General features: G+C 41.5%; 63 protein-coding genes, 1 other RNA gene and 1 pseudogene (2 of these 65 cut by a window edge). 16 read left to right on the top strand and 49 right to left on the bottom strand.

What is annotated here, in order from left to right:
* From EAE92_RS24520 to EAE92_RS08555, 7 genes are all read left to right on the top strand, one after another.
* Positions 1-868: the 3' portion of a phage tail protein gene (locus EAE92_RS24520; protein ID WP_246545093.1), read on the top strand. 404 nt of this gene lie to the left of the window's left edge; 868 of the gene's 1,272 nt are visible here — the last part of the coding sequence; its start codon lies beyond the left edge, outside the window; the stop codon is at positions 866-868.
* Between the two features lie 446 nt (positions 869-1,314).
* Positions 1,315-2,142 carry a phage tail protein gene (locus tag EAE92_RS08580; RefSeq protein WP_214067773.1) on the top strand — a complete coding sequence of 276 codons (828 nt, stop codon included), beginning with the start codon at positions 1,315-1,317 and terminating at the stop codon, positions 2,140-2,142.
* 54 nt (positions 2,143-2,196) lie between these two features.
* A complete protein-coding gene (locus EAE92_RS08575; RefSeq protein ID WP_214067772.1) occupies positions 2,197-2,631 on the top strand; it encodes a tail fiber assembly protein in 435 nt (144 codons plus the stop codon).
* Between the two features lie 433 nt (positions 2,632-3,064).
* On the top strand, positions 3,065-3,892 hold the full coding sequence (locus EAE92_RS08570; protein WP_214067771.1) for a phage tail protein: 828 nt from the start codon (positions 3,065-3,067) through the stop codon (positions 3,890-3,892).
* 44 nt (positions 3,893-3,936) lie between these two features.
* Positions 3,937-4,371, top strand: a complete 435-nt coding sequence (locus tag EAE92_RS08565; RefSeq protein ID WP_214067770.1) for a tail fiber assembly protein — start codon at positions 3,937-3,939, stop codon at positions 4,369-4,371.
* 416 nt (positions 4,372-4,787) lie between these two features.
* A complete protein-coding gene (locus tag EAE92_RS08560) occupies positions 4,788-5,510 on the top strand; it encodes a gp53-like domain-containing protein (RefSeq protein ID WP_214067769.1) in 723 nt (240 codons plus the stop codon).
* Positions 5,511-5,825: 315 nt separating this feature from the next.
* The gene (locus EAE92_RS08555) at positions 5,826-6,086 is read left to right on the top strand and encodes a YfhL family 4Fe-4S dicluster ferredoxin (RefSeq protein ID WP_214067768.1); all 261 of its coding nucleotides are present in this window, start codon (positions 5,826-5,828) and stop codon (positions 6,084-6,086) included.
* A 2-nt stretch (positions 6,087-6,088) separates the two neighbouring features.
* Here the strand turns inward: EAE92_RS08555 and acpS are convergent, their stop codons facing one another.
* The 11 genes from acpS to rpoE form a co-directional block, all read right to left on the bottom strand.
* Entirely contained in the window at positions 6,089-6,469 is a 381-nt protein-coding gene (gene acpS, locus EAE92_RS08550; RefSeq protein WP_214067767.1) for a holo-ACP synthase, read from the bottom strand.
* A complete protein-coding gene (gene pdxJ / locus EAE92_RS08545; protein ID WP_214067766.1) occupies positions 6,469-7,200 on the bottom strand; it encodes a pyridoxine 5'-phosphate synthase in 732 nt (243 codons plus the stop codon). The genes acpS and pdxJ overlap by 1 nt, the downstream gene beginning before the upstream one ends.
* A 69-nt stretch (positions 7,201-7,269) precedes the next feature.
* Entirely contained in the window at positions 7,270-7,995 is a 726-nt protein-coding gene (gene recO / locus EAE92_RS08540; protein ID WP_105395672.1) for a DNA repair protein RecO, read from the bottom strand.
* Positions 7,996-8,004: 9 nt separating this feature from the next.
* On the bottom strand, positions 8,005-8,913 hold the full coding sequence (gene era, locus EAE92_RS08535; RefSeq protein ID WP_036777798.1) for a GTPase Era: 909 nt from the start codon (positions 8,911-8,913) through the stop codon (positions 8,005-8,007).
* Positions 8,910-9,590, bottom strand: a complete 681-nt coding sequence (rnc, locus tag EAE92_RS08530) for a ribonuclease III (RefSeq protein WP_046396035.1) — start codon at positions 9,588-9,590, stop codon at positions 8,910-8,912. Before rnc ends, era begins: the two co-directional genes overlap by 4 nt.
* A 176-nt stretch (positions 9,591-9,766) precedes the next feature.
* The gene (lepB, locus tag EAE92_RS08525; protein WP_214067765.1) at positions 9,767-10,747 is read right to left on the bottom strand and encodes a signal peptidase I; all 981 of its coding nucleotides are present in this window, start codon (positions 10,745-10,747) and stop codon (positions 9,767-9,769) included.
* Between the two features lie 20 nt (positions 10,748-10,767).
* A complete protein-coding gene (gene lepA, locus EAE92_RS08520) occupies positions 10,768-12,564 on the bottom strand; it encodes a translation elongation factor 4 (RefSeq protein WP_036777862.1) in 1,797 nt (598 codons plus the stop codon).
* Positions 12,565-12,756: 192 nt separating this feature from the next.
* The gene (rseC, locus tag EAE92_RS08515; protein ID WP_214067764.1) at positions 12,757-13,221 is read right to left on the bottom strand and encodes a SoxR-reducing system protein RseC; all 465 of its coding nucleotides are present in this window, start codon (positions 13,219-13,221) and stop codon (positions 12,757-12,759) included.
* Complete coding sequence (rseB, locus tag EAE92_RS08510) at positions 13,221-14,177, bottom strand: sigma-E factor regulatory protein RseB (RefSeq protein ID WP_214067763.1); 957 nt, start codon at positions 14,175-14,177, stop codon at positions 13,221-13,223. The genes rseC and rseB overlap by 1 nt, the downstream gene beginning before the upstream one ends.
* Positions 14,178-14,182: 5 nt before the next feature.
* Positions 14,183-14,833 carry an anti-sigma-E factor RseA gene (gene rseA, locus EAE92_RS08505; protein ID WP_214067762.1) on the bottom strand — a complete coding sequence of 217 codons (651 nt, stop codon included), beginning with the start codon at positions 14,831-14,833 and terminating at the stop codon, positions 14,183-14,185.
* Positions 14,834-14,872: 39 nt separating this feature from the next.
* A complete protein-coding gene (rpoE, locus tag EAE92_RS08500) occupies positions 14,873-15,442 on the bottom strand; it encodes an RNA polymerase sigma factor RpoE (protein ID WP_214067761.1) in 570 nt (189 codons plus the stop codon).
* A gap of 166 nt (positions 15,443-15,608) precedes the next feature.
* On the opposite strand from rpoE, the gene nadB reads away from it, so the two are divergent.
* Positions 15,609-17,249, top strand: a complete 1,641-nt coding sequence (gene nadB, locus EAE92_RS08495; RefSeq protein ID WP_422616050.1) for an L-aspartate oxidase — start codon at positions 15,609-15,611, stop codon at positions 17,247-17,249.
* Positions 17,250-17,316: 67 nt separating this feature from the next.
* Here nadB and trmN read toward each other — a convergent pair whose 3' ends face one another.
* The gene (gene trmN / locus EAE92_RS08490) at positions 17,317-18,051 is read right to left on the bottom strand and encodes a tRNA(1)(Val) (adenine(37)-N(6))-methyltransferase TrmN (protein ID WP_214067759.1); all 735 of its coding nucleotides are present in this window, start codon (positions 18,049-18,051) and stop codon (positions 17,317-17,319) included.
* Between the two features lie 154 nt (positions 18,052-18,205).
* Here trmN and srmB point away from each other — a divergent pair, with 154 nt between their 5' ends.
* On the top strand, positions 18,206-19,543 hold the full coding sequence (srmB, locus tag EAE92_RS08485; protein ID WP_214067758.1) for an ATP-dependent RNA helicase SrmB: 1,338 nt from the start codon (positions 18,206-18,208) through the stop codon (positions 19,541-19,543).
* 325 nt (positions 19,544-19,868) lie between these two features.
* Here srmB and lhgO read toward each other — a convergent pair whose 3' ends face one another.
* The 12 genes and pseudogenes from lhgO to EAE92_RS08425 all read right to left on the bottom strand — a co-directional run bounded on the left by lhgO (position 19,869) and on the right by EAE92_RS08425 (position 33,748).
* Positions 19,869-21,059 (bottom strand): L-2-hydroxyglutarate oxidase, encoded by a 1,191-nt coding sequence (lhgO, locus tag EAE92_RS08480; RefSeq protein ID WP_214067757.1) that lies wholly within the window; start codon positions 21,057-21,059, stop codon positions 19,869-19,871.
* A gap of 271 nt (positions 21,060-21,330) precedes the next feature.
* Positions 21,331-22,431, bottom strand: coding sequence for a DegT/DnrJ/EryC1/StrS family aminotransferase (locus EAE92_RS08475; RefSeq protein ID WP_214067756.1), 1,101 nt, complete (start codon positions 22,429-22,431; stop codon positions 21,331-21,333).
* Between the two features lie 11 nt (positions 22,432-22,442).
* Positions 22,443-23,687, bottom strand: coding sequence for an MFS transporter (locus tag EAE92_RS08470; protein ID WP_214067755.1), 1,245 nt, complete (start codon positions 23,685-23,687; stop codon positions 22,443-22,445).
* Entirely contained in the window at positions 23,641-25,908 is a 2,268-nt protein-coding gene (locus EAE92_RS08465) for a glycosyl hydrolase family 65 domain-containing protein (RefSeq protein WP_214067754.1), read from the bottom strand. Before EAE92_RS08465 ends, EAE92_RS08470 begins: the two co-directional genes overlap by 47 nt.
* Positions 25,908-26,951 carry an NAD-dependent epimerase/dehydratase family protein gene (locus EAE92_RS08460; protein ID WP_214067753.1) on the bottom strand — a complete coding sequence of 348 codons (1,044 nt, stop codon included), beginning with the start codon at positions 26,949-26,951 and terminating at the stop codon, positions 25,908-25,910. Before EAE92_RS08460 ends, EAE92_RS08465 begins: the two co-directional genes overlap by 1 nt.
* Positions 26,952-26,960: 9 nt before the next feature.
* A complete protein-coding gene (locus tag EAE92_RS08455; protein WP_214067752.1) occupies positions 26,961-27,626 on the bottom strand; it encodes an HAD family hydrolase in 666 nt (221 codons plus the stop codon).
* 25 nt (positions 27,627-27,651) lie between these two features.
* Positions 27,652-28,134 carry an adenylyltransferase/cytidyltransferase family protein gene (locus EAE92_RS08450; protein ID WP_214067751.1) on the bottom strand — a complete coding sequence of 161 codons (483 nt, stop codon included), beginning with the start codon at positions 28,132-28,134 and terminating at the stop codon, positions 27,652-27,654.
* An 11-nt stretch (positions 28,135-28,145) separates the two neighbouring features.
* Positions 28,146-28,643: a GNAT family N-acetyltransferase gene (locus EAE92_RS08445; RefSeq protein WP_214067750.1), complete on the bottom strand. Its 498-nt coding sequence runs from the start codon at positions 28,641-28,643 to the stop codon at positions 28,146-28,148.
* Positions 28,633-29,949, bottom strand: a complete 1,317-nt coding sequence (locus tag EAE92_RS08440; RefSeq protein ID WP_214067749.1) for an aspartate aminotransferase family protein — start codon at positions 29,947-29,949, stop codon at positions 28,633-28,635. Before EAE92_RS08440 ends, EAE92_RS08445 begins: the two co-directional genes overlap by 11 nt.
* A gap of 1,535 nt (positions 29,950-31,484) precedes the next feature.
* A pseudogene (gene tnpA / locus EAE92_RS08435) lies at positions 31,485-31,939 on the bottom strand (IS200/IS605 family transposase).
* Positions 31,940-32,128: 189 nt separating this feature from the next.
* On the bottom strand, positions 32,129-32,716 hold the full coding sequence (locus EAE92_RS08430) for an ankyrin repeat domain-containing protein (RefSeq protein WP_214067748.1): 588 nt from the start codon (positions 32,714-32,716) through the stop codon (positions 32,129-32,131).
* A gap of 15 nt (positions 32,717-32,731) precedes the next feature.
* Complete coding sequence (locus tag EAE92_RS08425) at positions 32,732-33,748, bottom strand: Tle-like phospholipase domain-containing protein (RefSeq protein WP_214067747.1); 1,017 nt, start codon at positions 33,746-33,748, stop codon at positions 32,732-32,734.
* Positions 33,749-34,393: 645 nt separating this feature from the next.
* Here EAE92_RS08425 and ung point away from each other — a divergent pair.
* Positions 34,394-35,074: a uracil-DNA glycosylase gene (gene ung / locus EAE92_RS08420; protein WP_036810497.1), complete on the top strand. Its 681-nt coding sequence runs from the start codon at positions 34,394-34,396 to the stop codon at positions 35,072-35,074.
* Positions 35,075-35,142: 68 nt separating this feature from the next.
* Here ung and grpE read toward each other — a convergent pair whose 3' ends face one another.
* Positions 35,143-35,724, bottom strand: a complete 582-nt coding sequence (gene grpE, locus EAE92_RS08415) for a nucleotide exchange factor GrpE (RefSeq protein ID WP_036810500.1) — start codon at positions 35,722-35,724, stop codon at positions 35,143-35,145.
* A 124-nt stretch (positions 35,725-35,848) separates the two neighbouring features.
* Between grpE and nadK the strand changes: the two genes are divergently transcribed.
* From nadK to bamE, 3 genes are all read left to right on the top strand, one after another.
* Positions 35,849-36,727, top strand: coding sequence for an NAD(+) kinase (gene nadK / locus EAE92_RS08410; protein WP_214067746.1), 879 nt, complete (start codon positions 35,849-35,851; stop codon positions 36,725-36,727).
* Positions 36,728-36,815: 88 nt separating this feature from the next.
* Positions 36,816-38,477, top strand: a complete 1,662-nt coding sequence (gene recN / locus EAE92_RS08405; protein ID WP_214067745.1) for a DNA repair protein RecN — start codon at positions 36,816-36,818, stop codon at positions 38,475-38,477.
* 192 nt (positions 38,478-38,669) lie between these two features.
* Positions 38,670-39,017: an outer membrane protein assembly factor BamE gene (bamE, locus tag EAE92_RS08400; protein WP_011147559.1), complete on the top strand. Its 348-nt coding sequence runs from the start codon at positions 38,670-38,672 to the stop codon at positions 39,015-39,017.
* Between the two features lie 55 nt (positions 39,018-39,072).
* On the opposite strand, the gene EAE92_RS08395 is transcribed toward bamE, so the two are convergent.
* Positions 39,073-39,366 (bottom strand): RnfH family protein, encoded by a 294-nt coding sequence (locus tag EAE92_RS08395; RefSeq protein WP_036810509.1) that lies wholly within the window; start codon positions 39,364-39,366, stop codon positions 39,073-39,075.
* Positions 39,359-39,793, bottom strand: a complete 435-nt coding sequence (locus EAE92_RS08390; protein ID WP_214067744.1) for a type II toxin-antitoxin system RatA family toxin — start codon at positions 39,791-39,793, stop codon at positions 39,359-39,361. Before EAE92_RS08390 ends, EAE92_RS08395 begins: the two co-directional genes overlap by 8 nt.
* A gap of 156 nt (positions 39,794-39,949) precedes the next feature.
* Here EAE92_RS08390 and smpB point away from each other — a divergent pair, with 156 nt between their 5' ends.
* The 3 genes from smpB (at position 39,950) to EAE92_RS08375 (ending at position 41,942) form a co-directional block, all read left to right on the top strand.
* A complete protein-coding gene (gene smpB, locus EAE92_RS08385) occupies positions 39,950-40,432 on the top strand; it encodes an SsrA-binding protein SmpB (RefSeq protein ID WP_040149389.1) in 483 nt (160 codons plus the stop codon).
* Between the two features lie 50 nt (positions 40,433-40,482).
* Positions 40,483-40,846, top strand: a transfer-messenger RNA (tmRNA) gene (gene ssrA, locus EAE92_RS08380).
* Positions 40,847-41,657: 811 nt separating this feature from the next.
* Complete coding sequence (locus EAE92_RS08375) at positions 41,658-41,942, top strand: SymE family type I addiction module toxin (RefSeq protein WP_011147564.1); 285 nt, start codon at positions 41,658-41,660, stop codon at positions 41,940-41,942.
* 136 nt (positions 41,943-42,078) lie between these two features.
* Here the strand turns inward: EAE92_RS08375 and EAE92_RS08370 are convergent, their stop codons facing one another.
* The 22 genes from EAE92_RS08370 to EAE92_RS08265 all read right to left on the bottom strand — a co-directional run.
* Positions 42,079-42,525 carry a tail fiber assembly protein gene (locus EAE92_RS08370; RefSeq protein ID WP_105397921.1) on the bottom strand — a complete coding sequence of 149 codons (447 nt, stop codon included), beginning with the start codon at positions 42,523-42,525 and terminating at the stop codon, positions 42,079-42,081.
* Positions 42,526-43,869: a phage tail protein gene (locus tag EAE92_RS08365; protein WP_052739437.1), complete on the bottom strand. Its 1,344-nt coding sequence runs from the start codon at positions 43,867-43,869 to the stop codon at positions 42,526-42,528.
* A complete protein-coding gene (locus EAE92_RS08360) occupies positions 43,856-44,461 on the bottom strand; it encodes a DUF2612 domain-containing protein (RefSeq protein ID WP_040149385.1) in 606 nt (201 codons plus the stop codon). The genes EAE92_RS08365 and EAE92_RS08360 overlap by 14 nt, the downstream gene beginning before the upstream one ends.
* Positions 44,462-45,703 (bottom strand): baseplate J/gp47 family protein, encoded by a 1,242-nt coding sequence (locus EAE92_RS08355; protein ID WP_214067743.1) that lies wholly within the window; start codon positions 45,701-45,703, stop codon positions 44,462-44,464. It lies immediately after the preceding gene.
* Entirely contained in the window at positions 45,703-46,059 is a 357-nt protein-coding gene (locus tag EAE92_RS08350; protein ID WP_214067742.1) for a contractile injection system sheath initiator, read from the bottom strand. The genes EAE92_RS08355 and EAE92_RS08350 overlap by 1 nt, the downstream gene beginning before the upstream one ends.
* 70 nt (positions 46,060-46,129) lie before the next feature.
* Positions 46,130-46,567, bottom strand: coding sequence for a type II toxin-antitoxin system YafO family toxin (locus EAE92_RS08345; protein ID WP_036777850.1), 438 nt, complete (start codon positions 46,565-46,567; stop codon positions 46,130-46,132).
* Between the two features lie 3 nt (positions 46,568-46,570).
* Complete coding sequence (locus EAE92_RS08340) at positions 46,571-47,131, bottom strand: hypothetical protein (RefSeq protein ID WP_214067741.1); 561 nt, start codon at positions 47,129-47,131, stop codon at positions 46,571-46,573.
* Between the two features lie 313 nt (positions 47,132-47,444).
* On the bottom strand, positions 47,445-47,900 hold the full coding sequence (locus tag EAE92_RS08335; protein WP_214067740.1) for a hypothetical protein: 456 nt from the start codon (positions 47,898-47,900) through the stop codon (positions 47,445-47,447).
* Between the two features lie 4 nt (positions 47,901-47,904).
* Positions 47,905-48,597 carry a Gp138 family membrane-puncturing spike protein gene (locus EAE92_RS08330; RefSeq protein WP_054480100.1) on the bottom strand — a complete coding sequence of 231 codons (693 nt, stop codon included), beginning with the start codon at positions 48,595-48,597 and terminating at the stop codon, positions 47,905-47,907.
* Positions 48,557-49,339: a baseplate hub protein gene (locus EAE92_RS08325; RefSeq protein WP_246545092.1), complete on the bottom strand. Its 783-nt coding sequence runs from the start codon at positions 49,337-49,339 to the stop codon at positions 48,557-48,559. Before EAE92_RS08325 ends, EAE92_RS08330 begins: the two co-directional genes overlap by 41 nt.
* A 106-nt stretch (positions 49,340-49,445) precedes the next feature.
* Positions 49,446-49,751 (bottom strand): phage baseplate plug family protein, encoded by a 306-nt coding sequence (locus tag EAE92_RS08320; protein WP_054480098.1) that lies wholly within the window; start codon positions 49,749-49,751, stop codon positions 49,446-49,448.
* Complete coding sequence (locus tag EAE92_RS08315) at positions 49,748-50,569, bottom strand: phage baseplate protein (protein ID WP_214067739.1); 822 nt, start codon at positions 50,567-50,569, stop codon at positions 49,748-49,750. The genes EAE92_RS08320 and EAE92_RS08315 overlap by 4 nt, the downstream gene beginning before the upstream one ends.
* Complete coding sequence (locus EAE92_RS08310) at positions 50,569-52,689, bottom strand: lytic transglycosylase domain-containing protein (protein WP_214067738.1); 2,121 nt, start codon at positions 52,687-52,689, stop codon at positions 50,569-50,571. Before EAE92_RS08310 ends, EAE92_RS08315 begins: the two co-directional genes overlap by 1 nt.
* Before the next feature lie 208 nt (positions 52,690-52,897).
* Complete coding sequence (locus EAE92_RS08305; RefSeq protein WP_214067737.1) at positions 52,898-53,305, bottom strand: hypothetical protein; 408 nt, start codon at positions 53,303-53,305, stop codon at positions 52,898-52,900.
* Positions 53,305-53,742 carry a phage tail fiber protein gene (locus EAE92_RS08300; protein ID WP_036770760.1) on the bottom strand — a complete coding sequence of 146 codons (438 nt, stop codon included), beginning with the start codon at positions 53,740-53,742 and terminating at the stop codon, positions 53,305-53,307. Before EAE92_RS08300 ends, EAE92_RS08305 begins: the two co-directional genes overlap by 1 nt.
* Entirely contained in the window at positions 53,742-55,229 is a 1,488-nt protein-coding gene (locus tag EAE92_RS08295; protein WP_214067736.1) for a DUF3383 domain-containing protein, read from the bottom strand. The genes EAE92_RS08300 and EAE92_RS08295 overlap by 1 nt, the downstream gene beginning before the upstream one ends.
* Positions 55,230-55,344: 115 nt before the next feature.
* A complete protein-coding gene (locus EAE92_RS08290) occupies positions 55,345-55,749 on the bottom strand; it encodes a phage neck terminator protein (RefSeq protein ID WP_246545091.1) in 405 nt (134 codons plus the stop codon).
* 2 nt (positions 55,750-55,751) lie between these two features.
* Positions 55,752-56,123, bottom strand: coding sequence for a hypothetical protein (locus tag EAE92_RS08285; protein ID WP_011147581.1), 372 nt, complete (start codon positions 56,121-56,123; stop codon positions 55,752-55,754).
* Entirely contained in the window at positions 56,120-56,578 is a 459-nt protein-coding gene (locus EAE92_RS08280) for a hypothetical protein (RefSeq protein WP_011147582.1), read from the bottom strand. Before EAE92_RS08280 ends, EAE92_RS08285 begins: the two co-directional genes overlap by 4 nt.
* A complete protein-coding gene (locus EAE92_RS08275; RefSeq protein ID WP_054480091.1) occupies positions 56,578-57,027 on the bottom strand; it encodes a DUF4054 domain-containing protein in 450 nt (149 codons plus the stop codon). The genes EAE92_RS08280 and EAE92_RS08275 overlap by 1 nt, the downstream gene beginning before the upstream one ends.
* Before the next feature lie 4 nt (positions 57,028-57,031).
* Entirely contained in the window at positions 57,032-57,358 is a 327-nt protein-coding gene (locus tag EAE92_RS08270; protein WP_214067735.1) for a hypothetical protein, read from the bottom strand.
* Positions 57,359-57,671: the 3' portion of a major capsid family protein gene (locus tag EAE92_RS08265; RefSeq protein ID WP_214067734.1), read on the bottom strand. It continues 722 nt past the right edge of the window; only the last 313 of its 1,035 coding nucleotides appear in the window; its start codon lies off the right edge, out of view; it ends in the stop codon at positions 57,359-57,361. It lies immediately after the preceding gene.

Raw genomic sequence — 57,671 nt, 5'->3', positions numbered from 1 at the left:
ATTAGCCAAAAACCAAAATGGGGCAGATATTCCCAATAAAAACGAGTTTGTGAAAAATCTCGATTTGTTGGAAACCGTCAATTTGGCGAAAAACGCTGTACCGAATAGCAGGAAAATTAATGGTAAGGTGTTGACTGGAGATATCAATTTAGGGGCTGGTGATGTAGGGGCATTTAGGCTTGGATTAACAGGAAAATATTCTGTTGATAACCAGGTCCCGTGGAACGTAGATTCAGGGTCATATGACTTACTGAATTCGAAATTTAGTGATCATGTTGTTCACTTCTATAATGGAGTTGGGAGTTGTCCGGCTTTTCAGTTGAAAGTGCATTACAAAAACGGGGGGATTGCTTATCGCTCGGCGCGCGATAATTATGGATTTGAAGAAGATTGGACTAATATTTATACAACAAAAAACAAACCTACCGTAAATGAACTTGGTTTATCAGACACCGTAACATTGGCAAGAAACGCGGTTCCTAATAGCAGGAGAATTAACGGCAAAGCGCTAACTGAAGACATCAATCTGGTAGCCGGAGATGTGGGGGCGTTTTCACGTGCGGAAGTTGACGAGCGATATCAAAAGAAAGGCCCTAATCAGTGGTGGCGGAAAATAGGAGCCGGTGGAGACAAAGGAAGTAGCATATCACTGAGTCAGGATATACGAGGACGATGTATATATTTACGTACTGTTAGCCAAGGTATATTTTTACCTTTACAAATGCCTCCGATCGATAATATTTTGGTTAGTATAGGGTATGGTTCAAAAGGATGGCTCGTTGTGCATTCGTCAGATGCAGGGCTGAGGTTATCTATAGTAAACCAAGAGGATTGCCCTGATATTACAGAGATTTATATTGCTGATTAAAACTATGGGCTGCATAGCAGCCCTTTTTCCATTTTATTTTTTAGGCGATAATTCATTCCCCTATTTGATAGAGATATTTATCTATATTTATCGAACAAACAAAAAATATAATAATTCAATCAACAGACAAAACAATACTATTTTCATAACCACTATTCTGACACCATCTATTTTAATAAAACTTGTTAAAACCGTTTTAAAATAGACAAAATAAAATAATTTCCAAATGTAAAATAAAAAAACTTTGAATATGCTTTCTATTACAAGACATTAAACGATTTATTACCATCAGCCACATACAAACAATCAATCGATTGATTAATAATGTAATCCTATTATCCTCTTTTTGGCGTAGACTATAATTGAAATCAATCTCGATAAATTACCTGTACTATAACTCAATATGTTAATTATAAAAGAATATTATTTACTTAAGGAATATATGCATGAGTCCTAAGAATGATTTTAAAGCGTTTTCTATTAGCAATAATGCTAATGTAGTCAGCCAAGAAAGATACGAAGAAAGTCAAAATTTACAAACTGGATTTCCTCCAGAAAATATTACCACTCATATATTAAATAAGGCATTACGCCAGTCATCAACAATATCATCTGTTGTAGCTAACTTTATTGCGACAGAATCTAACAGTGATGTTTTGGATAATGGTAATATAACCAATCTCACTGCACAATTAAATAAAGCACTAGAACAAAAAATTACAACAAAAATTCCCGATGCTTCATTAACACAGAAAGGTGTTGTTCAGCTTACAGATGTGGCTGGCAATAGTAATACACTGGCTGCGACTCAGAAGCTTGCCTCCGATATAAATGATAATGCCAATAAAAGATTAGAAAAGACGCAAAATGGCGCAGACATCCCCAATAAAAATGCGTTTGTAAAAAACTTAGGTTTAAATGAAGCGGCAAAACGGGAAGTAGGAACTGGGATTAATCAAATTCCAGATATGTCATTTTTCACCGCAAACCTAGTTCAGAATGGTTGGCAAAAATTACCCTCAGGTTTAATTGAAATGTGGGGAATAGCACTAGTTTCTCTCGGTGGAAATCCTAATGGCGGATATGTTAATAACTTTCCAATACCATTCCCAAATAAATGTTTTAGCATCACATTAACTCACAATGACTGGGACCCCGGAGCAGCAGGAATATTCGGGGCATCCGTATTAAATCAGAGTCAGTTCAAATGTTATAGAAGCTCTACCCCTCATACACCTAATGTTTATACCTATTTTAGAGCAATAGGATATTAATTAAAAACAATTAATTTACCATGATGATTATTTAATTAAAATTGGCAAAAAATTATGAACGATAAAAACTATGTATTCAGTGCATTAAATAGAGCATTTTATCCACTATTATTACAACAGAATTATATTGAAGCTGGCTCATGGCCAAATGACCCTTTACCTGTAACTGATGATATATTCAATGAGTTTTCAGGAATCCCACCCATAGGAAAAATACTTTCCTGTGGTGAAGATGGTCTTCCTTGCTGGGAAGATATCCCACCACCAACAAAAGAGGAATTGATATTTATAGCGGAAAGCAAAAAAACACAATTTATATCTCTTGCAAATGAAAAGATAACCCCACTTTCTGACGCAGTAGAACTTGATATAGCGACAGACGAAGAGATGCTATTACTCAAAGAATGGAAAAAATACCGCGTCATGCTTAATCGGATTGATACTTCAAACGCACCAGAAATTGACTGGCCAATTGCGCCATTATCGTAATTAACAAAAAGACCGGGATTCAAACAGAACCCGGTCTTAATTATTTTATTATTGTTAATACTACAATGATAAATATTCTTTCATCATCCAAGATATCCTCCGCCAAGATTTTTTAGTTCATACGATGATATTATCTGTCTTGTATGTCATAGACTTTATTTTCCAGAACAAATCTTTCAACATAAAAATTACTTAAGATGGTTTACATAAGATAAAAATTAATCATTTGGATATATTTTCAATTTAAACACACTGAATTATTTATTACTTAAAATATATGAAAAATAATTAACCCCATAAGCTATAAAGATATTTAATTATTTATTTTCATCTCTAAACTATGAGCATTGAGAAGTTACTTCTACAATAATTTAAGAACAATAATTTAAGATATTGTCCATAAAACCAATTATTTAACTTTAGGAGAATATACATGAATATAAAGAATGATTTTAAGGCATTTTCTATCAGAGATGGTGCTAATGTGGTAGCTCAAAATTTATATGAAGACAGTTCAGAATTGCAGACTGGATTTCCCCCAATAGGTCTTACCACACATGTATTAAACAAGGCATTACGCCAGTCATCAACAATATCATCTGTTGTAGCTGATTTTATTGCGACAGAATCTGGCAGTGATGTTTTGGATGATGGCAATATAGCTAAACTCACTGCACAATTAAATAAGGCGCTAGAACAAAAAATTACAAAAAAAGTTCCTGATGCCTCATTAACACAAAAAGGTGTTGTTCAACTAACAGATGTAATTGGCAATAGTAATACACTGGCTGCAACACAGAAGCTTGTCTCCCATATAAATAATAATGCCAATAACAGACTGGAAAAAACGCAAAACGGCGCAGATATTCCTAATAAAAATGAGTTTGTGAAAAACTTAGGTTTAGATAAAATTGCAAATCTGAAAGTGGGAAATGGAACTAATCAGATTCCAGATATGTCATTTTTCACTACAAACCTGGTTAAGAATGGCTGGCAAAAATTTCCTTCGGGTTTAATTATAATGTGGGGAGTAGCACAAGTTTATAACCATAGCAACCCTCAATCTGGGTACTTAAATAAATTTCCAATACAGTTCCCAAATAAATGCCTCAGTATTACGTTAACTCACCTTGGTGATGACCCACAAGCAGCAGGTATATTCTCAGCAACGATAGAAAATCAGAGTCAGTTTCGGTGTTATAAAAGTCTTAATTACCATAAACTCGATACTTATACATATTTCATGGCAATAGGATATTAATTGAATAAATTATTATGGTTATTTAATGAAAGTTGGAGAAACTTATGAATGACAAAAACTATGTATTTAGTACATTAAATAAAGCATTTTATCCACTATCATTACAGCAGGAGTATATTGAAGCAGGTTCATGGCCAAATGATCCAATACCTGTAACTGATAACATATTCAATGAGTTTTCGGGAATCCCGCCCACAGGAAAAATACTTTCCTCTGGCGAAGATGGTCTTCCTTGTTGGGAAGATATTCCACCACCAACAAAAGAGGAGTTGATATCCATAGCGGAAAGCCAAAGAACGCAATTTATATCTCACGCAAATGAAAAAATAACCCCACTTTCTGATGCTATGGAACTTGATATCGCAACAGACGAAGAAATACGATTACTCAAAGAATGGAAAAAATACCGAGTGATGCTTAACCGGGTTGATACTTCAACAGCACCGGAAATTGACTGGCCAATTGCGCCATTATCATAATTAGCAAAAAGACCGGGATTCAAACAGAACCCGGTCTTAATTATTTTATTATTGTTAATACTACAATGATAAATATTCTTTCATCATACAATCCATTTCCCGTCAATATTTGTTAATTCATGCGACATTAGTTACATTACCCATCATCGAAATTTAATTTCCATAACAAACCTTTCAATATAGAAATTATTTAAAATGGTTTCCATAAGATAAAATTAATCATTTCGATATGTTTTCAATTGAAATATATTAAATTATTTATTACTTAAAATATACGAAAAATAATTAACATCATAAGATATAAAGATATTTAATTATTTCTTCTCATCTCTATACTATGAGCGTTGAGAAATTATCTCCACAGTAATTTAAGATATTATCTATAAAACTCACCATTGAACCTCAGGAAAATATATATGAATCCAAAAAATGATTTTAAAGCGTTTTCTATTGGTAATAACGCTAATGTAGTTAGCCAAACAATATATGAAGGAGAGCAAAGTTTAAAAACTGGGTTTCCAGAAAGTGATAGAATTTCCCGTCATGTATTAAATAAAGCATTACGTCAGTCGTCAGCTATATCCTCTGTCGTAGCTGATTTTATCGCGACAGAATCTGGCAGTGATGTTCTGGATGATGGTGATATCGCTAAATTAATCATTCAATTAAATAGAGCATTAGAAAGAAAAATTATCACTAAAATTTCCAACTCTGCATTGGAAAAAGTACAAAATGGCGCAGATATTTATGATAAAAATGCGTTTGTGAAAAATTTAGGTTTAAATGAAGCTGCAAAACGGGAAGTGGGAACTAGAATTAATCAGATTCCAGATATGTCGTTCTTCACCGCAAACTTAGCTCAGGCTGGCTGGCAAAAATTACCTTCAGGTTTAATTGAAATGTGGGGAATTGCACTAGTTAACGGTAGTCTATCTACTAACGCCGGGTATTTAAATTATTTTCCAATACCATTCCCGAATAAATGTTTAAATATCACATTAACTCACTCTGGCCATACTCCTGAAGCAGCCGGGATATTCTCAGTAATGATAGAAAATCAGAGCCAGTTTCGATGTTTTAGAAGTCCTACCGGTTTAGATGCTGATGTTATAGCATTTTTTAGAGCAATAGGGTATTAATTTTATAAAGCATGACCGATTAACCCATTATCGTAATTAATTAATAAAAGGCCGGCATTAAGACAGAACCCGGCCTCAATTATTTTATGAATAAAACAACCTGTGACTCATTGCATCGAATGTAACAGAGTGGCTATCATCGCCGATGTAAAAAATAAAAGATGCTATTATGTAATGCTAGACTTATATCGTGCTAGACTTCGTTTTTCCATGTAATTTATACTGCGTAGCAATGCAACCAGTGTGTAATAGAACGGAATAAGAACCAGCGATAACACACTGAATATAAAGTAAAGAAAAAGTTAATTTATTGAAATGTCGTTATTAATCAAAAAAAGCTGTATCAATTGTGATATGTGTGAACCCGAATGTCCCAATCAAGCGATATCAATGGGAGATGAAATCTATGAAATCGATTCTGACCGTTGCACTGAATGCATCGGTCATTATGATGTTCCAACCTGCCAATCAGTCTGTCCGATAACTAATACCATAATCACCGATCCAGACCGACAAGAAACAGAAGAGCAATTGTGGGATAAATTTGTATTACTGCATCATGCAGACAAAATCTGAAATCAGCGCTCAAGAATAACGGTCGCACAGGCATAGCGGCGCTCATCAGCCAATGTCACATGCAAAGAGGTCGCCCCCAATTGCTGAGCCAATGCTGCGGCCACGCCATAGAGCCGCAAAATCGGTTTTCCCAGTGCATCATTGACCACTTCAAACTGGTTAAATGCCAGCCCATTACGGATACCCGTTCCCAGTGCCTTTGCCGCGGCTTCTTTTACCGCAAAGCGTTTAGCCAAAAAACGAACCGGTTTTTCATGTTGCTGATATTGTTCCCATTCTAATTCACTGAGAATGCGTTTTGCCAAGCGCTCGCCTGAGCGCTCGACAACCCCTTCAATACGGGCAATTTCAACAATATCTGTACCTAACCCAATAATAGCCATTAACGGCGAGCTTTCCGCATTTGGGTTTTCATATCTGCCACAGCAGCGGTCAAACCACTGAATACCGCACGTCCAATAATGGCGTGACCAATATTCAACTCATAAATTTCTGGCAGTGCAGCAATACGTTGTACATTATGATATGTCAGCCCATGACCCGCATTCACCGTTAGACCTTTGCTCGCCGCATAAGTCGCCGCTTCTTTAATACGATGAAATTCTTTTTCCTGTTCTACTTCATTTTCCGCATCGGCATAAGCACCTGTATGAATTTCAATGAAAGGTGCGCCAACTTCACTAGCCGCATCAATTTGTCGATGTTCCGCATCAATAAATAACGAGACAAGAATACCCGCATCAGATAGACGCTTAACCGCCGCAACAACCTTATCTTTCTGACCAATAACATCTAAGCCCCCTTCTGTTGTCACTTCCTGCCGCTTTTCAGGCACCAAACAGCAAAATTCAGGTTTAATACGACAGGCAATATCCACCATTTCATCTGTCACGGCCATTTCAAGGTTCATCCGAGTCTGGATGGTTTTCTTCAACAATTCTACATCCCGATCGGTAATATGACGGCGATCTTCACGCAAATGAATGGTAATACCATCGGCTCCCGCTTGTTCCGCAACAAAAGCCGCTTGAACCGGATCAGGATAATTGGTACCGCGGGCATTGCGCACCGTCGCAATATGATCGATATTAACGCCTAATAATACTTCAGCCATATTTATCTCCTGTAGTCATATTAGAATATGACAAGTTTACACTTTCCATCTTGAAGAGAAACAAATTCATTAATTTTCTTTCTTTTCTGGCTTCTGATGTACAAACTGCCGAAATAATTCACGACTTTTTAAAGGTTTGCCACCCAGATAAGGTTTTAATGCAATACGTGTGAAACGCTTTGCTGCCTTTAATGTCGCAGAATCAGGGAATTCACGAGTCGCCAGTGATTTTAATTCGCGCCCGGTAAAACTGTAATGATCAACAACCAAACTAGCGATAAATCCTTTTTCTTCTCTATAACGGTAGGTCATCGTGTCGGCGACAGGTTCACCACTGCCCGCACAATGAAGATAATCAACGCCATAACCAAGATTTGCCAGCAACGCTAGTTCAAACCGACGTAATGCATATTCCGGTGTATATTCACTGGCGGCAAGAACTTGCAAGCATTGTAGATAATCAAAGAATAAGGCGGGATAAGCCGTTCCCTGTTCAAGCACTCTTGACAACAATTCATTGATATATAAACCGCTGTACAACACACTGCCGGTAAGAGGAAGAGCCAGGGAGATAGGATCTGCGTCACGCAGCGTTTTAATTGCCCCCCGCCCACTCCAACGAACCAGCAATGGGGTAAAGGGCTGCAAGCAGCCTTTTAAATTGGAACGACGGCTACGCGCACCTTTTGCCAACACGCTAATTCGCCCTTCATTTTCAGTAAACAGATCCAGTAACAGACTTGTTTCACTGTAAGGACGCCCATGAAGAACAAAAACACGTTGCCAACCGTCCACAGAGATGCCTTATTTCAAATCATCGACGTAACCCAAGCTACGTAACGCTCGCTCATCATCAGCCCAACCCGCTTTAACTTTAACCCACAGTTCTAAGTGGATTTTTACATCAAACAGCCTTTCCATATCCTGACGGGCCTCAATACCAATGGTCTTGATTTTACTACCTTTATTACCAATAACCATTTTCTTCTGGCCTTCACGCTCAACCAGAATCAAGCCGTGGATATTGTAACCACCGCGCTCGTTCGCCACGAACTGCTCAATTTCAACCGTGACAGAATATGGCAATTCATCACCAAGAAAACGCATAAGCTTTTCTCGGATGATTTCAGAAGCCATAAACCGCTGAGAACGGTCAGTAATATAATCTTCCGGGAAATGGTGAGTCGCTTTCGGTATATATCCGCGCACAATTTTGGCAATCGTATCGACATTCATGCCTTTTTCAGCGCTCATGGGGACAACATCAAGAAAACTCATCTGTTTACTGATAAAGCCAATATGTGGCAACAAACTGGTTTTATCGGTCACGTTATCCACTTTATTGATAGCCAGTAAAACCGGACAACGCAGATTACGCAGTTTGTTCAGTACCATTTCGTCATCCGGGGTCCAATGAGTCCCTTCGACAACAAAAATAACCAATTCCACATCACCGATAGAACTGCTGGCCGCCCGGTTCATCAGCCGGTTAATCGCCCGTTTTTCTTCAATATGTAATCCCGGCGTATCCACATAAATAGTCTGATAAGCCCCTTCAGTATGGATACCCATAATACGGTGACGGGTCGTTTGCGGCTTACGAGAAGTAATAGATACTTTTTGACCTAAAAGCTGATTCAGCAACGTGGATTTCCCCACATTAGGCCGTCCAACTATTGCAACAAATCCGCAATAGGTTTCTTGTTCGCTCATTCAAGCTCCAGTTGTTTTAATGCTTGCTCAGCCGCTGCCTGTTCCGCTTTGCGACGGCTAGAGCCTGTTCCTTTAACTGGCAGTTCGATACCACTCACTTGACAGTGAATAGTAAATTCTTGGTCGTGAGCTTCACCACGAACCATAACAACCAGATATGACGGCAGAGGCAGATGATGCCCCTGCAAATATTCCTGTAAACGGGTTTTCGGATCTTTCTGTTTGTCGCCAGGGCTAATTTCATTCAAGCGGGTTTCGTACCATCTCAGGATAATTCTTTCAATAGTCTGAATATCGCTATCAAGGAAAATCGCACCAATCAATGCTTCAACGGTATCAGCCAGTATTGATTCACGACGGTAGCCGCCGCTTTTCAGTTCCCCCGGCCCTAAACGAAGGCATTCACCTAATTCAAATTCCCTGGCCAATTCAGCCAATGTATTACCACGCACCAATGTGGCGCGCATGCGGCTCATATCCCCCTCATCAACACGAGGAAAACGATGATATAACGCATTGGCAATAACAAAACTCAGGATTGAGTCTCCAAGAAATTCCAGCCGCTCATTATGTTTACTGCTGGCACTACGATGAGTTAACGCTTGTATCAGCAGATCATGCTGATCAAAAGTGTACCCCAGCTTACGCTGCAATCTGTTAATTACGATGGGATTCATGTGCTACCAATATCGGTCAGAATTCGTCAAATAAAAACGCACACGCAACAGACCTGTTACAGAAACCCCTGACAAAACTGTTGCGTTTGCACTGGCCCCTTATAGGAGCCAGTCATTAAGTTTGAAAGGACATTCTACACTGCGAGTAAAATTAATTCTTCGCTAATATAAAAATATTAATTAATTCCACCAATACGGCTGAAGCGAACTCCGGTAGGCCATTCCCCTTCCTGTTTTTCAAAACTCATCCAGATGGCGGAAGCTCGACCAACTAGATTCTTCTCAGGGACAAAACCCCATACACGGCTATCAGCGCTATTATCACGGTTATCACCCATCATAAAATAGTGGCCTTCGGGCACAATCCACATTCCCTCTGGCAAGCCAGGTTGACGGAAATTAGGCACCGAGAGTACACCAGGAATCTCTAAAATATGGTGGGTTGCCGCGCCCAGATTCTCAATCCGTTCACCCTGCCGCATACTGTAAGGCGGCAGCGTTTCTTCAACCGGGATTTGGAAAACACCTACTTTCTTCAGACTTTCACCCTTGGAATCGACGCCATACTGCTGCATTGTCCACTCACTTGGGAATAGTGAACCATAAGAAACCGGTAATTCTTCCTGACAATTCCCTGTTTTGCTGCAATTAGAGAAAATACGCAGCTCTTTCTTTGCCGGATCATAAATAATTTTATCGCCCGGTAAACCAACCACCCGTTTAATGTAGTCAAAACTGGGGTCCAACGGGTATTTAAATACGGCAACATCACCACGCTTTGGTTCACCAGTCTTAATCAGTGTTGTTTGAGTGATAGGATCTTTCAATCCGTATGAATATTTCTCCACCAGAATGAAATCACCAATCAATAAAGTTGGCATCATGGAACCCGATGGAATCTGAAAAGGCTCATAAACAAAAGAGCGCAGAATCAGAACCACGGCTAACACAGGAAAAATAGATGAACAAGTATCTACCCATGTTGGCTTATTAATAGTCTCAGCCAGATGCTCCTGATCCATTGTACCTTCAGTCAACTCTTGCAATCTGGCAAGTTTTTTCTTGCGCGCTGGTGCCCATTTGAAACGATCAATACACCAAATAATGCCGGTGACTAACGTTGCCAACGTTAGGATCAGGGCAAAAGTGTTAGCCATTTAGACTCCTTACAAGCTTATTAATTGTCTTTACCAACATGAAGAATGGCTAAGAAAGCTTCCTGTGGCAACTCAACGTTACCCACTTGTTTCATACGCTTCTTACCCTCTTTCTGTTTCTGCAATAGCTTTTTCTTACGGCTGACGTCACCACCATAACACTTCGCCAAGACGTTTTTACGCAATTGCTTCACTGTTGAGCGAGCAATAATATGATTACCAATCGCAGCCTGAATTGCGATATCGAACTGCTGACGAGGAATAAGTTCTTTCATCTTCTCCACCAGCTCCCGGCCACGGTACTGCGCATTACCACGGTGGGTAATCAACGCCAATGCATCAACTCGTTCACCGTTAATCAATACATCCACACGAACCATATCAGATGACTGGAAACGAGTGAAATTATAATCCAGTGAAGCATAACCGCGAGAGGTCGATTTCAATCGATCGAAGAAGTCCAAAACCACTTCCGCCATCGGTATTTCGTAAGTCAGCGCAACCTGTTTACCGTGGTAAACCATGTTGGTTTGCACCCCGCGTTTCTCAACACATAAGGTAATGACATTCCCCAAGTACTCCTGAGGCAACAGCATATGACACTCAGCAATTGGCTCACGCAGCTCTTCAATATTATTCAGCGGTGGTAGTTTAGAGGGGCTATCCACATAGACAATATCACGGCTAGTTGTCTCCACTTCATACACAACCGTTGGCGCCGTGGTAATAAGGTCAAGATCATATTCACGTTCCAGACGTTCTTGAATAATCTCCATATGCAACAAGCCAAGGAAACCGCAGCGGAAACCAAAACCCAGCGCGGAAGAACTTTCTGGCTCATAAAATAGTGAAGCGTCATTCAGACTCAATTTACCTAGCGCGTCACGGAACGCTTCATAGTCATCAGAACTAACAGGGAACAGCCCTGCATAAACTTGCGGCTTCACTTTTTTAAAGCCCGGAAGTGGTTTTTCCGCAGGTTGACGGGCCAATGTCAAGGTATCCCCGACAGGCGCGCCAAGAATGTCTTTAATTGCACAAACTAACCAGCCCACTTCGCCACAATCTAATACATCACGATCAACACGCTTAGGGGTGAAAATGCCAAGGCGATCGGCGTTATACACCTGACCGGTACTCATCACCTTGATTTTATCACCCTTACGTAAGGTGCCGTTTTTAATCCGCACCAGGGAGACAACACCAAGGTAATTATCAAACCATGAGTCAATGATAAGAGCCTGTAATGGCGCATCAGGATCGCCTTCCGGCGCGGGAATCTCTTTAACCAAGCGCTCAATGACGTCTTGTACGCCGACACCCGTTTTGGCTGAACAACGCACTGCATCAGTAGCATCAATTCCAACGATATCTTCGATCTCTTCCGCTACGCGCTCAGGCTCTGCCGCCGGCAAATCGATTTTGTTCAGAACAGGAACAACTTCTAGATCCATATCCAACGCGGTATAACAGTTAGCCAGCGTCTGGGCTTCCACGCCCTGTCCCGCGTCAACCACCAGCAACGCCCCTTCGCAGGCAGCTAGTGAGCGGGAAACTTCATATGAGAAATCAACATGCCCCGGCGTATCGATAAAGTTTAATTGATAGAGTTGCCCATCATTCGCCTTGTAATCCAAGGTAACACTTTGGGCCTTAATGGTGATACCACGCTCACGCTCAAGATCCATAGAATCCAGCACTTGTTCTGCCATCTCACGATCTGTTAAGCCGCCACAAATTTGAATAATACGGTCAGATAACGTCGACTTACCGTGGTCAATGTGAGCAATAATGGAGAAATTTCGTATTTGCTTCATTATAAATATTTTTCTGCCTTGATATTTCTGAGTCATTCGCCTAATGGACACACGAGGGACATAAAGCGACGGTTTATTAGGTCGGCCACCGGCCTGAAAGGCTGTATTCTACATGCCAAATCCACGAAAACCTAGTCATGCCTGCGGCTTTAGAGTATGAGTTGTTAAACGTTTTGGATGATTAAAATAGATTTATTCCCGATGCTGAATGTGAATGGCATCAGGAGGCAAGCCGATTTGTAAAACGACAGGTTGATATTCCAGCCGATTATCCCAGTAAGTGGCGATTCTGCGGGCAAAGAAGAATCCTAATGCGCCTCCTAAAACACCGCCACAAAACACCCACAATTGATTGGTCGCCCATAACTGAAAAAGCGCCCCGCCAAGGAATAACCCAATAAGCGGAGTCAGATAAACCAGCAACGCCGAACGCAGCAAGCTCCCTTCCGGGATACCAACTTCCACTTTTTGCCCCGGTTGCAACGGTTGTAAAATCTCCAGTTCAAGCTGATGTATGCCATCAGACCCTAATTTATTGAGTAAATAAGAACCACACGTTGCTCGCGCCTGACAACTGCCACAGCCAGAAGAGGAACCATAACGTAATAATGCCCGCCCCTGCTGCCAGTGAATTACTGTCGCCCACTCTTTGACCATCAGTCAACTCCTATAAATGCGACGCCAGCGGCGATACGCTTGGCGGTTGCCAATGGTAATTCACCAATAATTGTCACCTCATTTGCTCCACGTATCACACTATAAATCGTTCGAGGCCCACCACGGAAAGGATATTCCAACTTACCGGTTTTATTAGCGTTAGTCACATTCACAGAAAAGTTAAATAAGCCATCGCTAAACATGATGGATTCAAGTGAGTCACTCTTTGAAAATTTACGACGATTACGCGAAACCTCAACGAAACCAGCCGGCAATTTACCTACTTTCCAATTGAATACGACCTTCTCTGACGGTGGAATAACCAGCATCGGCGGCATATTTAAGCGAGTAATCACACTCATTGCATCATTGACGCCCCCACCGATGGTGGAAGAAACAACCCTAAATTGTTCAAGCGCCTCACTATCACGATCAAGTAAATCAATACGTAATGGTAAATGAGTCTCTTCGTCGATCAGTAAAATATAATTATAACGCACTTCATCTTTTGAGGTGATACGTACAACCCTACAAGGCCGATCACCGATATGGGTACGACCAGCATCAATAAAATTGTAGTATTTTTTCAACTGATTGAAGTCAGCAAAAATGACGGCCGGTAAATAATCAATAATATGATTACCGCTAAGACTGAAAGCATCTAATCCGGGTTCAAAATAACTGATCTCATTACCACGCTGGACAATCTCCCGACGAGAACCATCCATCTGCATAATCTGAGCAATTGGAATATCATCGATAACGGCATGGCGATAACGAACTGAGACAATAGACTGCTGGTTGAGATTAATAAAAGCAAGCTCGTAAGTCAGAGACTGAGTAGCATTTCCCATCTCCTGCAACAAAACCTCGGCGCTGCTAAGCTGCGCCGAGGCTTGTAAAGGAGCAAACAGGCAGCCTGCCAGCAAACAGACGGAAAACCAAATACGTTTCATTACTGCTATTGTGTTCCTAAAGATTGCGTTCCGGGAACCGGAATAGCAACCTGTGGTGAAATTCCCCGTTCGTCATTTTGCTTAAAATGCACACGGCGATCGAGTTCATATTGTTGCAGCATGATGTTAATACGCTTATTACGTTCCTGCATTTGAATGCGCTGATCATTGCCAAACAGATCATCACCGGAAGGCACTCCCAAACTCACCGGAGAAGCCGATCCCATCATTGGCAAAGTGTTAAATGCGGGCGTATCAGATTGATATTCAAGATCCTCAGCACTATGGCTGTTGTACTGCTGCACACCAACCAATACCGCCAGCGAAACACAAGCTGCAACACTCACTTGAACCATTTGACTCACCCAAGGGCGAAGCTTTTGCCAGAACGGCATTTTTTGCCAGCTCTCTGGTTCAGGTTGGGATTCAGGAATAGCCCCAGCAATGGAATGAACTGGCTCTTTTTCAAGCGCCAACGCAACCCGACTAGCAATATCCAGATGCAATACTTCTGTCACATCACCGCGCAATGTGTCACGGATCAAGTGGTAATTTTCCCAGCGTTTCTGCATTACAGAATCTTTAGACAAAATACTAACGACTTCACTATCAAGAGTTTCGCCATCCATCAATGCGGAAAGTTTTTCTCTTTGCATGTCAAAGTACCCTTCAGTATTGTTCCACTATTTTTAATTTTAAATCAGTGGTTGAATGTTATCATCAATGGCTTCCCTTGCACGGAAGATACGAGAACGAACCGTACCTACCGGACAATTCATAATGGTAGCTATTTCTTCATAGCTTAACCCATCTAATTCCCTCAGCGTTATTGCTATTCGCAAATCTTCGGGAAGAGATTCAATGGTGCGGAAAACCACCTGCCTCAATTCTTCTGACAACATTAAGTTCTCAGGGTTCGAAATTTCTTTTAATCCATTCGAAATTTCATAATTTTCCGCATCACTGGCATCCAAATCACTGGACGGCGGACGGCGCCCTTGAGCGGTCAGATAATTCTTCGCAGTATTTACTGCTATACGGTACAACCAAGTATAAAAAGCACTATCACCACGAAACGAAGCCAATGCCCGATAGGCTTTAATAAATGTTTCCTGAGCAACGTCAGGAACATCACCCTGCGGAATATAGCGGGATAAAAGACTCGCCACTTTATGCTGATATCTGACTACCAGTAGGTTAAACGCTTTTTGGTCACCTGTCCGCACTCGCTCAACCAGCATTTGATCCGTTAACTGCTCGCTCATCCGAGGTTAAATCTCCCGAAGCAAAGCTCCACATTGATATTTACTGAACTAACCATGATGTCCTATTCCCAAGCAAGCATGGCTTTGAGTAATAAAATTCTGCGAAGTTCAATTTCCGCCATCATTTTGTTGCAATCATCGCCTTTCTCATATCTGATAGGCTAACATGATTTTTACCCATCTTCTTCATACATCATCAATTATGCAATCATTATTCTCACAACATTACAGCGATGTACTTATTGTCGGCAGCGGTGTCGCCGGCCTATCTCTAGCTTTACGGCTGGCCTCACAATATAAAGTCACTGTATTAAGTAAGAGTATTCTCAGTGAAGGGGCGTCCTATTATGCACAAGGCGGTATCGCCGCTGTATTTGATAAAACGGATAGTATCGCATCTCATGTTGAAGATACCCTTATCGCCGGAGCTGGGCTTTGCGATAAAAGCGCTGTTGAGTTTATCACCAGCAATGCCCGTCCTTGCGTGCAATGGTTGGTTGATCAAGGTGTTATGTTTGATACAGAAACTAGCGAAGAGGGAGAAAAACAATATCATCTGACCCGTGAAGGTGGTCACAGCCATCGTCGTATTCTACATCATGCTGATACAACAGGCAAAGAGGTAGAAACGACGCTGGTTGATAAAGCGATGTCTCATCCGAATATCACGGTGAGAGAGCGCTGCAATGCGGTTGATTTAATTACTTCAAATAAGGCCCGGTTAGATGGCGAGAACCGAGTCGTCGGCGCTTATATCTGGAACCGTCAGCAAGAACAAGTGGAAACTTATCGCGCTAAAATCGTGGTACTGGCAACAGGCGGGGCGGCTAAAGTCTATCAATATACGACAAATCCCGATATCTCATCCGGTGATGGCATTGCAATGGCATGGCGCGCGGGCTGCCGTATCGCCAATCTGGAATTTAACCAGTTTCACCCGACCTGCCTATTCCATCCTCAGGCACGCAATTTCTTGCTGACAGAGGCCCTGCGAGGTGAAGGGGCATATCTGAAACGACCGGATGGCAGCCGCTTTATGCCTGATTTTGATGAGCGTGCTGAACTGGCCCCTCGCGACATCGTAGCGCGAGCGATTGACCATGAAATGAAACGCCTTGGCGCTGACTGTATGTTTCTGGATATCAGCCACAAACCAGCGGATTTCATTACCCAGCATTTTCCAATGATTTATGAAAAATTGCTGACGCTGGGCTTTGATCTAACAAAAGAACCGATCCCAATCGTTCCTGCCGCCCATTACACTTGCGGTGGTATTGTTGTCGATCACCAGGGACGCACTGACCTCGACAACTTATATGCTATCGGTGAAGTCAGCTATACGGGCTTACACGGCGCAAACCGTATGGCGTCTAATTCCCTGCTGGAGTGTCTGGTGTATGGTTGGTCTGCTGCGGAGGATATCCAACAACAGATTGAAAAAATAGGGGAAGTACCGCAACTCCCCTTCTGGGATGAGAGCCGTGTTGACAATTCAGATGAACAAGTCGTCATTCAGCACAACTGGCACGAATTACGTCTATTTATGTGGGACTACGTCGGTATTGTACGTACAACCAAACGCCTGGAACGAGCACTGCGCCGTATTAATATGCTGCAACAGGAAATTCACGACTATTATTCCAATTTCAGGATCTCTAACAATCTGCTGGAATTACGAAATTTGGTGCAAGTCGCTGAATTAATCGTGCGCTGTGCGTTAGAAAGAAAAGAGAGCCGAGGTCTGCATTTCACACTGGATTATCCCGATTTATTGCCAGAATCAAAACCGACGATTTTGACGCCCTGATTTTTGCTGGCAAAATCTCTGCATGACCACGCTCCGGCGTGGTTCTTTCAATAACTCAATAAATAATTCAACAATAGAGATAGAAATCCGTCACCAATTGCTGAAATTCTCGCGTATATGCACCGTCTGGCTGACGAATAGTCAATTCACTGATCAAACCGGTTTTTTCCTTACGGGAAAATGCCAATAGCATCCGATGCAATGGCTTGCTGTGCCTGTCGCGGATATTGACCCGACGATGAGAAAACCAGCCCAAACGACATGCCATTGTTTCAAATTCCTCACCAATGGCATATGGCAATACCACACAAAACAGACCATCCGCTGTAATCAACTTCTCTGCATATTGCAATAACCGCCGGTGAGTCAGCGACCCCGTATAACGCGCCTGTTCCCTCGCCTCATTTCGACAAGCAACAGCCGGCTCAAAATAGGGAGGATTACTGACAATTAAGTCATAACATTGCGAATACTGTTCAGCAAAATCACCAATATCCTGCTGATAAACACCTATTTTTCTCTGCCAGGGAGATTGATCTGCATTATCTTGCGCCTGCAATGCAGCCGCTGTATCCAGCTCCACTGCGTCAATTTTGGTATTCTCATCCGTACGCTGCGCTAACATCAACGCAATTAGCCCACTGCCACAGCCGATATCTAAAATAGCTTTCTTGTCACTCACCGGAGCCCATGCTCCCAATAAAACGCCATCAGTCCCGACTTTCATCGCACACCGATCATGACCAACAAAAAATTGCTTGAAAGTAAATCCATCCCGGCGTAAAAGTCGTTTCTGTTTCAAATTAATAACCTATATCTATTTAGCACAATAAATTTCGCTACAGGATAAGGGTTATTATGTTTCGATAAAAGCTATCTACCTCAATTGACCGCTTTAATATGATGAACAATACGCCCAACCTGTTTATAATCGGCGGCCTAAACAGAGGTATATGATGACTGCAACAAACTTTTCTGAACTTGAGCTTGATGAACGCCTGCTTAACGCCCTGAATGATAAAGGCTACTCCCGCCCAACAGCCATTCAGGCGGCGGCTATTCCAGCCGCAATGGACGGGCGTGATGTACTAGGATCAGCGCCTACCGGTACTGGTAAAACCGCAGCTTACCTGCTGCCAGCTATGCAACATTTATTAGATTTTCCACGCAAAAAATCTGGGCCACCACGCATTCTGATCCTGACGCCCACCCGTGAGCTAGCCATGCAAGTGGCAGATCAGGCCAAAGAATTCGCGGCGCATACCAATTTGGATATCGCTACCATTACTGGCGGCGTAGCCTATATGAATCACGCAGAAATTTTCAGCGAAAATCAAGATATTGTCGTCGCCACTACAGGCCGTCTGCTGCAATATATCAAGGAAGAAAACTTTGATTGCCGGGCAGTTGAAACACTGATCCTTGATGAAGCCGATCGTATGCTGGATATGGGTTTTGCCAACGATATTGAAACCATAGCGGGTGAAACCCGTTGGCGCAAACAGACCATGCTGTTCTCTGCCACTCTGGAAGGAGAAGCCATTCGTGATTTTGCTGAACGTTTACTGGAAGATCCAATTGAGATTGATGCTGAACCATCACGCCGTGAACGCAAAAAAATCCAGCAATTTTACTACCGTGCAGACAATTTGGCACACAAAACAGCCCTGCTTTGCCATTTACTAAAACAACCCGATGTCACTAAATCCATTATCTTCGTTCGCAAACGTGAACGTGTACACGAACTTGTGGGTGAATTGCATCAAGCCGGCATTAAAGCCCGATTCCTTGAAGGAGAAATGGTACAGGCTAAAAGGACGGAAGCGGTTAAGCTCCTGAATGATGGCAGCGTCACTGTTCTGGTTGCAACAGATGTTGCTGCCCGTGGATTGGATATTGATGATATCAGCCATGTTTTCAATTTCGATTTACCGCGTACCGCTGATGTTTATCTACACCGTATTGGCCGGACAGCTCGCGCAGGTCGCAAAGGCACTGCAATTACCTTAGTGGAAGCGCATGATCATTCTTTATTAGGCAAAATCAGTCGCTATCTGAATGAACCACTAAAATCGCGGATGGTTGATGAACTTCGCCCAACAACCAAAGCACCAAGTGACAAAGCCCACAATAAGCCATCGAAAAAAGTATTGGCTAAACGCAAAGAGAAAAAGAAAGCGGAAGAATCAAAGAAAAAAGCCAAAATACGTCATCGGGATAGCAAAAATATCGGTAAACGCCGTAAACCTTCCGGTAATCCAAAACCAGAAGCGCCAACCAATAGCAATGTGTAAATCTCTAAACGGGCCAATTGGCCCGTTAATTATAATATGCAGTTTCGCATAGTAAGATTATTCTGTGAGTAAATAGGGTCCTCAGCAAACGCTTCTTTATTTCTATAAATAATTCATCAGGTATTTTGCCATCCCGAGTTTTTGCAGTTCTTGGATTCACATAATAAGCAAACCACCATAATTGCTATGATACAAATGCAACACTATTATGAACGAAGTAAACAAGTTTGTATTCCCTTAAATAACTCATTTGGTGTTTTGTAAGTTCTCTTTTTGATACTTAGACGGGGGATAATTGATGATTACTTTTACCGTTCTAATATATTCAAAAAATTGAGAAATATCTTCTTACAATCTCTCGTCCAATTTCTATTGATGCCGTTGCAGCTGGTGAAGGTGCATTGCAAACATGTAATGAACGATGACCAACTACGAAATGAAAATCATCTACCAATTTTCCATCAATTGTCAATGCTTGGGCACGAACTCCAGTCGCCCCCAAAGAGATGTCCTCTGATTGCAAATCAGGAATAAGCTGACGGGCATTTTCGGTAAAAAGTTGGAGCGAATACGAACGTCGGATTTCTGCTATACCTTCGCCGAAATAACGTGTAACAATCTTCCAAAAACCTTTATAAGTGAGTATCTCCATCATATCTTGCAGACAAAAATCAGTTTTGCAATATCCCTCTCGTTTAAAAGCTAATACCGCGTTAGGACCAACATCCCGTTTGCCATTGAACATTCGTGTAAAATGTACACCAAGGAATGGAAAATCAGGGTTAGGAACAGGATATATCAGATGGTTGACCAAATAATTTTTACTACTATCCAGAATATAATACTCACCACGGAATGGTACAATTTTCATTCCTGTCTCATACCCCGCTAACTTAGCAATTCTATCGCTATGCAATCCAGCACAGTTCACAATCTGTTTAGCCTTATAACTCGCATGTAAGGTTTGTATTTCAACGTAGTCGGTATATTCATGAATTGAACACACTTGCTGTTGATAATGAATATTCCCATCTCTGTTTTGAATAATCTCAGCTAGTTTTCCCGCAATTTCTGGGTAATTCACAATTCCTGCATCCGGAACAAGAATAGCTTCCAATCCATTGACATAAGGCTCACGCTTTTTTAAATCAGATCGTAATAATCGATTAATTTCAATCCCGTTTTGTAATCCCCTCTGATAGATATTCTCCAACAAGGGAAGCTCTTTTTGATGTGTTGCCACTATTACTTTACCGCAGCGGTCATAATATAACCCGTGCTCCTGACAAAAGTGATAAATAGTTTGGTTCCCTTGTTTTGCTAAACGTGCTTTTAAACTTCCGGGAGAGTAATAAATACCGGAGTGGACAACATTGCTATTATGCCCACTTTGATGAGCAGCTACTCTATTTTCTTTGTCTAATATTAACACATGTAATTGTGGATTATGTTCTTGCAAAGCATTTGCGACACCAAGACCAACCAATCCCGCTCCGATAATGATAACGTCATACATTTTTAATTTTTCCTTATTTATTCCTAATATGATATATGGACGCCGACAAAAATTAAAGTTGGCTTCCATATATTTTATTTAAAATGATTCTTATCAAGATTGAATAAATAGATATTTAAGTATACATAACCTTTCATTTTTCAAAGATATTAAACCCCATCGAACATTATTTAAATATACGAAATAATGCACATAATAATAACCTGATAAAAATACACACCTAATGGAGTTTCCTGTTTATTATGATTTTGCGTAAATTCGTGCGACTCTATTAAACCTTAATTAAATCGAATTGCTTTATCAAAATTACTATCTTCTCAATATCGTTGTCAGAAAGATGGTGATGACAGGGAATAGTGAGGATTTCTTGCGCTAAACGTTCAGTAGTGGGAAGAGCTATTTGAGTCTGGCTACGCAGCCATGCTTGTTGTCGATGAATCGGTATTGGATAATGGATAGCGGTTTCAATACCATGTTTAGCCAGGTGCTGCTGCAATTTGTCTCGGTTTTTTGATTTTACCACATAATGATAATAAGCATTTCCCGGTTTTCCTGCCCCTAAATCTGTTCCAGTTTTTGTATTGAACAATTCTTTGTCATAAAAAGATGAAATTTCCTTGCGACGTTGTAACCACTGGTTTAGATACTGAGTTTTGATATTTAATGCAGCTGCTTGTAAAGTGTCAAGGCGTGAATTTATACCAAATAAAATAGACTCATTACGTGTCTGCAATCCATGATTGCGAGCAAATTTTGCATACTCAGCTATCTTCGAGTTAGTCGTGATGAGAATCCCACCATCACCAAAACCTCCGAGCGTTTTCAGTGGATGTAGCGAAAAAGCCGCAGCATCACCTAATGTACCGACTTGCTGATCATTGATAATAGTTCCAATGGCTTGAGAACAATCTTCGATAACATATATTCCTCTCATGCGGCACAGCGTGATAATCGGAGCAATATCTACGGGGCGTCCGCGCAAATAAACGGGTATAACAGCCTTTGTTCGTTCAGTAATCAGAGGAGCAATGGTGTCAACATTAATGAGCTCATCCTCTCCAATGTCAGCCAAGATTGGTTTAGCGCCAACAGCAACTATTGCCCCAACTGTTGCTATAAACGTATTAGCACAAGTAATAACTTCATCACCCGAACCTATACCTAAAGCTTGCAATGCAAGTATCAAAGCATCTGTACCAGAATTGAGTGCGATGGCATGTGCTCCTCCACAACATTGTGACATCCATTTTTCTAATCTTGAAACCTCTTCACCAAGCACAAAATCACCTGTTGTCAAAACATTTTGCCATTGCTTGAAAATTAGTTCGGACAACTCGATAGCCTGCTCTTGAATATTGTTACATTTAATCATGTTATTGCCTTTTAAATTTTCCGAGTGACAGCAGCAAGTGCGATGGCAGTGATTCCAATAGCACTAACGATTGCAGTCAATGCTAGTGTTTCAGAATATCCCACCGTTGCACCGATGATTCCTGCTCCAAGATAAATGAATGGGTGTGCACCACTGGTAACAAAAGTATCTACCGCTACAACTTTTCCAAGGTCTTTTTCCGGAGAGAGGGTTTGCATAGCAGTGGCCCAACCAGTAAGCCAAGATGCCTCAACAATCCCAACAAACATTGCCCCCAAAATGACCATCCAAGCGAAGCCCCCCATACCCAATAAAAGCATTGCACTACAAAGAAATAAACCACAGATCACGGCAAGTCGTATTAGACGCTGGTGACCAGCGGTAAGTACTGTGATAACAGATCCAATACATGCACCAGCTCCCGAAGCTGCTAGGCAAAACCCCCACATCGTATCGCTGAATCGATCACTGATTGCGTATGGAGCGATGACTAAGAAAATAGGGAAGCACAACACATTCAGGATCAATGTCGCGATAAATCCGAGTAACAATACAGAGTTACCAGTAATGACTGTAATACCGTTCAATACCTCACGTATAGAGAATTTATCATCGGAACCACGAATTCCTATATCAGGTATCAGGGCAGTAAAAAAAGCTGCTGCGAAAAATGTAATACCATCAACCAGTATTCCCCATGCTGGTTCCCACAATATGATCATCACTCCTACTGTGGCCGGAAAGACTACTGCCACAAAGTTATCTACAAAATTCATAGCTCCATTTCCTGCCACTAAGGCTTGCTTGGGTAGCAGATTTACAAGCAGAACTTGAGCGCATGGGCGAGAAACGCCAATGCCAATGCCAAATATTAAATAGGCAAGTACTAATCCCCACCACGGAGCGTTTAACACAAGTAACATAGTTGCAGCAACTTGCGCCAACCCTCTGGCAGTATCTGTCGCAATGAGAATGTGTTTTGGTGACTTTCTGTCTGCTAGCAGACCTCCAGCGACAGCCCCAATGACCGTCCCTAATCCTACCGCAGCCATGACGACACCAAAAACCTCCCCGCTAAGTTTGGCATGAATCAACGCAACAGGAAGGGCAGCTAAACAGACTGCATCACCAACCATTGACAAACCTTGACCAATAAGCAATTTCCGGAATGATGAGGAGCGTAATGCCTCGGAATAAGGTGATGCTCGTTCAGCGAATGAAGTCATTTGTTTCTCCGCAAATATAGATACGTCCATCAGGACAACATTCGGTAGTGAGTTTCTTCCCTCCACAGTAGATGTCAATGATCCCATCTGCAAGTACACTAACCATAAGTCGTTGCCCACAGAAATAAAGCATGAACCGATAGGAGTCCCAGTCGGATGGTAATCGGGGGCGAAAATAAAGTCTTTTCTCAGCGACACGTAGCCCGGCTAAGCCTTCAACAAGCCCTTGCCATGCACCCGCGTAAGCTGAAAGATGTAATCCATTGTTGTAATGTAATATAGGGGTGAAATCCAGATTATATCGACTTGCGCGTGATATAAAATCGGCACAGACATCTATCTTACCTATATCTGCAGCAAGCACGGCATGAGGGCCATAACTGAGTGATGATTCATGAACAGTACGGGGCTCATAGAAGTTGAATGTTACTCGCTTGACTTCATCAGAGAAATCATCAGGGAATAAAGACATAAGAAGAACAACATCAGCCTGTTTTATGATTTTGGATGTGAAATTTTGCAGTTTTTCGGCAGAGTACCGTTCATGTTCATCCATGAATTGCGGCCCACGTTTTTTTTCGTTTCTTAATTCAGTATCTTGAAGAATTGCATACCCATCGAATTCCTCCGGAATGGAAACGCCATCAACAACCATCCAAGGAAGATAGACATTTTCACTAATTGTTTTCCAATTCTTGATCTCGTTTGCAGAAATCTCGGGGAAGCATTTGTATCTAATTAGCGAAAGTGCAAATTTTATGCACCATCTGAGAAGATAGTTTGTAAAAAAACTATTGTCGACATGATAATGATATTCATCAGGTCCCATTACTGAGTTAATAACATATGCCTGTTTTTTATCGGACCACTTAAATACAGATGCAGCAAATCTTGCACATTCTGCAACTATTTTATAACCACGAGTGTTCATATAAGCATCATCGTAGGTTACAGACCAGTATCTGTATAGGGAGTAGCAGACATCTGCAGAAATGTGTAATACTTCATCGACACTCCACTCACGCACGATATCAGCATCAGGATAGGAAAGGACATAGTGAGGTCCGTTTTCAGCACCATGATCATTAGAAGCCTCTGGAAAACGCGCCCCAAAAAATCCTGTGGATTTTGCAAATTCAATCGCTTTTTCCATACTATAGTATCGGTAGTCAATGAATGCTTTTGCTACACGTGGGTCATTCCAAACCCAAAATATACATTTATGAAGTTCAGTATCAAAAAAAGTCGCTCCTGAATGATAAGGGCTGGTCAACCCCCGAGCTGGTGAAATAAAACCTGACTCACGGTTATATGCACCAATACCATGCTGTAAAAGTTGGAAAAGTGCATATTTAATACCGAGTTCAATGGGTTTATCGGACGCATTGATTGTCACATCATGATCTTCCCATAATTTGTTCCACCTTGTTTGATGCTCATTCTGGGAGGAGATGAAGTTAAATGACTCCGGGGATATCTCAAGTCCTACACTACTATCCTTTGAACGTACCTTCCAATGTATAAATAGAGGATGATGTTCATCCTGGGAAAAGTCGAAGGTTACGGATGTTGCACAACTCTGTCCCAGACATGACCATGTGCTTGCGTATCTGGCAGAGAATAATTGAACATCATAGTGCAATTTTTGTTCCATGGTTGTGACTATAGCGCTAAAACCATCTTTATTGGAGTGACATTGATTAATATCATAATGACGAGCAACTAGCCACGGAGCCGTACCGAGGTATTCGTTACCTGCAGAAATATCAAGCCCGTAATCCAACCGTAATCTCCGCGGGCCAATTTCGGTATTTAGTTGACGTAATTCAATAACAACTGAAACTTCAAGCTTATTGGGAACATCAATAAACTGCCTTATGATTAACTCGAACTCTCCTCCTCTTACGCATAAATATTCAGTGCTGGTAACAAATGCTGTATCGAGAGATAAAATAATTTTCGCGGCTCGTCCATTTTTGTGAATTGCTGGTTCACCAGTTTCGACATCATAAAGCCGGAGAATTTTTGGTGCTGGCAGTGATACTATTTCACGTGAAACCCCAACACCTGATGTATATACTCTATCCATAAGTAGCTGAACCCGTTGAGCTCGTTCAGATGCTTCTGGTACGTGAGGCCGCAGTCCGATAAAACTATTAGCCAATGTTGTCATACATGAAATAAATGCTGACGAATCAGAGCCAACTTCAGATATATTTTCTTCTTTTCCTGCATAAGTGATAGTCAGCATCAAAGACTCCTTGATACATTGAAAGACCAATCCATGTATTTCATATTCAGCATATTATGGTAGCAAGGATCTGTAAGAACATTTGTGCTGTTAATAAACCAACCTGATTGCCATTTCTCACATATTTCCAAAACAGCATCCCGAATTGTATAAGCAAATTGAAAATTCAGTTCATTTTGTACTAAACGAGAGTCTAATCGGTAAGATCTTGTGTCATTAGAAGCTGTTGTAGCGATAGGTACATTGGTATTGAAATAGCGATCAACAACACCTTTAACCTGCAATGCTATATCGCTCACAGTATGGTTTTCATAACCGACGTTAATGGCACGCCCGCTGACTGAACCAAGAGAATTACGTTGCACAAGTGTCGCATACAGGCGAGTTAAATCGCAAATATGGACATTAGGCCGGTATTGATTCCCGCCAAAAACGGTAATTTTTCCTTGTGAAAGTGCACTAGCAGTCAGAATATTTACAGTCAAATCTAAACGTTGTCTGGGAGACCAACCGCAAACTGTTGCTGCCCTCACTGCAATGGTTTCAAAATTTGAACTTGTTAGACCGAAAAGAACCTCCTCGCCTTCTGATTTATATCGGTTATAGTCCGTAATAGGAACACAAGGCTGACTTTCGTCGACGATAGGTTGATCATTTATACCGTAAACACTCGCTGATGATGCGTAGATAAAACGCCGACACCCCAGATTCTTGGCACTTGTCATGAGATAAGGAAGACAAGCAATATTTATAGATCGACTAACTTCCGGATCTGAGTTAAAACTAGGGTCATTTGCTACTGCAGCAAGGTGTACTACTGTTGTTACTCCCCGTAATGAATCTTCAACAACAGTTTTATCACGAATATCCCCCTTAACGAATTCCAGATGGGAATGATCAAGAAAGAAACTAAGTCCATTAGGAAAGAATTGGGCATCCAATACTCTAACTTTATAGCCTGCCGCCAATAATTTAGGTACCAGTCGAGAACCTATATATCCTGCTCCACCGGTTACAAGAATTGTTTCATATTTAGTTTGCATATCATTTCCTTATATTGTTTCGACAATCGGAATTGCGATGTCAGTGAGGGATGGAATAATAAAAGCGCGTTGGTCAGTAGCCATGGGCAGGAGTTCATTGCGATGTATCTGATAAGCCCGGATTCCAAGATTACAGGCTACGTCAATAGAATATGGAGAATCATCAATAAGCGTGACCTCTTTTGGGATACGTTCTTCAATGAGAGACAAAAACAACTCCTCTCGAGTCTGATCTTGTTTTTGCCTTACTATGCTTTGCTGATTAAGTGTTATGCTTTCCTTACGTAGCATATCGTCTAATAGGGAAGATGCATTTTGTGATGCCGTATAAAATTTAATCTCTTGAGACGACAATTCTACTCGCTTTAAAAGTCGTACTGCATCATCGAAAAGCCGAGCGTATACAGAAAGCCTAAGAAATTCAGCCTGTTTGATTTCCGCAAGCATACCTATGTTGCCATTGTTTAATCTATCCGGACCCGAAAGCAATCCAGCCTTTTTTAAATCCAAAAGGCGGGAAGCACCTTCTAATCGAGGTCGTCCTGCGATATTGGCAAGATATTCTTCATGAGTAAGCTCCGTTAGCCCGAACTTATGAGCAGCGTTACACCAGGCTTCGTAGTGCGGAGTATCAATGAGTGTCCCGTCGAGATCAATCAATAGAAGTGTCTGCATTTTTGCTCCATTATTTTTAAGAGTTTTACATACTCTTGCCCATAATTATGTTTGCGATCCGAGAAGTTGAATCCATTACCTTGTCATCAGTGAAAGCTATACGTCCTCCATTGCTTTCAACAAATATTCGTTCTGCATTCAGTCTTAAATCTGTACTAGTGCCATAATCCGCACCTTTAAAAAACACATGAGGACGAAGAGCTGAGAGAATACGTTCGGCGGTAGGTGAATCACTCACTATTACATGATGGCAGTAGCGAACCGATGCCATAAATTTGGCACGATGATAATCGGAAAAAATGGGGCGCTCAGAACCTTTGTTGACATACTTATCAGCGGTAATTGACACGAAAAGACGATCAACCAACAAATTGGCTTGTCGTAAATGGTGTATGTGACCAATATGGACGATATCAAAGCATCCGTGGCACAATCCAATTGTCAGGCCATCTTTTCGGTAACTCTCGGCAAGAACTTTTAACTCAGTAACGCTGTTCAAAACGGTCATGTCAATGCTTCCTATGAAATAAGATATTTTGCCATTATGTTTAGATGTTCAGATTTCCCCCAATAATCTGGAATTTGTCCGACTATTTGGAATCCATTACGAAGATGAAAGAGATATGCGGCGCGCTCTTTGTCAATGTTACCAATATCTAGACACAAGTATTTTTTCCTGAGACTTAATGCGAATGCCTCAATTTCTCTATAGAGCAACGAAGCAACACCGTATCGACGATAATTTTGATCAACAACTAACCAGTCGGCCCAAAGAACATACTTTGATGGTATTGCTCCCAAACTACATCCCATTGTCCCGATAACCACCTCACCTTCAGTTGCAACAAACCGAATCTCCTCTTGATGCGGGTTTTCTAATTCACGTATGAATTGAATACTCGCAGGTTGGGTTAGATCATCCTCTGAACCAATTTGTGCTATGAGTTTAAGAATCGCTTCCATATCAGAGATGTTAAAACGTCGAATAAGAATTGCGTGCGCACTTTTAATTGTCATGGTATTCCAGCCTAGTCAGAGCAGAATCCAATCGATCACACGCGCTATCGATCATTTCGGCAGTATGCAAAGCAGACAACGTCACAGGTTCTGGACAATATATTAGAGGTAATAGAAATCCGTATAACTTATATTCTGTTGACAACAAGCGGAATAATTTATGTGCGAATTTCACAGGGTAGGTATTTTCTATATCTTTCATTGTTTTTGGGCGCACTGAAGACCCGATATGAACCCCAACTCTTCCGCCATAGCCATCAATATGACAGGGAATATTGTGTTGCTTAAAAATTTCTCTCATATTTTTTATGAGTTGGCTTTCTAAATTTGCAACATGTTGATAGAGGATGCCAGCTTCTAAGTGCTCGAGAACAGCCAAAGCAGCAGAAACCGACAGATATCTTCCCGTATTTGTGCCACTTATCTGTACAGGCCCACGCGGAGCGATCATATCCATATATTCAGCCTTACCAGCAATTCCAGCTATCGGCATTCCAGCACCAAATGCCTTACCATAAGTCGCTATATCCGGAATGACCCCATAGTCTTGTTGGGCACCACCAATATTTGCCCTAAATCCTGTTAACACCTCGTCAAAGATAAGTAATGCTTTATGTTTTGTCGCAAGTGTACGCAGGTTTTGCAGAAATCCCTCATCTGGTTTGATACAACCGATATTCAGAGCCACTGGTTCTAGAATGATGCCAGCCACATCACCAGAATATGTTTCAAATGCTTTCTGCACTGCATTTAGGTCATTCCATGTCAATGGCACAGTTAATTGACCTAATTCGGCAGGAATACCGGTAGTACCTTCAAGACGTTCTAGCTCACCATTTGCAAAAACAACACCACTTCGTGGAGAGGAATCTATATTCCATGTAAGAGTATCATTTAAGCCATGAAAGTGACCTTCAAATTTAAAAATAATGCGTTTACCTGTTACGGCTCGAGCTATTCTAGTCGCATACATAGTGGCTTCTAGCCCTGAATTTACAAGACGTAATTTTTCTGCGCACGGTACCACAGAGCAGAAGCGTTCACTCAACAATTGATGTTCTTCAGTTTCATATTGTTGAAGAAAACCACGTGATAGTGCATGAGTAATGGCCTTTCGTATAACAGAGCTATCATGACCAAGAAAACATGAACCCCATCCCATGATATAATCATCGTACCATTCACCCGATAATAGCTGTATCCTAGGACCAGAAGCGTTGCGAATTTGTATTGATCCAATAACAGACAAATGGTTCCAACCAGCCAATACGTTACCTACACGTGTTTCGTTAATTTTTGTCATCATAATTCCTCATAAACACCCCTAAACAAACTATTCCAAATAGAGATTTCATGTAATTAAATAAGGCTTCATAATTATTAAAATTTATGAAACTCTTCTTCCTAACGCTAATGGAAGTAAATTAATTAGCTATTATTTCAGTATGCTATTTAATATTTCTAATTTACTATTTGGTTCACTACCTTAGCTCCAATTTTTATTCACTTATGAATGGACATGATTTCTTTAAAAAACAGCAAGTATTAATATAATAACCTCAAAGGAATAAATAAGTTTTCATAATTATGCTCCACCTCCAACCAGCCCTTGTGTACTAAGACATACTGCTTTCTCATCTAAGAAGTCCGTAGAATCATATAGAACATCTTGATGCAATCAGAAATATCGTTTCTGGCCTCTTCTCGCATTGAGTAAACTTTCCGCTAAATACAATTCCGTTTCAGCGACAGGAAAAAATTCTCGGTAACCACACTATCATGGCAGTTACCACATCTACTCATGCTACTTTCCAGTTTTAGAATTTCTTTCAGGTCATTGTTAAATTTCAGATCAGATTTGTCCATAATGAATGCCTTAAGTCTTAGTGAATTTATTCCGGCAATCATGCCAATTTTTGATCATCTATAATAAATGATCAGGCTTAAAGCGGCTACAATTCCGCTTCACAGCTAACAGCTAACAGCTAACAGCTAACAGCTAACAGCTAACAGCTAACAGCTAACAGCTATTTAGAGAAAAATTACTTTCAAAAAAAACACTACCGCAAATTTATATGCATGAATGCAATATAAGTATAACATTTATCACAAGTTTATTTTTCTACCTTTAATTTAAATTAAAGTCAAACTTAAACAAATATGAACTGTTTTTTTTGAGATACAGATCAAATAAAATTTAAATAAGTGAATATTATTTAATGTTAATTACGAGTTCTATTATTTATTTTTCATAAAAACATGCTACATCAGTAAATTAATTTAACTTTCCCATCATTAGTAACAAATAAAGAAACATTTTCTCGAAAAAATAAATAATTTAACATTTCATACCAAACAACTTACCATAACACTTATGTCCTTTTATTTTTCCCGACTAGGTGTCAAGATACTGTCTCCATAAATTTATTCACTTTTCATAATAATTACCACATGTAACAACACGGGTGTTCACGATTAACGATTTCGCTTAATAAAATCAGATAAAAATATCATAGCAATGTAGATATCATTTATCATGTAAGCCCACTATGGGAAACCGAAACATATTTAAGGGAATATATCTAGCAACACTGTTTTTTAGACATTGTTTATTAAGGAAAATAAATCAATATATAATATTCATAAAATGCGATAAAAACATGGTGATTTATGAGTTGATCCTAATATTCCAATCCTCAATTACTGATTTAATTTATTTATCTTTAATCATAACCACCCGCATAGCGGGTGGTTTGCTCTAGCCCTATAAGGCATATTACCGACTGCGCCTAAATGACGCCCTTTCTCTTCGTTCAAGCTAAGTGTCTTTGCTTCTTTGGCTTACCCCTTGAAGGGGTCTTCATGCTCTCGTGTACTTAACTTATCCTGCATTAAATCTGACTTTTCTTGCTCTCTGATGTATTTTCGGATTGTGGCTTCATTTAGCCCTACCGTACTCACGTAGTATCCTTATGACCAAAACTTCCTATTGCCAAACTTGTATTTTAAATTGGCGTGCTTATCAAATATCATCAATGCGCTTTTACCTTTTAGATATCCCATAAAACTTGAAACACTTATTTTAGGTGGGATACTCACCAGTATATGGACATGATCTGGCATGAGATGCCCTTCGATGATTGCTACTCCTTTATACTGACAAAGGTCTCGTAAAATCTCACCTATACTCGAACGGATACGGGTAAAATGACTTTTCGTCTGTATTTCGGCGAAAAGACGATGTGGTATTTGCACAGCCACTTTGTATGTGCTGAGCTTTGTGCTTTAATGCCCATAAACACCTTTCCTTATTTGAGTTACGTATATTAGCTTGAACATCTATATCGTAACGGAAAGGTGTTTTTCTTGGTATAACCCTTGATTTCCACCCGCATAGCGGGGGGTTTTATGTTTAAGAAGCTGACGCTACTTAAACTGGCTAAAGCCATAATGAAAAATAACGGGCCAAATAGCCCGTTTTTATTTTACTTCAAATAATAGCGGCTGACTTGCCGAGCTTTCAGCCAGTGATTAACCTTATCATATTCAGCTTGCATCTCACGGCTCCGCGCTTTTAGCGGTGTGAGATTGAGATACATCTGGAACATTGATTGTTGCTTGTTTTGCAATTTAGGATCAGCGCCTGACTTCAAGAATATCAGCACCAATTCCGGCGAATTAATTTTGGCTGCAATATGTAACGGAGTATCTCCAATCCGATTAGCCTGATTGGGATTAGCACCGGCGGCCAACAGTAATTCAATCTGCATTCTTCTTCCTACCTGAACCGCAACATGTAAAGGCGTTGCTAAGGTTATGGGATGTATAATATTCACATCCGGCACAACTGATAATAAAGATTTAAGATAATCAGGGTTGTTGATTTTTGCAGCCGTATGTAAAGCACTTTCTTGTTGCAAACCAGGTTGAGTAGGATCAGCTCCCTCTTTCAGCAAATTATTAACATCATCCATTCGCTGATTGAATATAGCCCATTGTAACGGAGTTATATTTTCTTCACTCCGCTGACAATCCAGTTCCAATTCAGGCTCAATTACTTCGCCAACTTTCATCGCGCCTCTCTTTAATTATGCGGAAACATTCAGCTCCAGTTCATCAAGCATGACTAGAGATTCTCCTTGCTGTTCATCATTTAAAGACGACCAAGGTTTGTATATTGTTAATAATTCCAACATCTTTTTAAGAGAATGTGCTTTTAGTCCACGTATCAGATTATGAGGAAACCCTTGATCTGATTCTCCTGAATTATCATTATATTTCAGTAAGATTTTATGTCCTATCGGCTGAGATACGGGCAGTTTCTGTTGTAATACATCAAGCAAATCATGTTCCACAACATAATGACGTACCAATCCATTTTCAGCGATAGCCCTACCCTCTTGGGGTGAAAAACCCAAATTTTTCATCATATTGTCAGAAACACCGGCTGAATTAAATATTACCGCAGGCTTTCCAATTGATAATGCGGCTGTCGCTGCTAATCCCCCTCCCAAAGAGTGCCCAGTAAATAATAAGTTTTCGCCAAATGCCATTCTGGCGGCACGAGCTAAATCAATGGCTTGATGATATTGAGCTTCATCAAATCCAAAACCTTGTCGTAAATTAGTTAATATATCCTTCAAATCATTAGTGCCCACAAAAGCAACTATATAGAGATCATCTTTCCGATAAATACCTGCCTGAAAACCCGTTGTTTCATCCCTTAAATTTGCCGGTTCTATTCCTGCCTTTAATAATTCATCATCAGAAAGACGAACATAATCACCTATTCCCATAGTGGTGCGTATGTAGACATCATCAGAAATTAAGGTCAACATATAATCAATTTCATGAGATTGCTTACCCCTAATTTGTTCAGACTTAATTCCTGTGATTGACTTTAAATTAATGTTAATACTCTGCTCATTAATTAATGATTGATAGACTCTATTATTTTGTTTAGTTGTTTCCGAGAGGGAAAAAACTTCAGTGGTCGCTTTTTTAATATTCTGGTCTGGAACAGAAGACGGTGTAACACGTTGAAGATTATTTAAAACGGGAAAACTTGAATCGACTGATAGATTCATTTCAATTGATAAACTCATAAAATTCCCCTAAAGATAGCTGAAAATAATCGACTATTTAATTAGTACAACTCATCTATCGGCAGGGAATGCCATAAAGTTAAATTAATGTTTAAATTATGTTAACAAAATTAATCAACTGTGATTCTTCTCTCTGATAACAGAGAAATTTCTACCTATTATTTGTCAATAAATAGCCAGAAAAGAGTCAAAGTGAACTGACTGCTTACAACAAGTATTGTTTTGGTTTCATACGATATTCAAACGATCCAGCTTATCCTTAGCTACAATCTGGCCCTTCACGGTATTGAATATCCGTAATCATTTCTATCTCTACATTCGCATAATAAACCAAATTATCAATGAGTTACCTCGGTTATTTGGTCAGGCTGATATGTCGCATTCCTATCTATTCACACAAATGAGGATACTATTGATTCAGAACAGTTAATTTCATATAGTTACTATAAAACATATTGCTACCTTATGTTTTAAATAAGTTTCTATAGCTAACCACAAAGCAATTCTTTGGATAAACTTTCAAAAATACTTTACAACATTGAAATAGTTATCAAGAATTTAGTTTTAGTGTGCATCAAAGGTTTTCCTCTGATTTTGTAATCGGTAAGCTAACATCCATTTGGTAATCTATAAAAAGGATTTACTATGTCCGCACCTCTCACATGGCACGACGTAATCGGTAACGAGAAAAAACAACCCTATTTTCTCGACACACTGACCTATGTCGCAAAAGAACGTCAGGCAGGTAAAACCATTTATCCGCCACAACAGGATGTATTTAATGCATTCCGCTACACCGAGTTGGCTGATATTAAGGTGGTGATACTTGGGCAAGACCCTTACCACGGCCCCAATCAGGCACATGGCCTCTCTTTTTCTGTACAACCGGGTATTCCCGCGCCACCTTCGCTGGTGAATATGTACAAAGAGCTGACATCCGATATACCTGACTTCCAGCATCCAAATCACGGTTGCCTAGTCAGTTGGGCTAAACAAGGGGTGTTACTACTCAATACCGTACTTACCGTAGAACGTGGTAATGCACACTCCCACGCGAATCTGGGGTGGGAAACTTTCACTGATAAAGTCATTGCCGCTATCAATGAGCACCGTTCAGGCGTCGTTTTTCTGCTTTGGGGTTCCCATGCTCAGAAAAAAGGCTACTTTATTGATGCTAATAAACACCACGTTCTCAAAGCACCCCATCCATCTCCACTATCTGCCCACCGAGGGTTCTTTGGCTGCAAACATTTTTCAAAGGCCAATGCATTACTAGAAAAACAAGGCATCGCGCCAATTAACTGGACACCTGAGTTGCCACAATAAAAAAATGCCGCCCCTGTTGGAGCGGCATTGATACTTATTACTAAACTAAAACCACTACTAAACTAAAATTACTTCGATACGGCTACCATTGCCGGGCGCAACAAACGGCCGTTTAAGGTATACCCTTTCTGCATGACCATCATGACATGATTTGGTTCATGCTGATCGGATTCCATCATGGTCATGGCCTGATGAATTTCAGGATTAAAAGGAACATTTGTGTCGCCAACAACTTCAATACCAAATTTACCCACAGCCCCAAGGAAAGACTTCAACGTCAGCTCGATGCCTTCAATCATAGGTGCTATTTCGGTATTAGTACGATCTGCTGCTTCCAAAGCGCGCTCAAGATTGTCAATCACTGGTAACAGTTCATTGGCAAATCTTTCTAACGCAAACTTATGGGCTTTTTCTACATCTTGCTCAGTACGACGACGGATATTTTCAACTTCAGCCTTAGCACGCAAAATGGCATCACGTTCACGCTGTTGCGCCTGCTTGAGCTGTTCTTCCAGCTCTGCGACACGCGGATCAACAACGCTTTCAGTCTCTGATGCTTCTGCTTTATCCGCACTGTTTTGCTGTTCAGATACAACTTCCATATCTTCCGAGACTTGCTCGTCAGGCATTTTTTGTTCTTTACTACTCATGAATATCTCCGCGTATTTGGCATTAATCTCGCTACTTAGCCTATTATGGGGATCTAAACTGGGGATTCAAGGGAACCCGCCGTATTGTGAGGATAAAACCTCTTGCTAGAAGGAAATTACAACGATGAATAAAAAATTCAAATGCATAGGTATTGTTGGTCACCCTCGCCACCCAGAAGCGCTTGCTACTCATGAGATGCTTTATCATTGGTTAAAATCCAAAGGTTACTCTGTCATTATTGATCGTCAAGTTGCCAAAGACATCGGTTTAAAAGACGCACGAACTGGCGGTCTGACCGAAATTGGTCAACAAGCTGATTTAGCTGTCGTTGTTGGTGGTGACGGCAATATGTTGGGCGCCGCCCGGGTCCTCTCCCGTTATGACATTAAAGTCATTGGCATTAACCGAGGCAATCTGGGCTTTCTGACAGACTTAGATCCTGATAATGCCCTACAGCAACTTTCTGAAGTATTAGATGGCGAATATCGGAATGAGCACCGCTTTCTGCTAGAAGCCCAAGTCAGAAGAAACGGCCAGAAACCCCGTATCAGTACCGCAATCAACGAAGTCGTACTCCATCCGGGGAAAGTGGCCCATATGATTGAATTCGAAGTCTATATCGATGAACGTTTTGCCTTTTCCCAACGTTCTGACGGACTCATTATCGCAACGCCAACAGGTTCCACAGCTTATTCGCTTTCCGCGGGTGGGCCTATTCTGACACCTAACCTGAACGCTATCGTCCTGGTACCGATGTTTCCACATACATTATCTTCCCGGCCATTGGTTATCAGTAGCGAAAGTAACATAAGGTTGAAATTCTCCCAAAATAGCAACGACTATGAAGTCAGTTGCGATAGCCAAATCGTTCTACCTATACAGGATGGAGAAGATGTGATTATTAGCCGCAGCAAACAGAAGCTCAATCTCATTCACCCTAAAGACTATAATTATTTCAATACATTAAGTACAAAACTAAGCTGGTCTAAAAAAATGTTCTAAAAAATTAGGTTTCACCTCTTTACTGTATAAAAAACCAGTTTATACTGTATGAAGATACAGAGGTGTTTTTATACACAGGAGAAGTGTGATGCTCACCCAGTTAACCATTAACAATTTTGCCATTGTTCGTGAGCTTGAAATCGACTTCCAGCCAGGAATGACAGCCATCACAGGTGAAACTGGCGCAGGTAAATCCATCGCAATTGATGCACTAGGTTTATGTCTGGGTAATCGTGGCGAGGCCAATATGGTGCGTAATGGGGCTTCTCGTGCTGATATTTGCGCCCGATTTTCTCTTTCTGATACGCCCTCTGCTCGTCAATGGTTAGAAGAACACCAACTTGATGACAGCAATGAATGCTTACTACGCCGCACAATAACGTCAGATGGCCGTTCCAGAGGCTTTATCAATGGCACTGCCGTACCGCTTTCCCAATTACGTGAACTAGGCACCCATCTTATTCAAATTCATGGTCAACACGCTCACCAATTACTATTGAATAATGGTCACCAAAAACGCCTGCTTGATACTTATGCTAATCAATCCAATCTACAAAATGAAATGAAACAAGCATATCAACAATGGCACCAAAGCTGTCAGGATCTTGCTCGATTCCAGCAACAGGCGCTTGAACGCCAATCTCGTCAGCAGTTGCTGGAATATCACTTAAAAGAACTTAATGAGTTGGCGCCGCAACCAGGTGAATATCAGGAACAAGATAATGAATATAAACGGCTAGCAAACCGAGGTCAGTTACTCTCTGTCAGCCAAACCGCACTCCAGCTACTAAGTGATAACGATGAACAAAATATTATCAGCCTGCTGAATTACGCTAAACACGAGCTGGCAGAACTCATCACTATGGATGATAAATTCAACCAGTTACTCACTATGCTGGAAGAAGCATCCATTCAAATTAATGAAGTCAGTGATGAACTCCGCCACTACGGTGACCAACTGGATATGGACCCAAATCGTCTCTTTGAACTGGAACAGAAAATTTCACAACAAATTAGGGTGGCCCGTAAACATCACGTTGCCCCAGAAGAGCTTCCTTCGCTACATCAACAATTATTGGAAGAGCAGCAATCACTGGCACAGCAAGAAGATGACTGCACCCACCTTAGTGAACAGGTTAATAAACACCATAAACAGGCATTGGAAGTCGCAGAAAGATTGCATCTGGTTCGCCAACAATATGCAAAAGAATTAAGTAAGCTCATTACTCACAGTATGCATCAACTCGCTATGCCTCATGGCCGCTTTACTATCGATGTCTCTTTTGCACCTGAACACCTGAACGCCGATGGTTCAGATAAAGTTGAATTTAATGTCACCACTAACCCTGGTCAGCCACACCAATCTCTGGCAAAAGTCGCTTCAGGCGGTGAGCTTTCCCGTATTGCGCTGGCAATTCAGGTTATAACGGCTAAGAAAATGGAAACATCCGCCTTAATTTTCGATGAAGTGGATGTCGGTATCAGCGGCCCGACAGCCGCAATCGTCGGCCGTCTGTTACGTGAATTAGGCGAATCCACACAGGTTATGTGCGTCACTCACCTGCCCCAAGTAGCCGGTTGTGGACACCAACATTTTTATGTCAGTAAACAGACTGACGGTGAAGAAACTGAAACTCAAATGCAATTGCTGGATAAAAAAGCCAGATTACAAGAGCTGGCGCGGCTTCTCGCGGGCAGTGAAGTGACAAAAAATACCCTGGCGAATGCCAAAGAGCTGCTAGCAGCATAATTTGATACAACTTTTGCGTAGATTTAAGGTCATAGTAAAGCTTGTATACCCTATGGATTTCAAGATGCATCACGACGGCAAGGGAGCGCAGCCAACAAGGAGGCAACTTGAAAGATAACGGGTATAAAGGTTTTCAATTTCGTCAAGGTCTATTATTATCAACACCCTGACTCCTAAAGGAATGTAATTACCATGCGCTGTAAAATGTTGACTGCCGCTGCTGTATCATTTGTCATGCTGACCGCGGGTTGCTCTACGTTGGAACGGGCTGTTTACCGCCCTGACATTAATCAGGGGAACTACCTAACACCGACTAGTGTATCAAAAATTCACAAGGGAATGACCCAGCAACAGGTAGCTTACACATTAGGAACACCAATGTTACAAGACCCGTTTGGAACTCAAACGTGGTTTTACGTATTTCGTCAGCAACCTGGGCACGAAAAAGTGACTCAGCAAACGCTGACACTGACATTTGACAGTAATGGTGTACTGACTGACATTAAAAACGAAAATTCACTTACCGAAGATCTTCAATAACCAAAGAAATATAGACAGTCAGTCAAAAAAATAGATGACTGACTGTCTATAATAATCATTGAGCATTATTTTTAGCCCGTTCAGCACGCTTACGACGCATTTCTTTTGGATCAGCCAATAATGGGCGGTAAATTTCCACCCTATCACCCTCTTCCAAAATATCCGTCAACTTAACAGGACGGCTATAAACTCCAATCTTATTCTTTTGCAGATCAATATCATTACGCAAAGTCAGCAAACCTGATGCAACTATTGCCTGCTCAACAGTTGCGCCTTGAGCCAATTTCACCGTACGCAGATATTGGCGATCAGGCAATGCATACACAACTTCGACATTGATATCAGACACGATAAACCTCGCGTGCACGCAGAGTAAAAGCCTGCACCATACCCCCGGCCAGTTCCTTAAAAATCTTACCGAAGGCCAATTCAATCAGCTTATTAGTGAATTCGAAATCAAGTTGTAACTCAACTTTACAGGCATCTTCACTCAGAGGGATGAACCGCCAACCTCCCATTAACTTACGAAAAGGCCCGTCGACCAGTTGCATATTAATGCTTTGGTTATCGGCCAGAATATTCCGGGTAACAAAAGTCTTACTTATACCCGCTTTCGAAACATCGACTGACGCAGTCATTTCGTTATTGCTAACACTCAGTACCCGACTGCCGACACATCCCGGCAAAAAATCCGGGTAAGAACCGATATCATTGACCAATTTGTACATTTGTTCCACGCTGTATGGTACTAACGCAGAGCGACTAATCTGTGGCATATCATTTCCTGTAAGGCTTAATTGTAGCGAATAATATCACCTATACGCGATCAAAGAAAAATCTGTCAGCGTATAATGCAATAAACACTCATTAATCAGCAAATATGTGCGGGAAAAGATTTCTTTCACCAAAGCATTCAGTATAATGCATACACTATGACAAAGAAAAAAGCACACAAACCCGGTTCGGCAACCATTGCCATGAATAGACGAGCTCGTCACGAATACTTCATTGAAGAAGAATTTGAAGCGGGTCTCTCGTTACAAGGATGGGAAGTCAAATCACTGCGCGCTGGTAAAGCCAACATCAGCGACAGTTACGTTTTGCTCAAAGATGGAGACGCTTATCTTTTTGGCGCCACCATCACCCCGTTAAATGTAGCTTCTTCCCATGTCGTCTGTGATCCAATGCGTTCACGCAAACTCTTACTTAATCAGCGCGAACTTGACTCATTATATGGTCGAGTCAATCGTGATGGTTATACCGTTGTTGCCTTATCTCTTTATTGGAAAAACGCCTGGTGCAAAATCAAGATTGGCGTAGCAAAAGGCAAAAAGGCGCACGACAAACGTTCGGACATTAAAGAACGTGAATGGAAATTAGACAAAGCGCGTATTATGAAGAATGCTGGGCGATAAATTCTGGCATTATAGTTTAGTATTCTGATATACTTGCTTTTAAGACACTTGGGGCTGATTCTGGATTCGACGGGATTCGCGAAACCCAAGGTGCATGCCGAGGGGCGGTTGGCCTCGTAAAAAGCCGCAAAAAAATAGTCGCAAACGACGAAAAATACGCACTGGCAGCTTAATAACCTGCGCAGAGCCCTCTCTCCCTAGCCTCCGCTCTTAGGACGGGGATCAAGAGAGGTCAAACCCAAAAGAGATCGCGTGGATGCCTTGCCTGGGGTTGAAGCGTTAAATTTAATCAGGCTAGTTTGTTAGTGGCGTGTCTGTCCGCAGCTGGCAAGCGAATGTAAAGATTAGACTAAGCATGTAGTACCAAGGATGTAGGAATTTCGGACGCGGGTTCAACTCCCGCCAGCTCCACCAATTTAGTAGGGACAGTGATAGGACAATAGCTTTAAAAACAGTGAGTTAGCAAAGTTGATTGGACACTGACCGGACAATGAAGGGACACAAAAGGATACGCAAAGGAGCCGCGGAGCTTTTGGAAAAACCAACCATGATTAGGTTGGTTTTTTTATGTCTGTAGCACAGCAAACTAGGTGTAAATACTACGCATTAAAATAGGGCTAACACCTCTTTTATAATGCATAGTGCAAAATAAAATGCCTCACTAGATCTCTACCTCATAGGGCATTATTCATAAATCCAGCACCTGATACCGTCAACTTTTGACGCATGCATGTAACCCAACTTCATATAGCAATCGCCTTAGTGATAGATATTTTTGGTGTGGCATATCCTATGTTCATGTCACTTAAGCGGTCATTTTATTTACTAATGTCACCCTACCGGCAAAATGGCTATACTATGATGTGTCGATAAATAGTTTATATTTGTGGAGTAATTTTGAAACGTATACCGCCAGAATTGTTTAAGTCTGAAATGAAACGAAAAGGCTGGACGCGCCGCGAACTGGCTATACGGTGGGGCAAATCAGAAACATGGATCAGCAAAATAGTGAATAATATAGAACGGGATCAACACTGGAATGACGCCCTCAATGGACTACCTGAAAACGAAAAGCCTAGGTAAACTATAGGTCACATTTTTATTGCAGAAAGGTGACCTATAGTTCATAATTCAACATTGAGAGACTATTTTCACTGACGCAGAGCTACCGGGCGGGCACCCGATAACCCTGCTTACCACAACTAACTATATAAGGTAGTTAATTATGGCTAAACGCGATAATAAAACAATTCGCCGAATTTCCCAAGCTGAACGTTTTGGCAAGGTAGCTAAAAACGGCATTTCTTTAAAAGGAAAATGGTTACAGGAGGCGGGATTTACCTTCGGAATGCCACTAAAAATCCGGGTGATGCCGGACTGTATTGTTATTACAGCCCAGAACACCCAGGAACTCTGGCAATGCCTGGAAGGACTGAGCATTGAGCCATTTAACCCCAGTGCTGCTATTGATTGGATTAAGTATTATCCTGGTGGGTTGATGATTACCTAATAGACTAAAACATAAATGGACTACACCTTTAAATGTTGGATGGTTATCCAACATTTTGAGGACGATTCAGTCAGAGTAGTGCAAAAAAGCCATATTTGATTAGACTTATCTAAACGTTCAATTGGCCCTGATTCCATTATTCTAAGGGTTTTTCGGGCCAGTTAATATCTGACGCTGAATTAACATCAATGCGGTTCAATAATACTCTATATTTTTTTAACTCTGCTAACAGCGATTTTTCCTCATCACTCGACATCCCCAAATCTACAGCATCTTGTAACGGAGCGATCTGTTTACTTACAGTGAACATAAGTTGCTGTTTCTTATGTTCTGCTTGTTGTTGCTGTTCCCGTCTAAGCTTTATTTTATCACTTTCTGATATTATCCACTTTTCACTATCCCATTTGTGATAAACAGACGGTGCTTGCTTTGTAAGAATTGGATAACCCTCTTTATCACTGACGATAGCAAACCCGCGTGATTGACCGTCAAGCAATTCATTGTGTTTTTCTACTGTTATTTCAACACACTCTTCATGAGCTTCATTATAAAAAACACATTCTTTTCTGGAGAAATAGACCATTTATACCCCCCAAAATAATATATGTACAACTTTGCCTGGATTCTCATCATTGTTGGGAGTACCTGCTTGATATTCAAATGTCGATAGTGTTGCATTACGTACTAATGTGTGGCCAGTTGATGTATTGATACTCGACATACTTGCAACATAGCCAAAAAGCTTATTTTTAAAAGAAATTGGATAATTTACCTTTATCCATGATTGTTGAGCTGATGGGACTTTAACCCATTGAATAATTACCCCCGTATCTCCACATTGCCACCAACCATTTTCGGATTTTATAGCTGTATTTTGTAATGCAAGAGTACCACTTCTCTCAGGCGTTAATATATTGTAACGCCGCTGATTCTTGGGATCGTCAGAATAGATATGCAACAATTTCCCTTCAGAACCGTTAATTCCCAATATATATCCATCTTTCGATTTGAAACGCAATTTAGGAAAAGGAGTTTTACTGTCAATCAGTAAATTGCCAACGGTTGCGGTTTTATTGCTAGAAATGCGTAAGAAAGTATTATCACTCTCAGATTTAGCATAACTTCCCACATCCCCAGCATTCAGACTAATATCCCCGATCAACGGCTTCCCGTTAATTTTCCGGCTATTCGGCACCGCCCCTTTAGCCAACTCCACCATTTCCGATAAACCGATATTTTTTACAAATTCAGTTTTATTGAAAACATCAGCGCCATTTTGATTTTTAGCGAGCTTATTATTGGCATTATCATTCACATCAGAAACAAGTTTCTGAGTTGCTGCAAGGGTATTACTGTTACCTGTCTTGTCTGTAAGTTGGGTGATGCCTTTTTCTGTGAGTGTGGCGCCAGGAATAAAATCTTGAGTTGCAATCTCTCCCAGTCCCAAATTATTACGCGCTGTCGCTTTGTTATTAATATCAGATAAATTATTAGCTTTCTGTAGAAATAACCCATTAGGATCTGCTAGTAGATTTTTCCAACCGGAAACTGATGTACTATCCGGATCTGTATTGTTATTTTCTACCCCATTCCACCAAATTTTACTTCCATCAGAACTGGCAACAATGGCCCCTTTAGGATAACCATCAATGGCAGCACTAAAGTCAGCATTATACGAATACAAGCCACCAGACATTGAATAACGTATTGCGGTAGTAATATCATTCAATATCCCGTTCATATCCTTGCCGGATGGAGGAACTCCACCAGCAGATATTGCAGTCATCGTTAACGGGGGAAAACCGCTCTGATACGTAGCGATACCTTTCGCCAGACTGCTTTCAGTAGATTTTGTTGCAATTTCGTTATAGTTACCATCTTTTGCGAACGGAACCGTAATAAGAGTGGGTTTTTCAGTTGATTTCATTTGTTGGTATCCTTTGAACGATTGCGACACTGACACCAACCGGGTAAGGCAGTGCTCCCGATGTTTGAACAATTGCTAATTCTGCTGTTGATAGCTGAAATTCAAATACATAACTCATCTTCATATTTCCATCATCAGTGATATATGCACGTCCGCTATCGTTAAACATATAAACAAGCATTCTGTTGATGTTTGGTATAGTGCAGTCAGATATATTTGACATGGCTTTCATCATAATTAGCTTTCGGTACATCTGATCTGATAGCTCAATAGTTTTTGTTTTTGACTCCCCGGAATAAAATGGTGCTTGGTCAAATGGATTTGGATCTGTCGTTGTCGGAACATTCAGTAAAGCTTCACCAAAACCTATATATTTTACATTTTCATTAACAGTCAGCCGCCTGCTGACATTCACTATTTTTCCCCACACATCCAACCCGTAAGTGTTTGCTGTATCAATATTCCAAATCAGATCATAAAATGTATTAATAAATTCAAAAGAGGAAACAGCGGCATTGAAACTTCGAATAAGTGAGTTGAGTTTTGGACTAGCGGCATACTGAGCAAGAATAGTTGCTCCCACATTTTCCATTTATGAACCTACTAATTTCACAGATATATTATCAACGTCAAGCGTTGGGATTTCATCAATACCAAAACTAATTGATGTTGAATAAGTAATACCGTCACGGCTAAGCGTAATATTGTAAATATCAACACTCGATGTATCTATGTTATAAACGCCTGAATAATATCTACCAGCAAATAATGTAGATGCTATTCTTGCTCGGGTTCCACCGTCTTCTCCGTTAAATGCTTGCGCTATAGCTGACTGAACCTGTGTTTCAATATCAGCAGGAAGGTAATCGCTATTAGCAAGTGAGACGTCAACATAGACACGAATGGGCGCTGGTATCACATATTTAATTTCATATTCGGGGTAAGGCTGAACATAGTTTTCATCATCCACAATTGTGTGAGTTGTATTTCCGTTCGTAGGAATACCTGGAGGCTTTTTCTTCCAGATTACTCTAGCGACATCCTCAGTCTTTCCCCCATACACAGCACTATAAATAGAGTTTGGCACCATTCTGTATTTTGATACCCCGACCGTTTTTACTACCGATGTATCATTTGAAATAACGTATGCGTCTGCCACACCATTTACTTCTAATACTGCGGCATAAATGGCATGTAATGAGTTTGTCGCATTTTTAGCAACAGATTGTTTACGACGATACTCAAAATTAGCGCGGGTTTCTTCATCAGTACCAGGTACGCCAGCACTCGCATTACTGATACCAGACCAGCCGGGCACCGAGCTATAAATCGTGTTCAAGTCATCAATTTGGCATGCTAACGGCCCTGATGTTGAGTTTTGGAAAACAACATCAACAGAGCCGCTGTCCGGGATCTTAACCTCTGTTATTGAATGATAAAGATACCCTTTTTTATCTTGAGCAATACTACCAATTGGAATAACTGTATTAACTAACCCAGTGCATGTTGCTGTTACCGTTGTTCCCGATGCTGGAATTCGATCTAAAAAATAAATTCGTCCGATAGCATCTTGAAAACGTCCGGTTGCATAATCCGGATTAATTTGATTGACGATAGCAAGTAACTGATCGTTCTTGTCAGCAATGATAGCCGCATCACTCATGGCTATTTGACCTTGCGGTGTTGTTAAGCTCGTACTCATTGCACCACCCATTGCTGTAGCCAAATCATTTAACCGCCCATTTAAAATATCAACCTCGTCGGGCACAGTTAGACCCGTCTTTGTAAAGGTTACACCTGGAACACTTGTTGTCAGTACTACAGAGTTAGTCATCAGAAATTTACCACCGTTGATTGATTGTTCGAGTCCGTTATTGTCATCATGCCCGTAATAGTTATCTCCTTCCCATTTATAGCTTTACAAGTGGCAGACTGAGCATAAGGTAACTTCATTGCTTCTTGTTGCATTTTGCTGTTGATTAGCTGAGTTCCCGGCCAATGTCCCAAAATTCGCTGGTAATAAGGAATACCCAATTTTGTGTCATACCAGCACTCCCCCAGATATGTACTACAGGCACAAGCGACATCCTGCGCTACAGAATAGGGATTATCAGTAATGGCGATATTTCCAGAATCATCTAACGTTAAATCCCATGACGCGGTATCAAGCAGAAGTGAACGTGTTTGCATTTTCGTACCTTATAGAAATAAAAAAACCGCAATTAAGCGGCCAGATATGAAAAAAACCGTACTAGACGGTTTAGTTATTATCTCTGAAATCCTGAGCTATTCTTGCCAGATAACTCATTATCTTGGGATTTCTAGCTTTTCCATGAGCATCAGGATGCATTATCGCCAATAAGGAATATTTGTTTTCTTCCAAGAGACCTTGAACATATACTAGACAAGCATCATTTTCTGGGCTATTTGATTTACACGTTCTATAATACTGAACCCTATTTGTAGGGAATGAATCAGGCGGAAAGCAAAGATGAATATGCATCATACATGATTTATATGCTGCTTCTGGCTGAGTGTAAGCAACATCCCTACCAAAATAATCAGGGACTTCTCCGGTTTCTTTATAGTGTTTAAAATCTTGCAGAATAGCCTGTTCAAGATCTGGATGCTTTAGGAAGACGTCATCAAAAAAATCTTTCCTCGTATACTCGTTTATTGATACATCCACTTGTTCCATTTATCACCCAGTAAATGAAAAATTCCCAGACTCAATCTTTTTGGTTGTATAAGCAGCCAATTCTGATAGAGCAGCTTTATTTATATCGCTTTTATAAATCTTAGGCAAAGTAAATAATTGACGAGAAAAATCATTAAGACGAGTTATCTCAAATCTGGCCTTTGCTATAGATTTCAGATACATCCTCATTTCTTGTTTTTCTTCATCGGATCGATCTTGCTTCAACATAGCTTTGAGCCCCTGCTCAAATCCTCTCATTGTGGTTTCGCAAGCCTTATTAATTTCTATATCGTTTTGAAGCAAAATACCACGAATTTGACTTTCATCAAGGCTTAGGAGATTTAAATAATATTGGCTAATTTCATTAGCTAATGAATCAACAATCTCTCTTCTTTCTTGATATTGAGTTTTCAAATCATCCAGACTACAGATAGTTTCACCTACTTTAAAGCTAAGCATACTACAACCGTCCCTCGAATCCACATAACCAGCAGAGAATGAAGGAACCGACAGCACTCCTCCGAATAAAACTACTGCTAAACAATTCCTTAGTGATAGATTCATGACGTTCTACCTTATCAAATAGTTTGTTATAGTGAGTGACAAACAGTCATAATGTGTCACTATGTATCATATTAAACCACTATTCTGAACCTTACAACCATGCAGTAAATGACAATTAGCCACCTATGTAAGCCTTATTCCAGAAGATAACGAACGTTAAAAGCAAGATTTAGAAAAATAGCATCACATTGACATCATTTTGTCATGAGTGTCATACGTCTGATGAAAATACGCAACAATATTGTACTGTAAGCCGAAGATGACTTTATCCACCAACACGACTGGGGTTTATAGGTTCTTGAACCGTTCGATTCTATATTTTTCCCGCTGCTTTTAACGCGTTGTAGCTAGGAAGATAACGTTTTGGATTAACGATACATAGCTGCTGAAAAACGGATGCCCCCCCTTCCCCCCGCGACAACATTGCTTCATCACGATTCTCATAGTAATACCGGATAATATTCATTACTTGTTTCTCTTTTAGCATCAATTTTTTTCCTTGATTTACAGCATCTTCCTTTTGAGCTTTATATACCGGGCTTTCAGTCGAGTAACTTCCTGTTTGTAACAGGACCTCTTCTGCGAGGGTGGACGGATCTATATAGTTAAGCCCTGCACTCGCGGCATACTGCTGTAATATAGACTGGGACATACACATAGCGGATATCTTTTCTTGCCGAGAAGTGTCACTGTTTTTTGCTCCGGCGCTAAACACGCAGGCAAACAAAGCTCCTGCGACAATAATATTTGATGTTAGATTTCTATACATATTTTTACTCTGGACTGTTGGTTTTCGAACCACCAGATTCAACACCACCATGCACATGTGATGAAAGTTTAACCCCATTTCCTGTAATTTCGCCCTTCGCTGTTACGGTACTGCCGAATATTGCATTTCCACCGTTACCGCCACCACCTTGAATAACCGCACCATTTAATATAATAGATGGTGAGTTCATTGTGATTGAATTTGATGAAGTCATTTCCGTTGTCGGAGCGACTACGTTAATTTTATTCGGTGAAACAATATTTACCTGATTATCTACGAATTCAACATATTGTTGTGGTTCTGCATTTAAAACGCCCCCCAGGTAAATTGCATCTGAATAATTGTGCGTTCTTTTTGAGCCCGGCAACGCCGGCGCTTTTGTTGCTCTGACGCTGCTAATGTCACGATCACAGATAGCAATTAAACCAATATCACCAACCACTGGATTCATAATGACAGCACTGTTACCACGCTGAAGGCGAAATACTGGAACATTATAGATTATTCCATTCTCGATTTTTCTCCCTGTTCCCGTCATATTATGTACCATCGGCTTTACATCTACGGTTTTCCCGTTCGATTTAATAATAAGGCCCAAAGTGATAAAAACATGCTGACTAAGAAACCGCCTCATGACAAAATCAAAAGCATTCGTTTCACTGTTTATGTCCGTTGGTTTTGTTGTCAGCTTCCCCATTGTTTTTATCCTCTGTTTTCACTGGAATGCCACTAAAAAATGTATGCCACTGACCACTATCAAGCCAGGAGGTAAGATAGTGTTCCGCCCCTGTTATCAGATAAGTGCCGCTAGCGTTCGGCAAAGAGGTTTCTATTTGTATCTTACGACCTAAAATAATCTCATTACTGAAAAGAGTAGTTGCTGTTATTCCCACGCCAGTAAATATGGGATAGCCAATTAGCCCATATTCTGGAGACGTAAACAGCAGTTTTTCAACTTTCGGTTGACCATGAGGCCAAATAGTCACTTTATCAATCCCGAAGTCAGTGTCTATATCTAGCGCATTTGCCGCCTGTTGGATTTGATTGACAACATTTCCTGTATAATGAGGATTGGAGATAACACCTGTGGCGCCATAATTTTCAACCGTCAGATCCGCTTTTTTAGCCATTCCAGTAATAATATCGACAATATCCACATCTCCCGATGCAGTGAACGGTTCAACGTCCTTTGCTCTTAGGCCAAACATCACACTAGCTGTTATCGTCAGGGGAATATCGGGTAACTGATTAAAATCCGCACAAGCATCACTGATAAAACCCTCAAATATAGCATGACCATCCGCCCATACACGCATTAAGTTGAATTTCGCACTACCAATCCAGATCCCGCGATAACTCAACGTTGCCATTTGGCTGGTTGTTAAGCCCCAGATTTGTAATGTTATTTGTGTCCCTGATATGCCGCCCCACTCCACCATGTTGACATAAACACGTGCATTGTCGATAGTCAGTATATACCGCTATCATCAAATGTCTTGCCGTCAACTAGCTGAAATTCAACTTTGATATTGTGTTGTTTGTACGTCACTGAGTCACCTCGCCTGGAAAAAGGTAATATAATTTGTAGCGTTGCCCTAACCCTTCCCAGTGAGGATCAGATGAGCCGTTTAAATCAGCAAAAAACAATTCGCCGGAAAATCGAAGATAGGAGTAACGGACAATTTTATTGCAGTTGAGGCACACAACTCCCTGTAACACAGGTTTATCATTGACGGTTAAATCCATATATAAACCTGTGCTACGTTGATTGAGACGTATCATGCATGACTGCTCATTCAAGGTCACAGTGAATTCCTGAGCTTTGACCGCTCTGAGTGCTATTTCAATCACGTTAATTTCCCTGATAATTCTTTTACTGCTTTAATGAGTTGATCCGCAGAACTCACCACGGCGCTATTTAGTGGCCCCGTCACTATCTCCATAGCTGACGTGAAACCGGACGAAACCGAATCGGCAACTTTCGCTGTCGCACTGAAAATCGACTCCTTCAATCCGGTCAGGGCTTTTTTAACATCAGATAATGTGGCGTGTTTTGTTGAGCCTGTTGATTGTTCGGTATTTTTACTTGGGCCTTTCGCCGTCTCATTCTTTGTTGTATTCGACTTGTTAGCAACATTGCTGCTCATTTTCACTTCGGCAATGTCTTGTACAGCCTGGAAAACTGCAGTCACAATCAGTAAGGTAACACCATTATCCTGCCTTATTCGAAAATCGTACTTAATCAAATCATAACTTGTGTACGTAGTATCAGGTGTTTCAATGTCGTAAATTTCAGCACTGGATACCATCTTATCTAACGCTTCAAGAACATCGGAACGGGACGTCAGGGTGAGGTTTGTTAAGTTAGGCACGGAACCAGAAAAACCAGTCCACCCCTCAAACGAAAATGTCACATGGACTTCACCGGGCCGCTGCACTTTGTTATATGATGTATAGCCGCCTTTCTCTATCGGCGCAGTGGTGATTGACGCCTCTCGTGTGACTTCTACTGCAATGAATGACGTGGGCGTAAACGGCTTATCACCCACTCTCTGCCCGGATGCATAATAAATACCATATCCAGGAGATATCATACTGTTAACGGTAGATAACAGGTTGCCGCTACGGAACGCGCTAAGTACCGTGGTCTGATTGAGAGAAAACTCCATTATCCAGTCACCCCCGTTGAATAGTTTGTTGCCAGCGTTGATCCACCTATTTTCTGCCGTGCATCGTTAACCACGCCTTTTACGTTGTTAGCGTTAGAGCTGACTTGAATAGTTCCGATGTGATAACTCTCAGAAACAGAGGAGGTACGGTTGTTATTTACCGTATTCGAATAACGCTGAGCGGCCACATGAGCCCCCAGTTGTGGCATATTCGCCAATACCTTTGGGATATAATCGCGGGTTTCTTTTGGCGCAGCGCCCAATCCTTTCCGTATAACATTTCCCTGTCCCCAGTTATAAGCCGCCAGTGCTTTACTCAAATCTCCGTCAAACATTCTCATTAGCTGAGATAAATATTTTGCCGCGGCTTCCGAAGATTTTACCGGATCAAAAACATCATCATCCATTAACCCAAAATGTTTGGCTGTACCTGGCATAAACTGGAATAAGCCCTTGGCACCTGCTTTAGACACAGCATACTGATTGCCTCCCGATTCCGTCATGGCAACACTACGTAACAAACCCTCCGGTAACCCGAACTGCTGCTCAAGTTGTGCTAATTTTGGTGATAGCCAACCCAGTAATTTCATGCCGGTAATGTTCGGTGACATTTCAGCGGCTGCGACTTGAGGAACGAGCGAATCAATCAGTTTATTAATTGAATCGGTCAGCTTATCTAACGCGGCTTTTAACCAATTATTGCTGTATTCTAGCCGCTGTTGTCGTTCATCCTCGGCCCGAATGATACGGTCATTTTCGCTGCGCTTTTCTTCCTTTTTGACCTCTTTGACTACGGTCGTATCTGGCTTAGAGGTTTTACCATCCAGTTTTGCCTGATAGGCTTCATACTCTTTTTTACTAAAAAAGGGTGTCCAGTCGCTTGCCAGATACAATCCATATGAATCCAGTATATTTTTTGTCTCTTGCCCAACAATCGAAGTCGCGACTGACTCCACAGGATCATATAACGCATACCCGATAGCGCCGTATATCCCGGCTTTCCCTATAGCCCCTTTGCCTGACAATCCGCCGCTACCTTTCCCCATTTTCAGCATGGACGAAGCCACGCGATAAATTCCCCATAACCACCCCGCAAACTTCAACCCGATCAGACCAATGATGACATTACCCCAACCGCCTACCGCATCCGCGGCCTGATTAGCGACTGAAATAATAAAACTCATCTTATCGAGAAAACCACTGACCGCTTTTTTAATCTCTTCTGGGTGCTTATTCATCCAATCAGCTAAGTTTTTTAGCCATATATTGAAATCATTGATATATGGTAAAAGGGCATTAAACAGAATGTAGCCTGTTTTCTCAAAACTCTGGCTTATCTCTGTCCACTGTTCACGAAAACGACGCGCGGCGGCAACAGATTTATCATCCACACCCGAACTGGCTGTAAATTTATTCACATCTTTGAGTGCGTGGCCGGATGAGAACCACTGTTGCGCGGCGTACCCGAACCCAAGTTCACCACCGTAAGCTTGCTGTTGATCTTTATTAAGCCTGGGAAAAACACCAGTCAGCTTACGCATGATGGATTCGGTGCTTTCTGAGGCAATATCAATATCCACACCCGCTTGTGATGCCGTTTTTAACAGTGTCTCAAGAGCCGGATCAAGCGTAACACCTGATTTTAGTCGGGCTTTAGCATCATTAATGCGTGAAAATGCCCCCACAATCTCATTTGCGCTGACACCAAATGCTTGACCTGCTTTTGTCCAGCCATCAAGCGCTTTAGCCGACATGCCGAACGCATCAGCGACAGTACTTAACTGATTGAGATTGCCGGTAAAGCTGGTCACAAAACTTTTCAGTCCACCGAGTGAGACCGAGACACCCGTCAAAGCCAAGATCTGGCTCTTTATGCTGGAAAAGAAAGAGGAAGCTTTCTTTCCTGCCGCCTCCATTTCTTTTGCCACTTTTTCGGTTTTCTTACCGGTTTTGTCTAATGATTTGCTGGTTTTCTTTTCACCATCATTAAACGAGTCAATCAGTTTTTGCATAACCTGAGCCAACCCACCGATCCCGGCAATCACCGTGGTTTCACCTGCGCTAAATTCAGCCGCATCAAGCCCCAGCGTTATAACAAGTTCATCTATAATGTTTGCCATCAGTTTTTACCCTGCTGTAAAACGTAAGCATTGTGATTATCGACCTGAATAATCTCTATTAACTGCCAAAGGTCCTCCACGCCATAAACTGTATCCAGCTCATGGAGCGTTGCTTTTCCTGACGAGATAACGGTCGCTATTGTGCCTGGGACATTTGTATAACCGACGATACCGAATGGTCTTGAGATGCTGGAATAGCGCGGTGGGATTACGATTGGTTGGCGGTTTTGAAAAAATCCACGTGTAACTTAAGCACCTCTGCACGTAATTTCAGCCGGGTAACAATTTCTTCAATGTCACTGTCGATCAGTTCGCGTTTGATTTTTTTATCTGCCGGATTCGGAACCATCTGCACACAACCCATCAGTTCATCAAGTAGTAGCCTAGCTTCATCAGGAGCAATGCGAGAAATTGCTTTCAATCCAACCACCGCTAATGCAGCCATGCCCAAATCCCGAAAATTATCGGGGATATCCAACCCCTCTCTCCCCATTGCCATCAATGCACGAATAGCCCACCATTCAGCCTGCGAAGCGGGCATTTCCTGAATGTAAAAAAGCTTTCCTTTGTCGCGATTATCATCATTCATAGTGATGAAGGTTTCTTTACGTGCCATTAGCTATATGCCTCACCTGTTATTGATTCCCACTCAATGACGGCCTGCGCCGCTTGTAAAACCTTTCCTGCGTCCGGCATGGTTTTCCATTGCTTCAGAACGCCGTTCACCAATGTGTATTTACGCCCGATGGCCGGAAGAATAACCGTCGCATTACATCTGAACACCGCGACGCTAGTACGTGATGTCGTTGCCCAGGTATCAAAAATGGTGCGACTTTCTGAATCAGGCATAATATGAATCGTCTGATTGATATTGCCGTAGATAAAACCCGCTGACAGTTTACCGTCCGCCCCACGTACCGTTTCAGCCAAATCCAACGCCTCAGTTTCGAAAATGTTGTCGGCGGCAAATCCCTGTAATTGCACACCAGACGGGTATAAATTGGTCACAGTCAGGGTAATTACCGCATCAGCAGAAGTGATTGTGTCTGACATTATTGAACCTCCGTAGATGCCATTTCGAATTTCTGAATACTGCCACCGTCGCAATACCACAGTGTACAGCTTGGGCTGGTGCGATTTGCACGCATAGAGGCAGACATTTCCCCAATATACAAGTAATAACCCTTCGCGATTATTGACGTTGAAACATCAGATCCCACAGCGTTAATAATTTCCAGTTTTTGTACAGCCGATAATGTTACGCCCGATCGGATACCGCCCCACAACTTAAACCGCTGGATAACATCACTCATCGAGGCTTCCACCAGCGCACGGCCAGCCGTGTTATAAGGAACAGTCTTGTTGGATTTGAACAAGGCAATAACCGCCCCCTGTAAGTTCGCATTCAGCCAGATTTGACCACAGAAGGAATCTAACCACTTAAAATCACCGGTTATTGTACCATCAGCCCAATAATTTTCGGTGATGTTATTAGCGGCATAATTGCCATAGAAGTTATATCCATTAGCAATCAATGCATCATAAACATCAGAATCGATCACATCAGGACTGAGGCCGTTCAATTCTCTGAATTTAAACGGAACACGTCCCTCCGTTCGCTCAAAATCCAGCACCGCCGCATAACCCAATACTGCTGCCGGTTTCATATTATCAGAGCAGAAAACAGGAACGACACTCCCGTAGCTGTGAATGCCAATAATTTTATGGGCGATAGTTTCCTGACTGCCTTTCACTTTTGCCGTGCCGCTTGTTGTCCAGGCAACATAGAAATAGCGATATACCTGACTACTAGCCCATGCGGATAATGCAAGATGCTGTTCATCTGTACATTCAAATACCGTCGTAAAACCTGCCCATTGCTGAGACTGCGTTTTAATCACAGCGAATAGATCAGGAACCGCCGACACTGTAGCCCCCTGAGAAACCGTTGCTCCTAGTGCGCCAGTGAACTTAAGAGCCTCGGCCCCATCACCAGTACCATAGGTGATATTTGTATCTTCCAGTTTAATGCTGCCAGAGACAACATTGATGATAAAAGCTTTACGGGTGGTATCGAACACAACCGTTACTGCCTTGCCAATCACTGTTTCAATGCTCTTTGCTGCATCCGCAAAGGATTTAACCCCATCAAGATTGATTGCGGCGTTTATTGCTGTACCATTGATATTGAGTTTCAATGTACCGGACATTTTTTGCAAATCGGCAATAGCTACTCCATTAAAAGAACCTGAACGTAACCAGGCCGATACTGCCGCTCGATTAAATCGGGAAAACAGTAATTGGCCGGGTGTCTTTGTACAGTTGTTGTACCCTGAAAAATAAATAGCCGCCATGCTATACTCTTCGGATGCACCACCAAAATATACCGCCACATCTTCTTTAGTCGAGAACGACAGCACCACACCAACAGGCGCATATATATTATCTGTCAGTAATAATCCATTGAGATCAACAGCATTACCCGCTGCCGACAGCACCCCCGGATTAATCCTCACGTCTTTACTGATTGGAATTGCCATGAATAGACTCCACTGTTTTAGTGTTCAGCGTAATACTGTCGAAAAATAGTTGTTCTGTTGTCACAACAGGGTTGATTTGAGCAGTAAATTCAAATGTCCAACGCGACTCATATTGCTATTCACCATTAATCATCGTCGTCTGAATCGGGTCGCTGGCATAAAGTGGTGCCATATCGACACCTGACCTCTTGAATAGCTCAATCGCATATTCAGTGCGCACCGTCATTGCAATAATGTGAGCATCCTCATGAGCGAACTGACCGTAACAGTCAATTTGACATGTCCAGCGTGTCGTCCGAGTGATTAGACTTTTTCCCATACCTGCCGCTGTTGGTGCGTTATAGATCACTACACTTGTTGATAAACCCGTGCTGTTCAATGGTGTCATAACAATAAAATCGCCATCTGGCATCGGTGAGCGATTTATCTGAGACAAAATAACGCTACGCCTGGGTATTAAGGCCATTAAAAAACCGCGTAATGCGGTTGTTATATCGTCTTGCGTTACACTTATCGTCACCACTATTGTTCCCCACGCTGCAATGTAACAGCGAATTTGCACCAATTCGGCCACTCTTCCAAAATCTGCACTATCAACCACTCTTCACCATTAATAATCAACAGATCACCCCCTTGCTGTCTGGGGCGGTTGACGGCATTAAAATTGCCATTCACATAAGCCGCTTTGAGCATGCCCTGAATATTCAAGCCGTTCGTATGTTGTAGATCAGTAAAAGTCAGTGGCTGGATTTGTGCGGTAACGGGTGTTGTAATGTAGCGCGGGACTTGCTTACCACTGGGTGCAATATCATATCCCACACTTACCCGTATCTCTCCAGGTGAGTGCGGATTAACAACCCCAACAGCACCAGATACAATATTGTGCAGGTTCATTCGTTCCCCTCATCAATCACATAATCAACACTGTTCAGCATGTGTTTGGTGTGACGTAACGGCGCATCAAATCCCTTTTTAGCTATAGTGGATTTTTTATTAGCCGGTGAAGTGAAAGAACGAATAGATTGTTGAATTTGCCCCTTGATAACTTCCCCGGTCATCCGTAACGCTGCATCCCCATTCATATCGTTAGCACTCAGGCCCTGTGCAAGCACATCACCCCATTCATTAGCATGTTCGTTGATAGTGTTACGAAAAAACGGACGGGGTCGCCTATTACGCCTCGGATCGCCAATCTCGTTACTAATTGCCACCATTGCAACTGAGGTGCCATCGGGATAAGTCGCGTCTTTGAAAAAACCAACCCGCAATTTTTGGCCTTCACCCACTCTTTTAGCTAATTGCTTTAAGTAGCGTTTTGCTGCATCACCGCCCTTGATACTGTTCGACATTAGCGTCTCCATTGAGTCCGTGGATAGTAATATGACGGATAGTGAGAGGGAGAGCTGCCGGGGACGTAACGCATAATTCTATATTGCTCTGTTGCCTGCCAGTACATAGCCCCGTATTTTGTCTGCAAGAACCAAGCAGCACGTTCACTCACAACGCCCATATCAGCCGAAACGGAAACAGATCCCTCACTTGCGCTGCTAACTCGCCCCACGAGCGGATTGGCCGCTGTTCCGCTAACAGATAAACGATTAAGTTCGGCAATATGAGCAACAAGCATATTCAACAACAGTATTCGTTGTTCAAGATCACTAACTGGACTTTGGGCCGTATTGTTAAGATAGAGTGTTGCTTCAATAAAATAGGTATCCAGCAGGACATCACTGATAGAAGAAAACTCCGGGTAACGAGTGCGAAATTTCACGACATCAAAAACGACAACAAAGCCCATTAGCTTAATCCTCTTCTTTTCGCTGCTCGATATTCTTACCCGGTTTTTGGGGATCGATAGGCTCTAACCCGTTCTTTAACCCGGCTTTTTCCTCAGCTTCCGTCCGAGCCTCTTTGAGTTTTTCCTGGGCAAAAATAAGCCCATTTTTGACCAATTCCGTATCTGCATAGAGCTCCAGATATTTGTCAAAAAACGCTTTATCAACATCATATGTCAGCCCATAACCACCAATAATTGTTGATGAATTTATCCCGTTTAGCGTCACACTATTCCCATCAATTTCAATCGTTAACCCGTGAGGCAATTTACACCCCACAATGACTGCCACCATTTAAACCCCCAACATTTGTGCAATAGCGTGTGGATAACGAATAATCGCACCCCACGTACCGGCTGATTTCTTTTGTTTAAAACTGGATGAGCTCACAACAACCGCATGTGCCCGCATTTTTTCAGTAAATGAGGCATAAGCCGTTTTTTCATCATCAAGCGTATCAGCAATCAATTGAACCAGTTCCCCCGCTTCCGTACTGTATTCAACCGCCGTTTCAATCGTCAGATTCGGAAAATTCTTTTTCAATTGATCGGTAACATTAACGTTGTACTGGTTAGTTTTTGTCAGATTGACTTCCGCTGTTGGCGAC

Origin of the sequence: Photorhabdus hainanensis (assembly GCF_018448965.1) — a bacterium.
GTDB lineage: Bacteria > Pseudomonadota > Gammaproteobacteria > Enterobacterales > Enterobacteriaceae > Photorhabdus > Photorhabdus akhurstii.
This window is presented reverse-complemented; position numbering and strand designations above follow the sequence as displayed.

Bases quoted from the DNA above. Each gene is read 5' to 3' on its own strand.
- EAE92_RS08370 (WP_105397921.1), bottom strand. From the start codon at position 42,525: ATGGTCTATTTCTCCAGAAAAGAATGTGTTTTTTATAATGAAGCTCAT.
- EAE92_RS08430 (WP_214067748.1), bottom strand. From the start codon at position 32,716: ATGAAAGTTGGCGAAGTAATTGAGCCTGAATTGGAACTGGATTGTCAG.
- EAE92_RS08295 (WP_214067736.1), bottom strand. From the start codon at position 55,229: ATGGCAATTCCAATCAGTAAAGACGTGAGGATTAATCCGGGGGTGCTG.
- EAE92_RS08335 (WP_214067740.1), bottom strand. From the start codon at position 47,900: ATGTATAGAAATCTAACATCAAATATTATTGTCGCAGGAGCTTTGTTT.
- EAE92_RS08270 (WP_214067735.1), bottom strand. From the start codon at position 57,358: ATGGTGGCAGTCATTGTGGGGTGTAAATTGCCTCACGGGTTAACGATT.
- EAE92_RS08325 (WP_246545092.1), bottom strand. From the start codon at position 49,339: ATGGTGGAGTGGGGCGGCATATCAGGGACACAAATAACATTACAAATC.
- EAE92_RS08560 (WP_214067769.1), top strand. From the start codon at position 4,788: ATGAATCCAAAAAATGATTTTAAAGCGTTTTCTATTGGTAATAACGCT.
- EAE92_RS08445 (WP_214067750.1), bottom strand. From the start codon at position 28,643: ATGACAATTAAAAGTGCGCACGCAATTCTTATTCGACGTTTTAACATC.
- EAE92_RS08375 (WP_011147564.1), top strand. From the start codon at position 41,658: ATGGCTAAACGCGATAATAAAACAATTCGCCGAATTTCCCAAGCTGAA.
- EAE92_RS08305 (WP_214067737.1), bottom strand. From the start codon at position 53,305: ATGGCACGTAAAGAAACCTTCATCACTATGAATGATGATAATCGCGAC.
- srmB (WP_214067758.1), top strand. From the start codon at position 18,206: ATGACTGCAACAAACTTTTCTGAACTTGAGCTTGATGAACGCCTGCTT.
- rnc (WP_046396035.1), bottom strand. From the start codon at position 9,590: ATGAATCCCATCGTAATTAACAGATTGCAGCGTAAGCTGGGGTACACT.
- rseA (WP_214067762.1), bottom strand. From the start codon at position 14,833: ATGCAAAGAGAAAAACTTTCCGCATTGATGGATGGCGAAACTCTTGAT.
- acpS (WP_214067767.1), bottom strand. From the start codon at position 6,469: ATGGCTATTATTGGGTTAGGTACAGATATTGTTGAAATTGCCCGTATT.
- bamE (WP_011147559.1), top strand. From the start codon at position 38,670: ATGCGCTGTAAAATGTTGACTGCCGCTGCTGTATCATTTGTCATGCTG.
- EAE92_RS08390 (WP_214067744.1), bottom strand. From the start codon at position 39,793: ATGCCACAGATTAGTCGCTCTGCGTTAGTACCATACAGCGTGGAACAA.
- recN (WP_214067745.1), top strand. From the start codon at position 36,816: ATGCTCACCCAGTTAACCATTAACAATTTTGCCATTGTTCGTGAGCTT.
- rseB (WP_214067763.1), bottom strand. From the start codon at position 14,177: ATGAAACGTATTTGGTTTTCCGTCTGTTTGCTGGCAGGCTGCCTGTTT.
- EAE92_RS08285 (WP_011147581.1), bottom strand. From the start codon at position 56,123: ATGAACCTGCACAATATTGTATCTGGTGCTGTTGGGGTTGTTAATCCG.
- EAE92_RS08470 (WP_214067755.1), bottom strand. From the start codon at position 23,687: ATGGACGTATCTATATTTGCGGAGAAACAAATGACTTCATTCGCTGAA.
- EAE92_RS08575 (WP_214067772.1), top strand. From the start codon at position 2,197: ATGAACGATAAAAACTATGTATTCAGTGCATTAAATAGAGCATTTTAT.
- rpoE (WP_214067761.1), bottom strand. From the start codon at position 15,442: ATGAGCGAGCAGTTAACGGATCAAATGCTGGTTGAGCGAGTGCGGACA.
- grpE (WP_036810500.1), bottom strand. From the start codon at position 35,724: ATGAGTAGTAAAGAACAAAAAATGCCTGACGAGCAAGTCTCGGAAGAT.
- lepB (WP_214067765.1), bottom strand. From the start codon at position 10,747: ATGGCTAACACTTTTGCCCTGATCCTAACGTTGGCAACGTTAGTCACC.
- EAE92_RS08460 (WP_214067753.1), bottom strand. From the start codon at position 26,951: ATGCAAACTAAATATGAAACAATTCTTGTAACCGGTGGAGCAGGATAT.
- EAE92_RS08450 (WP_214067751.1), bottom strand. From the start codon at position 28,134: ATGACCGTTTTGAACAGCGTTACTGAGTTAAAAGTTCTTGCCGAGAGT.
- EAE92_RS08345 (WP_036777850.1), bottom strand. From the start codon at position 46,567: ATGGAACAAGTGGATGTATCAATAAACGAGTATACGAGGAAAGATTTT.
- EAE92_RS08465 (WP_214067754.1), bottom strand. From the start codon at position 25,908: ATGCTGACTATCACTTATGCAGGAAAAGAAGAAAATATATCTGAAGTT.
- nadK (WP_214067746.1), top strand. From the start codon at position 35,849: ATGAATAAAAAATTCAAATGCATAGGTATTGTTGGTCACCCTCGCCAC.
- EAE92_RS08340 (WP_214067741.1), bottom strand. From the start codon at position 47,131: ATGAATCTATCACTAAGGAATTGTTTAGCAGTAGTTTTATTCGGAGGA.
- rseC (WP_214067764.1), bottom strand. From the start codon at position 13,221: ATGGTCAAAGAGTGGGCGACAGTAATTCACTGGCAGCAGGGGCGGGCA.
- EAE92_RS08350 (WP_214067742.1), bottom strand. From the start codon at position 46,059: ATGCAAACACGTTCACTTCTGCTTGATACCGCGTCATGGGATTTAACG.
- era (WP_036777798.1), bottom strand. From the start codon at position 8,913: ATGAGCGAACAAGAAACCTATTGCGGATTTGTTGCAATAGTTGGACGG.
- EAE92_RS08300 (WP_036770760.1), bottom strand. From the start codon at position 53,742: ATGTCAGACACAATCACTTCTGCTGATGCGGTAATTACCCTGACTGTG.
- pdxJ (WP_214067766.1), bottom strand. From the start codon at position 7,200: ATGGCTGAAGTATTATTAGGCGTTAATATCGATCATATTGCGACGGTG.
- EAE92_RS08570 (WP_214067771.1), top strand. From the start codon at position 3,065: ATGAATATAAAGAATGATTTTAAGGCATTTTCTATCAGAGATGGTGCT.
- EAE92_RS08580 (WP_214067773.1), top strand. From the start codon at position 1,315: ATGAGTCCTAAGAATGATTTTAAAGCGTTTTCTATTAGCAATAATGCT.
- EAE92_RS08280 (WP_011147582.1), bottom strand. From the start codon at position 56,578: ATGTCGAACAGTATCAAGGGCGGTGATGCAGCAAAACGCTACTTAAAG.
- nadB (WP_422616050.1), top strand. From the start codon at position 15,609: ATGATTTTTACCCATCTTCTTCATACATCATCAATTATGCAATCATTA.
- EAE92_RS08365 (WP_052739437.1), bottom strand. From the start codon at position 43,869: ATGAAATCAACTGAAAAACCCACTCTTATTACGGTTCCGTTCGCAAAA.
- EAE92_RS08355 (WP_214067743.1), bottom strand. From the start codon at position 45,703: ATGACTAACTCTGTAGTACTGACAACAAGTGTTCCAGGTGTAACCTTT.
- EAE92_RS08455 (WP_214067752.1), bottom strand. From the start codon at position 27,626: ATGCAGACACTTCTATTGATTGATCTCGACGGGACACTCATTGATACT.
- EAE92_RS08475 (WP_214067756.1), bottom strand. From the start codon at position 22,431: ATGATTAAATGTAACAATATTCAAGAGCAGGCTATCGAGTTGTCCGAA.
- EAE92_RS08315 (WP_214067739.1), bottom strand. From the start codon at position 50,569: ATGGAGTTTTCTCTCAATCAGACCACGGTACTTAGCGCGTTCCGTAGC.
- EAE92_RS08565 (WP_214067770.1), top strand. From the start codon at position 3,937: ATGAATGACAAAAACTATGTATTTAGTACATTAAATAAAGCATTTTAT.
- EAE92_RS08360 (WP_040149385.1), bottom strand. From the start codon at position 44,461: ATGGAAAATGTGGGAGCAACTATTCTTGCTCAGTATGCCGCTAGTCCA.
- EAE92_RS08425 (WP_214067747.1), bottom strand. From the start codon at position 33,748: ATGAGTTTATCAATTGAAATGAATCTATCAGTCGATTCAAGTTTTCCC.
- smpB (WP_040149389.1), top strand. From the start codon at position 39,950: ATGACAAAGAAAAAAGCACACAAACCCGGTTCGGCAACCATTGCCATG.
- lepA (WP_036777862.1), bottom strand. From the start codon at position 12,564: ATGAAGCAAATACGAAATTTCTCCATTATTGCTCACATTGACCACGGT.
- EAE92_RS08275 (WP_054480091.1), bottom strand. From the start codon at position 57,027: ATGGGCTTTGTTGTCGTTTTTGATGTCGTGAAATTTCGCACTCGTTAC.
- EAE92_RS08330 (WP_054480100.1), bottom strand. From the start codon at position 48,597: ATGGGGAAGCTGACAACAAAACCAACGGACATAAACAGTGAAACGAAT.
- ung (WP_036810497.1), top strand. From the start codon at position 34,394: ATGTCCGCACCTCTCACATGGCACGACGTAATCGGTAACGAGAAAAAA.
- EAE92_RS08440 (WP_214067749.1), bottom strand. From the start codon at position 29,949: ATGATGACAAAAATTAACGAAACACGTGTAGGTAACGTATTGGCTGGT.
- EAE92_RS08555 (WP_214067768.1), top strand. From the start codon at position 5,826: ATGTCGTTATTAATCAAAAAAAGCTGTATCAATTGTGATATGTGTGAA.
- lhgO (WP_214067757.1), bottom strand. From the start codon at position 21,059: ATGTATGACGTTATCATTATCGGAGCGGGATTGGTTGGTCTTGGTGTC.
- EAE92_RS08310 (WP_214067738.1), bottom strand. From the start codon at position 52,689: ATGGCAAACATTATAGATGAACTTGTTATAACGCTGGGGCTTGATGCG.